Origin of the sequence: Pseudodesulfovibrio karagichevae (assembly GCF_041414475.1) — a bacterium.
In the GTDB taxonomy this organism is placed as follows: domain Bacteria; phylum Desulfobacterota; class Desulfovibrionia; order Desulfovibrionales; family Desulfovibrionaceae; genus Pseudodesulfovibrio; species Pseudodesulfovibrio karagichevae.
The window spans coordinates 1-46,940 of the sequence record NZ_JBGLYH010000029.1 but is presented as its reverse complement, the minus strand read 5'-3'; the positions used below and the strand labels follow the sequence as shown (position 1 = coordinate 46,940).

Here is a 46,940-nt window from a genome sequence, read left to right as displayed (position 1 = left end):
ATTTTTGGCTGTATTTGAAAGAGTGCGAATTCAGGTTTAATTACGGCTCCCCAAAAGAGCAGTTATCTATCCTGAAAAAATGGATAAAAAGGCACAACGCGGCATAGTTATCTATGTCAGCCCCAAATTATTTTTGACCGCTCATTCTGTCCCGTTTTGTTTCATTGTGAGACAAAATGTTGTCCCAAAACAGTCTCAAAATGTTTCAATTCGTCCTTGCGAAAAGTTTCACGTGATACGCTTGACGCCAGGAACCAATTGCTATCTATAGAAACGCGGACCAATTGATCGTCTCAGGCCGGGAACCCCGTTCAGGCCGCATCGATGGGGGTCGATGCCGATCGTACGGTCCGTGGCTGTGCTCACCACAAGACGTCCCGTCTCCTGGCGGAGCGGGCGCCTCAGCCTTGTGCAAACAGTACTTCTTGGGAGGAAGAATTACATGAAAGTCAAAGAACTGATGACCCCGGTCGGCGACTACCAGACGCTGGGCACGGACGCCACGCTCGGCGACGTCGCCGCCGTCCTGCGCCCCGGCAGCCACCGGGACATCCTCATCGTCAACGAACAGGGCGCCTTCGTCGGTGTCCTGACCATGTCCGACATCATCACCGCGCTGGAACCCAACTACAAGAAACTGTTCAAGAAAGATCTCGCCACCGACACCCTTTCCAATCGCTATGTCGCCGAACAGTTCAAGGAATTCAACCTCTGGTCCGACACCCTGAACACCATCTGCGCTCGGGGCATCAAGATCAAGGTGACGGACGCCATGCACGTCCCCGAGGAAGGCCATTACATAAATGAAGACAACGACATCGAATACGGCGTGCACATGTACATGATCGGCACGCCCCAGCCGTTGATCGTCCGCAACAACGGCCAGGTCACCGGCGTGCTGCGCATGTCGGACGTCTTCACGGAAATCATCGGCCGCATGCACACCTGCGCCCTGGCCGACTAGGCCTTCGGTCCAACGAGGAGACACACATGGAGACCGCACTCACCGTCAAATCCGCCTTCGATTGGAAACGCCTGGTGTTCATGCTCACGGGCGTCCTGCTTTTCGCCATAGTCTACTTCAGCGCGCCCTGGCCCGACGCCATCGACCCCATGGGCGAACACTTTCCTCTGACCACCCAGGCCAAGGGCGCCATCGCCGTGTTCCTGCTGGCCGGCACCTGGTGGGTCTTCGAAGTGGTGCCCATCGGCATAACCTCGCTGATGATCGGCATCCTCCAGGTCATGTTCCTGATCCGCCCGGCCAAGGTGGCCTTCAAGGACTTCATGGACCCGTCGGTCCTGTTCATCTTCGCCTCCATCATGATCGGCCTGGTCTTCACCAAGACCGGCCTGACCAAGCGGCTGGCCTACAAGATGCTCGACATCGTTGGCGAGCGCACCTCGATGATCTATCTCGGCGTGTTCGTGGTCACCGCCGCCCTGACCCACATCATGGCCCACACCGCCGTGGCCGCGACCATCTACCCGCTGCTGCTGGCCATCTACGCCCTGTACGGCGAGGGCGACCGGCCGACCAAGTTCGGCAAGGGGCTGTTCATCGGCATGGCCTACGTGGCCGGCGCGGGCTCCATCGTCACCCTGCTCGGCGCGGCGCGCGGCGCGGTGGCGCTCGGCTTCTTCAAGGAGATCGTCGGCGTGGAGGTCGGCTTCTTCGAACTGACCTACTACATGGCCCCCATCGGCTGGGGCATGACCTTCCTGCTGTGGGGCTTCTTCATGCTCGTGTGCAAGCCCGAGAAGGACCGCATCCCCGGCCTGCGCGAAAAGGCCCGTGAGCTCAACGCCAAGATGGGCGGGCTGAGCCGCAACGAGATCCTGGCCGCGGTCATCGTAGCCACGGTCATCATCATCATGTCCCTGCGGGCCTTTGTCCCGGCGCTCAAGGCAGTGGACAAGACCGCCATCATCCTCTGTTCCTCGGTCCTCTTCTTCATCTTCAAGATCCTGGACCTCAAGGACCTGGAGGACATTCCCTGGAACATCATCCTGCTCTTCGCCGGCGCCATGTCCATCGGCTTCTGTCTGTGGGAGACCGGCGCGGCCAAATGGATGGCCGTCAACTGGCTGGTCATGTTCCAGAACGCCCACTGGTTCGTCTTCGTCATGTCCATCGCCTTCTTCGTGATGATCATGACCAACTTCATCATGAACGTGGCGGCCATCGCCATATCGCTCCCCGTGGCCCTGGTCATCGCCCCCTACCTGGGCGTGGCCCCCGAAGTCATCCTGTACGCCTCGCTGGTCATGGCGGGCATGCCCTTCCTGCTCCTGGTGGGCGCGGCGCCCAACGCCATCGCCTACGACTCCGGCCAGTTCACCACCGGTGAATTCTTCGGATGGGGCATTCCGGCGTCCCTGCTGCTCATGGTCCTGGTGGGCGCCGCCATCCTGGTCATCTGGCCGCTCATGGGCATGCCCATCACGCTTCCGGCCGGAGGCTAGACTGCCCGGGATGTATTCCGTAGTTACCACAACGGCTGCCGCGCCCGCGCTCGGCAGCCGTTTGTGCAACAACCTTCAAACAGGGTGAGCCACATGGAAAAACTCGAAGAACTGTTCGATCACATAGCGTCCAGGGTGAACGTCAACCTCAAGCCCATGGGCATCGACGTCCGCAACATCCTCCAGAACTCCGTGCCGCGCGAACGCCACCTCCTGTATTACGCGTTCTACGCCCTGACCGAGGACCACCCCATCAGCTTCAAGTTCAAGAACTCCAACCTCGCCGGAACCTATTTTCTCGGCAAGACCCTGGTGGACAGCTCGGTCCTGTACAAATCCAACGTGCGCGGCGACGAGCTCAAGCGCAAGGGCGACGTGGTCGAGTTCAACGGGGTCAAGACCAAGCTCTTCTACGACGAGGTCATCCGGATCATCAATTCCTACCTGGTCAAGACCCTGGTCCACAACAACTCCAAGAACCCGGAGACCCCCGAGGTCTTCCGCATCCTCAACTCGGCGGCCATGCACTACTCCAACATCCACGGGACCACGCTCGAAGGCGTGTACCTCGGGGCCTTCGCCACCGCCGACCTGTCCATCATGCACAACTGCGTCATCGGCGACTACGCCTACGTCCAGGCCGGGGACCTCTCCCGGCTGACCGTGGAGCCCGGCCGCGTGTGGATCAAGTCCGGCGACCTGTTCGAGTTCAACTACATCTACCCCGAGGGCGTCATCGAGCAGTACGTCAAGCTGGACGAGAACGGCCACCTGACCGGCAAGTTCGTGGACTACGTGGACGAGTTCAAGGAAGACTTCGTGCCCATCTACTCCACGGCCCGTCCCGAGACCGAATACGACGTGCCCGAAACCGCCTACGTCTCGCCCTATGCGGTCCTCAAGGGACGGTGCGAGGTGGGCGAGAACGCGCTCATCGTGCAGCGCGCCCACGTGGAGGACTCCTACATCGGCAAGGGTTCCAACGCCCAGGAAAACTGCTACATCAAGAATTCCGTGTACGAGGGCGACGACGTCACCGCCCACGGCGGCAAGGTCATCTGGACCAACGCGGGCAAGAACGTCTTCGTGGGCTTCAACTCCTTCCTGCACGGCACCCAGGCCTGCCCCATCACCATCGGGCGCGACTCCATCGTCATGCCCCACACGATCATCGACCCCGAGGAATGCATCGAAATTCCCGCCAATTCGGCGGTCTGGGGATACGTCACCAAACAGGCCGACCTGAAGACCCAGAGCATAAACCTGGACGAATTGTCCAAAATCACGGACATTGCCCTGGGCAACGCCACCTTCAAGGGCGACGGCAAGGCTTTCGTCGATGCGTTCAGACACCGCATCGATCACATACGTGAAGAAAACGGCGCATACTTCGACGGGTCCGACAAGACCCGCGGACATGCCCAGAAGACTCGGGACGCCGCCTTCAACATCCTCCAGCCCTTCCAATCGGGCCAGGATGCGGGCATGTATCCGACAATGACCATCGGGGACTAGTTCTTGCCTTCGAGACAGATCCCGGCAATCCAACATCAGGAGTAACCGAACATGCCTCAGACTCTGACCCAGGCCTTTAGCAAAAATTTCCTCGGCAACGCGCCCAACTGGTACAAAATGGCCATTGTGATCTTCCTGGTCATCAATCCCATCCTCATGCTCACGGTCGGACCGTTCATCGCGGGCTGGGTCCTCATCGCCGAGTTCATCTTCACCCTGGCCATGGCGCTGAAGTGCTACCCGCTGCCTGCGGGCGGCCTGCTGGCCATCGAGGCCGTGATCATGGGCATGACCTCGCCCAGGACCGTCTACCATGAGGCCCTGACCAACTTCCCGGTCATCCTGCTCCTGATCTTCATGGTCGCGGGCATCTACTTCATGAAGGACTTCCTGCAGTACACCTTCACCCGCATCCTCACCCGGGTGCAGTCCAAGATCGTCATCTCGCTGCTCTTCTGTTTCGCGGGCGCGTTCCTGTCCGCCTTTCTGGACGCCCTGACCGTCACCGCGGTGATCATCGCCGTGGCCTACGGCTTCTACAACGTCTACCACCGCTTCGCCTCGGGCAAGACCCCCAGCTGCTCCCACGACCTGTGCGACGACATCGCCATCAAGGAGCATGAGCGCGCCGACCTCAAGGAATTCCGCGGCTTTCTGCGCAACCTGATGATGCACGGCGCGGTCGGCACCGCCCTGGGCGGCGTGTGCACCCTGGTGGGCGAACCCCAGAACCTGCTCATCGGCGAGGTCATGGGCTGGCACTTCGTGCCCTTCTTCCTCAACATGGCCCACGTCTCCATGCCCGTCCTGTTCGTAGGCCTTCTGACCTGCGTGTTCGTGGAGAAGTTCCACCTCTTCGGCTACGGCGCGAAACTGCCGGGCAACATCCGCTCCCACCTGCTCGAGACCGCCATCGAGATGGAGTCCAAGCGCGGCGCCCAGGGCAAGGCCCAGCTCATCGTCCAGGCCCTGATCGGCGTCTGGCTCATCCTGGCCCTGGCCTTCCACCTGGCCGAGGTCGGCATCATCGGCCTGTCCGTCATCGTCTTCCTGACCGCCTTCAACGGCTTCGTCGACGAACACCAGCTCGGACCGGCCTTCGAGGAGGCCCTGCCCTTCACCGCCCTGCTGGTGGTCTTCTTCTCCATCGTCGGCGTCATCCACGACCAGCACCTGTTCGCCCCGGTCATGCACCTCGTCCTCGGCCTGGAGGGCCAGACCCAGCTCGCCGCCTACTACACGGCCAACGGGCTGCTCTCCATGATCTCGGACAACGTGTTCGTGGCCACGGTGTATATCTCCGAGACCAAGCTGCACTTCGTCCAGCTCCTGGCGACCGTCCCCGGCGTGACCGACGCCGCCTCGCTCATGGACAAGCTGACCGACCCGTTCGTGGCGCGCACGGACGTCATCGCCTCCCTGCCCGCCGGCATCCAGGACCAGGTCGCCAAGATGATGACCCACTTCGACCACCTGGCCGTGGCCATCAACACCGGCACCAACATCCCGTCCGTGGCCACCCCCAACGGACAGGCCGCCTTCCTGTTCCTGCTGACCTCGGCCCTGGCCCCGGTCATCCGCCTGTCCTACGGCCGCATGGTCGTCCTGGCCCTGCCCTACACCGTGACCATGTCCCTCACCGGCCTGGCGGCTACCTACTTCTTCTCCTGGTAGCCTCCGGCGCAACGACAAACACAAAGGGCCCCGCGCAATGCGCGGGGCCCTTTTTCTTGCCGTTTCCGGCCGGATTGCCTTCCCTTCCTGGCGGTTGGCGTCCATCCGCGCGATCCGGCTGCGCGATGCCGCCCCACCTCGCCGACCATTTGCCCGATCCGGGCACATACCGGCAACGGACCGGCCCCCGCGCCATCCAAGGGCGGGACCGATGCGCTATCCGGGCGCGCACGATGCGGGCGGAGGGGCGAGTCCGCAAAAACGGACAAGAAAGGCGCACCCGCGAAATGCGGGTGCGCCGGGATAGTCCGTTTTTCCGGACACGGGAAGCCGTTCGGGCTGTAACGGCCCGGCACGACCTGAATTCTAGGCGTCCAACTCGGGCGAGTTGTCCAGATGCTCCTTGCACAGCCAGACAATGGACTGGCTCTTGGTATCGAAGTGCGGACTGACGCCATGAGTGGCGCCGCATACCGCGCACCTGTACTCGTTCTCGCACTTCGGGTAGCACTCGATGGAATTGAGCATCTGGTTGAAACGGCTGATGATCGGGAACATGGGATGGTCCGCGTGCCGCTTGCGGTCCTTGCTGTTCAATTTGCCGTTGTCGTTCACCTTGACGGTGATCATACGGGAACGGTTGATCAGCCCTTCCTTCTTGTTCATGACCACTTTGGTGGGTTCTTCCCAGCGGCAGATAATCCGCTTCCGTTCCTGGTCAAAACGCATGGACATGGCATCCTCCTTGGCGCGGCCTTCCTTCCCTCTCAGGCCGCGTGGGTTCGGATTCACCCCTCGTTCATCGGTCCGGCGGGGTCGCCCCTGCCGAACCATCTCAGATGACGTAATCAATTGCCTTGCGGCCGGAGGCCACCTTCTTCACGAAGGCGACGCAGGCCTGGTGCTCGGGGTGATTCTGATAGTGGTTCAGGGCATCCACGTCGTCGTGCTCGGAGCACAGAATCACATGGCATTCGGGGTCGGCGGCCACGATGTCCACGCTGACCTCGATATGCCTGAGACCCTCGATACGCCCATCGAGCGCCTCCAGAATCTCCTTCATCTTCGCGCCGTTTTCCTTGGCCGTCTGGCCTTCGGCCTCATCCTTCAACGTCCACATGACGATGTGTCTGACCACTGGAACTCTCCTTGAAATGTAACAATTCAGACAGTATAGACAAAACGGCGTGAGATAGACACTTGTTTACACAAATGAGAATAAACACTGTTTACCATTTTGTCACCCCAATTCTCGGAAATATATCATTCCCTTGACCGATTTTCCGGGAGATGGTGACGCTGCCCGGAGTGCGCCGCCTTGACTTTGAAATGCAAAGGCCCATCCTTTGCATGCGTCTTGGCAACGCCATTTGCCAGACCTCATATGCACGAGAAATGCCAAAAAGAGCCACAATGCGCAAAATACTCTGTTTGACCCTGCTGCTCGCCTGCCTCTGCACCCTGCCCGCGAGGCCGGTGCTCGGCGCGACCGAAAAGCCCAAGAAGAGCGTCCTCTGCCTGAACTCCTACCACGACGGCTATCAGTGGTCCGACGCCATCATGCGCGGCATCCGCTCGGTCCTGGAGAACAGCCACTACAAGATCGACCTCCAGATCGAATACATGGACGCCAAGCGGTACAATTACGAGGACGTGACCCGCATGCTCCTGCGGCTGTACAAGGAGAAGTTCAAGAACGAGAAGTTCGACCTGATCATGACCTCGGACAACGACGCGTACTCCTTCGCCACCCAGTACCGGGACATTCTCTTCCCCGGCGTTCCCCTGGTGTACTGCGGCGTTAACTTCCTGAACACCGACGACACGGACTCGGACAACGCCACGGGCGTCATCGAGAGCTTCGACCTGTCCAAGACCCTGGACGTGGCCCTGCGCCTGCACCCGGACAAGCGGCACATCGCCGTGGTCGGCGACTCCTCCACGGCCGGGGCGGCCATCAAGCGCCAGGTCCAGAGCCAGATGGCGCGCTACAAGGTCCCGCTGGAGGCCGAATACTGGACCGACATGTCGCTCACGAACGTGCTCGACCGGGTGGCCCACCTGCCCGACGACACCTTTCTCTTCTTCATCCCCTACTACCAGGTCATCGACGGCCGTTTCCTGACCGCCGAGGAGGCCATGCAGGCCATCTACGACCGGTCCCCGGTGCCCATCTACACGGCCTGGGAGTTCCTGGCGGGCAACGGCGCGGTGGGCGGCAACATGCTCTCCGGCTACATGCACGGACGGCGGGCCGCCGAGATCGCCATGGAGATCCTGGACGGCAAGAGCGCGGACGACATCCCCGTGTTCCGCGAGACCACCGGGGAATACATCTTCGACTACAAGGTCATGAAGCGGCTCAACCTGAACATGGCCCTGCTGCCCGAGGGGAGCCGGATCATCAACGCGCCCAAGGCGTTCTACGAACTCTCCAAGGAAGTCTTCTGGACGATCATGGTCAGCTTCGTCCTGCTGGTCCTGGTGCTCATCTTCCTGATCCTGACCATGCTCGAACGGCGCAAGGTGGAACGCAAGATCAAGGACCAGCTCGCCTTCCAGGAGACCCTGATGGACACGGTCCCGCAGCTGGTATCCTGGAAAGACGCCGACGGACGCTACCTCGGCACCAACCGTGCCTTCTCGGAGTTCTTCGGCCTGGAACACGGGCCGGGCATCGTCGATCGGACCACCCACGACGTCATCGCGGACCTGGACTACGCCTCCTGGGCCTCGGGCGCGGACCGGGCCGTGATCAACAAGGGCCAGGCCTTCCGCAAGGAACGGCGCAAGCTGGCCGACGCCGAGGGCAACCCGGCCTGGATCGAGGTCACCAAGGTGCCCATCAACGACCGCTCCGGCCAGATCGTGGGTGTGCTCTCCATGGCCGACAACATCACCACCGAGCTGAACCTGGAAAAGCAGCTGCTGCAATCCCAGAAGATGGAGGCCATCGGCACGCTGGCCGGCGGCATCGCACATGATTTCAACAACATCCTGACCAGCATTATCAACTCCACCGAGCTGGCCGTGGGCGACCTGGACCCGGAATCCATGACCACCAGGGACCTGGAGCGGGTGCTCAAGGCCGCCCGGCGCGGCGGCCGGGTGGTCAAGCAGATCCTGGCCTTCAGCCGCCCCTCCACCGAGGGCTTCCGGCCCACGGACGTGGGCGGGGTCATCGCCGAGGCCATCGGGCTGCTCGAATCCTCCATGCCCCGCAAGATCGAGGTCCGCTCGCGCATCGCGGAAAACCTGTCCTGCGTGCATGCGGACCCGACCCAGATCCACCAGGTGGTCATGAACCTGTGCACCAACGCCTTCCACGCCCTGCGCCGCACGGGCGGAACCATCGAGGTCCGCCTGGACCAGGCCGAGGTCTCGGGCGAGGACGCGGAGATCCTCGGGCTGCTCCCGGGCGAATACGTCCGGCTGGCGGTGGAGGACAACGGACCGGGCATCCCCCAGGATATCGTGGACAAAATCTTCGACCCGTTCTTCACCACCAAGGACAAGACCGAGGGCACCGGACTCGGCCTGGCGGTTGTCCACGGCATCGTGCGCAGCCACAAGGGCGGCCTGCGGGTGGACCCGCGCGAGGGCGGCGGCACGACCTTCTCCATCTATCTGCCCAAGGGCGACGAGGACCTGTGCGGGGACGTGGCGCTCTCCGGGGTGTCGCACACCCTGGGCGCGCGCATCCTCTTCGTGGAGGACGACGCCGATCAGCTCCAGACCACGCCGCGCCTGCTCGAAACCATGGGCTACGTGGTGGAGGGCCAGGAAAGCCCGCTGTCGGCCCTGCGCCGGGTCAACGACATGCCCGGCGAATTCGATCTGGTCATCACCGACTACGACATGCCCGGCATGAGCGGAACCCAGCTGGCCCGGCGGCTGGCGGTCATCGACCGGGAGCTGCCCGTGATCCTCATTTCCGGCCGCGAGGACGCGGTCTCTGCAGCCGCGGACTTGCCGAACATCCGTCTCGTGGTTATCAAGCCCTATGACAAGCAGGATTTGTCCCGAGCCATCGGCTCGGTACTGAGCGACGACAAGCAAGGGGAATGAAGTGGCCGAGATACTGATCATAGACGACGACCTCGATGTCTGCGAGACCATGGAGAGCCTGATCACCAGGCTGACCCATGAGTGCGTTTCCGCCCATACCCTGGATGCCGGGCTGAGGTTGATGCACAAGAAGGCCTTCGACGTGATCTTTCTGGACGTCCGCCTGCCCGACGGCAACGGCCTGGACATCCTGCCCGACATCATGGCCATGCCCGACCCGCCCGAGGTCATCATCCTGACCGGCAAGGGCGACCCGGACGGCGCGGAGCTCGCCATCCGCGGCGGGGTCTGGGACTACCTGCTCAAACCGTCCAGCATCCGCGAGATCTCCCTGACCCTGGGCCGGGCGCTCAAGTACCACGAGGAAAAGCGCGGCCGGGACGGCGACCGGGGCCTGGAGCTGAACGGCGTGGTCGGCGACAGCCCGATCATCAAGGTCAGCTTCAACCTCCTGTCCCAGGCGGCCCGGTCCGAGACCAACGTACTCATCACCGGCGAGACCGGCACGGGCAAGGAGCTGTTCGCCTCCACCATCCACGCCAATTCCAAGCGCAAGTCCGGCAACTTCGTGGTCGTGGACTGCGCCGGGCTGACCGAATCCCTGCTCGAATCCACCCTGTACGGCCACCGCAAGGGCGCCTTCACCGGGGCCCAGAGCGACCGCATCGGGCTGGTCAAGCTGGCCGACGGCGGCACCCTGTTCCTGGACGAAGTGGGCGAAATGCCGCTGTCCATGCAGAAGGCCTTCCTGCGCGTCCTGCAGGAGCGGACCTTCCGCCCGGTGGGCGACACCCGCGAGCAGACCAGCGACTTCCGCCTGGTGGCCGCCACCAACCGGGACCTGGACGAGATGGTCGAAAAGGGAACATTCCGTTCCGATCTGCTGTATCGTCTCAAGACAATGCACATCCACATGCCGCCCCTCAGAGAGCGCCCCGAAGACATCAAGGCCCTGTGCACCTACCGGGTCACCCAGCTCTGCCGCCAGTACGGCATGCCGCCCAAATCCTTCGGCTCGGACTTCAACCCGGCCCTGGAGAGCTACGACTGGCCCGGCAACGTGCGCGAGCTGTTCAACATCCTTGAGCGGGCCGTGGTCACCTCGGGCAACGAGAAGACCCTCTACGCCATGCACCTGCCGCGCGAACTGCGCATCCAGATCGCCAAGTCGCAGATAGAGCGCATGACCAACGCGGCCCCGGACGAGGCCCCCCCCGCGCCCTACCCGGAGCCTGTCCGAAAAATCGGACAGGATATCTTCGAGGATATCTTCGAGCAGGAGCTGCCCACCCTGCGGGACTTCAAGAGCACCGCCGAGAAGGTCTACCTGGGCGAGCTCATCCGCCAGTGCGACGGCGACCTGCCCCGTATCCTCGACGTCTCCAAACTTTCGCGTTCCCACTTCTACGGCCTGCTCAAGAAGTACGGCCTGGCCCTCTAGGAGCACTCATGGCCGATTTCGACTCCTACTGCGCCTTCTGCGCCGCCCGCGACAAGGACGACGTGGACCGCGTCTACCACGACACCCGGTACGGATTCCCCATTGCCGACGACACCGAACTCTTCGCCCTGCTCGTCATGGAGATCAACCAGGCGGGCCTGAGCTGGCGGACCATCCTCAACAAGGAACAAAATTTCCGCAGGGCGTACAACGGGTTCGACATTCCCACCATAGCTGCGTATGGTGACTCGGACAGGGCCCGGCTCCTGGCCGACGCGGGCATCATCCGGAACCGCCTCAAGGTCAATGCGGCCATCCACAACGCGAACGCCGTCCTCGCCCTGCAACGGGAGCACGGATCGTTCAAGAACTGGCTGGACGCCCACCATCCCCTGGCCAAAGAGGACTGGGTCAAGCTCTTCAAGAAGCACTTCAAATTCGTGGGAGGCGAAATCGTGGGCGAATTCCTCATGAGTTCCGGATATCTGAAGGGGGCGCACGTGGATTCCTGCCCGATCCACAAAAAGATACTGGCAGCCGGCCCGGCCTGGGCCGAAGGAACCGCGCGGTGACCCCGAAATAGCCCCGTATTTCGTTGTTTTCCGGCCTGTCCTTTTTTTCGGACAGACTTCATTTTCACCCACCTGCGCCCGCTCCGGGCAAAAAGGCCCATGGTCCGTGACTTTATCATGTCCAGAATGCACATCCCGTCCTATTTTTCAGACTGACCCCATTGCCCGGACCACATCCTCCTGATCGCCCTTACACGTAATCTGCTGTAATTATTGTTGATTTAAATTTTCACAAAGTTGGCACGGATGTTGAGTATACACCGTGTCATCAAATGAACGGGTCCGCTCGGCGGACGCCATAAATTCAGACGACCCACCAATAGGAGAAGAATCGAATGTCCAAGATGAAAACGATGGATGGCAACACCGCCGCCGCATGGGTGGCCTATGCCATGAGTGAAACCGCCGCCATCTACCCCATCACGCCCTCGTCCACCATGGGCGAGATCGCCGATGAATGGGCCGCTCAAGGCCGCAAGAATATTTTCGGGCAGACCGTCGAGGTCCGCCAGCTGCAGTCCGAAGCCGGCGCCGCGGGTGCCGTGCACGGCGGCCTGGCCGGCGGCGCGCTGACCACGACCTTCACGGCTTCCCAGGGCCTGCTGCTGATGATCCCGAACATGTACAAGATCGCGGGCGAACTGCTGCCCTGCGTCTTCCACGTGTCGGCCCGCGCCCTGGCGGCCCACGCCCTGTCCATTTTCGGCGACCACCAGGACGTCATGGCCTGCCGCCAGACCGGCTTCGCCATGCTGGCCGCCGCCTCCGTCCAGGAGGTCATGGACCTCTCCCTGGTGGCGCACCTGTCCACCATCGAGGCCAGCGTGCCCTTCGTCTCCTTCTTCGACGGCTTCCGGACCTCCCATGAGATCCAGAAGATCGAGACCATCGACTACGCCGACATGAAGCCCCTGCTGAACATGGACAAGGTCGCCGAGTTCCGCAAGCGCGCCATGAACCCGGAACACCCGGACGTTCGCGGCACCGCCCAGAACCCGGACATCTACTTCCAGGGCCGTGAGGCTTCCAACTCCCACTACGAGGTCATCCCGGCCATCGTCGAGGAGTACATGAACAAGGTCTCCGCCCTCACCGGCCGCGACTACAAGCCGTTCGACTACGTCGGCGCCGCCGACGCCGAGCGCGTGATCATCTCCATGGGCTCCTCCTGCGAGACCATCGAGGAAGTGGTCAACCGTCTGGTCGCCGAAGGCGAAAAGGTCGGCCTGATCAAGGTCCGCCTGTACCGTCCGTTCTCGGCCAAGCATTTCCTGGCCGTGCTGCCCGAAACCGCCAAGTACGTGTCCGTGCTCGACCGCACCAAAGAGCCGGGCGCCCTGGGCGACCCCCTGTACCAGGACATCAGCACCGTGTTCCTGGAAAAGGGCAGCGGCCCCGTCCTCACTGCCGGCCGTTACGGCCTGGGCTCCAAGGAGTTCACGCCCGCCATGGCCAAGGCCGTGTTCGACAACATGGCGGCGTCCGCCCCCAAGACCCACTTCACCGTGGGTATCGAGGACGACGTCACCAACGCCTCCCTTGTCACGACCGGGACCCTGGACACCACCCCTGAAGGCACCGTCCAGTGCAAGTTCTGGGGTCTCGGTTCCGACGGGACGGTCGGCGCCAACAAACAGGCCATCAAGATCATCGGCGACAACACCGACATGTACGCGCAGGGCTACTTCGCCTACGACTCCAAGAAGTCCGGCGGCATCACCATCTCCCACCTGCGCTTCGGCCATTCCCCCATCCAGTCCACCTACCTGGTCACCGCAGCCGACTACGTGGCCTGCCACAACCCGAGCTACGTGCACCTGTACGACGTGCTCGACGGCATCAAGGACGGCGGCACCTTCGTGCTGAACTGCGCCTGGACCGCCGAACAGATGGACAAGGAACTGCCCGCCGCCATGCGCCGCACCATCGCGCAGAAGAACCTCAAGTTCTACGCTGTGGACGCGGTCAAGATCGCCAGCGAAGTGGGCCTGGGCGGCCGCATCAACATGGTCATGCAGACCGCCTTCTTCAAGCTGGCCGACGTCATCCCGTTCGACCAGGCCGTCGCCCTGCTCAAGGGCGGCATCGAAGCCGCCTACGGCAAGAAGGGCCCGAAGATCGTCGAAATGAACTGCGCCGCCGTTGACAAGGCCTCCGACGCCATCGTCGAGATCCCGGTCCCGGCCGCCTGGGCGACCCTGGCCGACGACGCCAAGACCGACGCCGCCGAGCCCGATTACGTCAAGAACATCATGCGCCCGGTCCTGGCCCAGAAGGGCGACGACCTGCCGGTCTCCGTCTTCTCCGTGGACGGCACCGTACCGGTCGCCACCTCCAGGTACGAGAAGCGCGGCGTGGCCATCAAGGTCCCCGAGTGGATCATGGACAACTGCATCCAGTGCAACCAGTGCGCCTTCATCTGCCCGCACTCCGCCCTGCGCCCGGTGCTGGTGACCGAGGACGAGCTGAAGAACGCCCCGGCCGCCTTCGCCGTCCAGGACGCCAAGGGCAAGGAAGTCAAGGGCATGAAGTACCGCATGCAGGTCAACACCCTGGACTGCCTGGGCTGCGGCAACTGCGCCGACATCTGCCCGGCCAAGGAAAAGGCGCTGGTCATGAAGCCCATCGCCACCCAGACCGACGAGCAGGTGCCCAACTTCGACTTCTCCGAGACCGTGTCCTACAAGGACGCCTTCAAGCGTGATTCCGTCAAGGGCTCCCAGTTCAAGCAGTCCCTCATGGAATTCTCCGGCGCTTGCGCCGGTTGCGGCGAGACCCCGTACGTCAAGGTGCTGACCCAGCTGTTCGGCGAGCGCATGATCATCGCCAACGCCACGGGCTGCTCCTCCATCTGGGGCGCTTCCGCTCCTTCGACCCCCTACTGCACCAACCGCGACGGCTTCGGCCCGGCCTGGGGCAACTCCCTGTTCGAGGACGCGGCCGAGTTCGGCTTCGGCATCGAGATGGGCGTGAACAACCGCCGCAAGGCCCTGGTGGCCAAGTGCGAAGAGGCCCTGTGCGGCGCTCCCGCCGACGTCAAGGCCGCCCTTGAGGGCTGGCTGGCCGCCAAGGACGACGCCGAGGCTTCCGCCGAAGCGGGCGCGACCCTGAAGGCCGCGCTTTCCGGCGCCACCGACGAGAACCTGAAGGCCATCGCTGCCGACGCCGACCTGTTCACCAAGAAGTCCGTCTGGATCTTCGGCGGTGACGGCTGGGCCTACGACATCGGTTACGGCGGCGTGGACCACGTGCTGGCCTCCGGCAAGGACGTGAACATCCTGGTCATGGACACCGAGGTGTACTCCAACACCGGCGGACAGTCCTCCAAGGCCACCCCGCTCGGCTCCATCGCCAAGTTCGCCGCCGCGGGCAAGGGCACCGGCAAGAAGGACCTGGGCCGCATGGCCATGACCTACGGCTACGTGTACGTGGCCTCCGTGGCCATGGGCGCGGACAAGCAGCAGATGCTCAAGGCCTTCAAGGAGGCCGAGGCCTACAAGGGACCCTCGCTGGTCATCTGTTACGCCCCGTGCATCAACCAGGGCATCAAGAAGGGCATGGGCAAGACCCAGCTCGAGCAGAAGCTGGCCGTGGCCTCCGGCTACTGGCCCCTGTACCGCTTCAACCCCGAACTCGTCGAACAGGGCAAGAACCCGTTCACTCTGGAGTCCAAGGCTCCCGACGGAACCCTGCAGGAATTCCTGTCCGGCGAAAACCGCTACGCCATGCTGGAGCGCTTCCATCCGGAGCTGTCCAAGGCGTTCCGCGAGAAACTGGAGAAGGACTACGCCGATCGCTACGCCATCCTCACCCACCTGGCCGATGCCGACTACGGCAAAGGCGAGCTGGAGGAGCCTGCCGCCTGCGAAACCGGCGTGTCGGCCGAAGCCCCGGGTTCCGGTGAACCCTGCGACGACGGCAGATAATAGTTAGAGGCATGTGCGGGACGGGGTTGTTGCGGAGGCTTCTGCCTGACCCGTCCCGCACATCTGTAGAAACCGTGAGGGTCGCTCCTCACACCCATGGAGGTTTGTTTAATGTCTATTGAAGTGCTCGCGTTAATCGCGCTGCTGCCCATCCTGGTGGCGCTCGTACTCATGGTCGGCCTGCGCTGGCCCGCCACCAAAGCCATGCCCCTCGCCTGGCTGACCGCCGCAGTCGGCGCGATCCTTGCCTGGAGCCTGCCCGTCGCCTACGTCGCCGCCCTGACCCTTCAGGGCTTCGTCACGGCCATCGGCATCCTGATCATCGTCTTCGGCGCCATCCTGATTCTCCGCACGCTCCAGCATTCCGGCGGCATGGAGACCATTCAGCACGGCATGCAGAACATCACCCCCGACCGCCGCATCCAGGCGATCATCATCGGGTACATGTTCGCCGCCTTCATCGAAGGCGCCGCCGGTTTCGGCACCCCGGCCGCCCTGGCCGCCCCGCTGCTGCTCTCCCTGGGCTTCCCGCCCCTCGCTGCAGCCATCATCTGCCTGGTCTTCAACTCCTTCCCGGTCACCTTCGGCGCGGTCGGCACCCCGGTCGTCCTGGGCCTCAAGTTCCTGGCTCCCGGCGTGGACGCCGCAGTCAAGGCCGGCACCCCGGGCCTGAACTTCGCCAACATGGGCGACTTCAACATGGTCGTCGGCCAGTGGGCCACCCTCATGCACCTGAGCATGATCTTCATCCTGCCGATCTTCATGCTCGGCTTCATCACCCGCTACTTCGGCCCCGAGCGCAGCTGGAAGCCCGGCTTCGCGGCCTGGAAGTTCTGTATTTTCGCAGCCGTGGCCTTCTCCGTGCCCTACCTGATCTTCGCCTGGAACGTCGGTCCCGAGTTCCCGTCCCTGATCGGTGGTCTCGTCGGCCTGGGCATCATCATCATCGGCGCCAAGAAGGGCTTCTGCATGCCCAAGACCACCTGGGACTTCGGTGATTCCTCCAAGTGGGATCCCGAGTGGACCGGTTCCGTGTCCGCCGACGCCTCCGAGTTCAAGGCCCACATGAGCCAGTTCCGCGCTTGGCTGCCCTACATCCTGATCGGCCTGATCCTGGTCGTGACCCGCATCCCCGAGCTCGGTCTCAAGGCCATGCTGGCCAGCCAGGCTATCAAGTTCACCAGCATCCTGGGCTTCAAGTCCGTCAACGCCTCCATCGCCTATCTGTACCTGCCCGGCACCATCCCGTTCGTCCTGGTCGCCCTGCTGACCGTGCTCATCCACGGCATGCCCGCCGACAAGGTCAAGCTCTCCTGGCTCCAGGCCATCAAGACCATGAAGAACCCGACCATCGCCCTGTTCGCGGCGGTCGCCCTGGTGTCCATCTTCCGCGGTTCCGGCATCGCCGACACCGCCCTGAACCCGCACTCCTACCCGTCCATGCCCCTGGCCATGGCCAAGGCCGTGGCCGCCATCGCGGGCAACGCCTGGCCCATGGTGGCCTCCTTCGTGGGCGGTCTCGGCGCGTTCATCACCGGCTCCAACACCGTGTCCGACCTGCTGTTCGCCGAGTTCCAGTGGGGCGTCGCCTCGCAGCTTGAGCTGCCGCGCCAGATCATCGTGGCCGCGCAGGCGGTCGGCGGCGGCATGGGCAACATGATCTGCATCCACAACATCGTCGCCGCCTGCGCCGTTGTCGGCCTGTCCGGCATGGAGGGTGCGATCCTGAAGCGGACCGTTTGGCCCTTCCTGCTGTACGGCGTCGTTGTCGGCATCGTGGCCTCGCTGATGAGCTTCGTGTTCCTGCCCGGCCTGTTCTAACATTAGAAGACCAAAAGGGAGGCGGGCGAAACGCCCGTCTCCCCTTGAACCTGCTAAAAGAAGTGTCCACCTGCTTCACCCCTTTACGAAACAAGCCCCGGAGGACCCCCGGGGATCATCATTTTTCTTAGGAGTCGACCATGACCAAAGAAGCGATTATCAAAGAATTTGAAGCTATAGCCGGCGCTGAAAACGTTATGACCGGTGAAACCGACCGGCACGCCTATTCCTACGACGCCGCCGTCCTCGACTCTGTAATGCCCGCCCTGGTGGTCCGTCCCCGGACCAGCGAGGCCCTGGGCGCCGTGACCAAGCTGTGCAACGACAACGGCCTTCCCCTGACCGTGCGCGGCGCGGGCACCAACCTGTCCGGCGGCACCATTCCCCATCCCGGCGGCGTGGTGGTCCTGACCAACGGACTGAACCGCATCCTCGAAATCAACGAGGCCGACATGTACGCCGTGGTCGAACCCGGCGTGGTCACCGCCCAGTTTGCGGCCGAAGTGGCCAAGCGCGGCCTGTTCTACCCGCCCGATCCGGGCTCCCAGGCCGTTTCCACCCTGGGCGGCAACGTGGCCGAGAACGCGGGCGGCCTGCGCGGCCTGAAGTACGGCGTGACCAAGGACTATGTCATGGGCATGGAATTCTGGGACGTCAACGGCGAACTGATCAAGTCCGGGTCCCGGACCGTCAAGTGCGTCACCGGCTACAACCTGTCCGGCCTGATGGTCGCTTCCGAGGGCACGCTCGGTGTGTTCGACAAGATCATCCTGAAGCTCATTCCCCCGGCGAAGGCCGCCAAGTCCATGATGGCCGTGTTCCCGTCCATGAAGGCCGCTTCCGAGACCGTGGCCTCCATCATCGCCAACAAGATCGTCCCGGCCACCCTCGAGATGATGGACAACTTCACCATCCGCACGGTCGAGAACTTCCGCGGCGCAGGTCTGCCCGTGGACGCCGCCGCCCTGCTGCTCATCGAGGTGGACGGCCACCCCGGCCAGGTCGCCGACGAGGCCGCCGTTGTCGAACGCATCTGCAAGGAGAATGGCGCCACCGAGCTGCACGTGGCCAAGGACGCCGCCGAGCGCGACGCCGTCTGGCAGGCCCGCCGCGACGCCCTGCCCGCCCTGGCCAAACTCAAGCCCACCTGCGTGCTTGAGGACGCCACCGTGCCCCGCTCCAAGATCCCGGCCATGATCGAGGCCCTGGAAGAAATCGCCAAGAAGCTCGACCTGACCATCGGCACCTTCGGCCACGCGGGCGACGGCAACCTGCACCCCACCATCCTGACCGACAAGCGCAACAAGGAAGAGTGGGAGCGCGTGGAAAAGGGCATCGACATGATCTTCGACAAGGCCCTGTCCATGGGCGGCACCCTGTCCGGCGAACACGGCATCGGCCTGGCCAAGTCCAAGTACCTGGCCCAGGAGACCTCCAAGGGCACCCTGGCCTATGCCCGCCGCATGAAGTCCGTTCTCGATCCCAAAGGCATCCTCAACCCCGATAAGATCGTCGGCGCCGAATAGGTGATCACCATGGCCGATATTCATAAACTCGCACAAATGTTCAAGGAACTGGACGACCAGTTGGTCGGGTGCATGCGTTGCGGCATGTGCCAGGCGGTCTGTCCCATCTTCAAGCTGAGCGGCAAGGAAACCGACGTCACCCGGGGCAAGCTGGCCCTGCTCGACGGCCTGGCTTCCGAGATGCTCAAGGACCCGGCAGGCGTCAACGAGCAGCTCAACCGCTGTCTGCTCTGCGGCACCTGCCAGGCAAACTGTCCGTCCGGCGTGTCCGTAATGGACATCTTCCTCAAGGCCCGCGCGATCATGACCGGCTACTTCGGCCTGTCCCCGGCCAAGAAGGCCATCTTCCGCGGCCTGCTGAAGAACCCCAAGCTGTTCAACGCCCTGACCGAAATGGGCGCCAAGTTCCAGGGCATCTTCACCAAGAAGGTGGACGACATGCTGGGCTCCAGCTGCGCCCGGTTCAACGCGCCGATCATCGCCGACCGGCACTTCAACACCCTGGCCAGCAAACCGTTCCACAAGATCGTCCCGGAGATGGACACCCCGGCCGGCAAGTCCGGCCTGCGAGTGGCCTTCTACGTGGGCTGCGTCATCGACAAGATCTACCCCCAGGTGGGCGAGGCGATCCTCAAGGTCCTCAAGCACCACGGAGTGGGCGTGTACCTGCCCTCGGGCCAGGCCTGCTGCGGCATTCCCGTACTGTCCAGCGGCGACACCGCCACCTTCGACACCCTGGTGGGCATGAACGTGGACCGTCTCAAGGACGGCGAGTTCGACTACCTGGTCACCGGCTGCGCCTCCTGCACCTCGACCATCAAGGAACTGTGGCCCCACATGTACAAGGGCGATTCCTCCCGCACGTACGACATCGGCGTGCTGGCCCGGAAAACCATGGACATCAGCCAATTCCTGGTGGATGTATTGAAAGTGGAGCCCAAGGAGCTTGCAGGCGGGAAGAGTGTGACCTACCATGACCCCTGCCATTTGAAGAACTCCCTGGGCATCACGGCCCAGCCCCGGACCCTGATCAAGGCGGCCGGGTGCGACTTCAAGGAAATGACCGACGCGGGCACCTGCTGTGGCTGCGGCGGAAGCTTCAATATCGCCCACTACGAGCTGTCCAGGGAAATCGGCAGCCGCAAGGCGGACAACATCATGGCGTCCAAGGCCAAGGTGGCTGCCACCAGCTGCCCGGCCTGCATGATCCAGATCACGGACATGCTATCGCAGAAAGGAGCCGACATGAGCGTCAAGCATGTCATCGAGCTCTATGCCGACTCCTTATAACGGATAATCAACGGCAAAAAACAAGGAAAAGACCATGTCCAAGAACCTGTACGTGAGCGCCACCGAGGAACGCAGCGGCAAATCCGCCGTGGTCCTCGGAGTCATGCAAATGCTCACGAGGGAACTCCACAATGTCGCCATCTTCCGGCCCATCATCAATGATCCGGGAGAAGGGAAAAAGGACCACGACATCGCTCTGATGATCGATCACTTCAAGCTGTCCATTCCCTACGAAGACACTTACGCCTACACGCTGAAGCGGACCCGCGAGCTGATCAACTCCGGCCAGCATGCCCTTGTGCTCGAGAACATTCTCAACAAGTACAAGACGCTGGAGGAGCAGTACGACTTCGTGCTCTGCGAAGGCACCGATTTCAAGGGCAAGGACCCCGCCTTTGAATTCGATCTCAACGCGGACATCGCCGCCAACATCGGCGCGCCCATGCTGGTGGTGACGTCCGGCCGCGAGAAGGCCCCGGAGGAAGTGGTCAACATCTCCCAGACCACCTTGGACACATTGGCTGAAAAGGGCGTGGACTCCCTGGCCTGCATCGTCAACCGCGCGCCCGAGGGCATGACCGACGAACTGGTCGGCCACATCGAGCGCAAGGGCGGCCGGGAGCCCATGCCCGTTTACGTCATCCCCGAGGACGAGGCCCTGGGCAAGCCCAGCATCAACGACGTGCGCCGCTGGCTCGACGCCGACGTCCTCTACGGGCATTCCGGGCTGCAGGCCCTGGTCGACAACTACGTGGTCGCGGCCATGCAGATCGGCAACTTCCTGCAGTACATCCGGCCCGGCAGCCTGATCATCACCCCGGGCGACCGCTCGGACATCATCCTGTCCAGCCTGGCCTCCCGGCTGTCCAGCTCCTACCCGGACATCGCGGGCATCGTCCTGACCGGCGGCCTGGACGTCTCGGTCAACGTGCACAAGCTCATCGAGGGCTGGACCGGCGTGCCGGTTCCGGTGCTGTCCTGCAAGGGTCACACCTACCAGACCGTGCAGGAGCTCAACTCCCTGTACGGCCGCATCGAGGCCGACGACTACCAGCGCATCGCCACCGCGCTCGGCGGATTTGCCCAGCACGTGGACGTCAACGAACTGCGCGACCGCGTGGTCGAGAAGCGCTCCACCAAGGTCACGCCCAAGATGTTCGAATACTCCCTGATGGACAAGGCGTCGCGCAATCCACAGCGCATCGTCCTGCCCGAGGGCGTGGAGGAGCGCATCCTGCGCGCCGCCGACATCATCCTGCGCCGCGGCGCTGCCGAGATCATCCTGCTGGGCAACGAGCAGGCCATCCGGGACAACGCCTCCAAGTTCGGCGTGGACATCTCCGCCGCGCAGATCATCGACCCGTCCAACTCGGACCTGCTCGACCCGTTCGCCGAGGAATACCTGGAGCTGCGCAAGCACAAGGGCCTCATCGCCGAACAGGCCTGGGACCGCATGGCCGATCCCACCTACTTCGGCACCATGATGGTCCACAAGGGCTTTGCCGACGGCATGGTCTCCGGCTCCATCAACACCACGGCGCACACCATCCGGCCGGCGTTTGAGTTCGTCAAGACCAAGCCGGGCTGCTCCATCGTGTCGAGCGTCTTCCTGATGTGCCTCAAGGACCGCGTGCTGGTCTACGGCGACTGCGCCGTGAACCCCAACCCCAACGCGAGGCAGCTGGCCGAAATCGCCCTGGGCTCCGCCGAGACCGCCAAGATCTTCGGCGTGGAGCCGCGCGTAGCCATGCTCAGCTACTCCACCGGCTCGTCCGGCAAGGGCGAGGACGTGGAAAAGGTCATCGAGGCCACCAAGATCGCCCGCGAGCTTCTCGTGGAGCGCGGCCTGGACATCCCCCTGGAGGGGCCGATCCAGTACGACGCGGCCATCGACCCGGACGTGGCGCTGGTGAAAATGCCGAACTCGGACGTGGCCGGAAAGGCCACCGTGTTCATCTTCCCGGACCTGAACACCGGCAACAACACTTACAAGGCAGTGCAGCGGGCCGCCAACGTCGTGGCCATCGGCCCGGTTCTCCAGGGCCTGAACAAGCCGGTCAACGACCTGTCCCGCGGCTGCACCGTTCCCGATATCGTCAACACAGTAGCCATCACGGCCATCCAGGCCCAGGCTGAAAAAGGTGAATAGATGAAAGTTCTCGTGATCAATTCAGGCAGCTCCTCCATCAAGTACCAGCTCATCGACATGAGCGATGAATCCGTCATGGTCTCCGGCCTGGTGGAGCGCATCGGCGAGGAAGTGGGCAGCCTGACCAGCAAGACCTTCCCCGGCACGGACAGGGAAGTCAAAACCGAAATCGAACGGCCCATCCCCACGCACGGGGTGGGCCTCGAAATGTCCATCGACCTGATCTGCAAGGGCGAAAACGCTGTCTGCGCCATGGACGAGATCGACGTGGTCGGCCACCGCGTGGTCGCCGGCGGCGAGAAGTTCAACGTGCCGGTGGTCATCACCGACGACATGTGGCCCGACCTGACCGAGACCGAACGGCTGGCGCCCCTGCACAACCCCGCCAACCTGGGCGGGGCCAAGGACGCGATCAAGCTGTTCCCCGGCGTGCCCCAGGTGCTGGTCTTCGACACGGCCTTTCATCAGACCATTCCGCCCCACGCCTTCATGTACGCCCTGCCGTACGAGTACTACGAGGAGGACCACATCCGCCGCTACGGCGCGCACGGCACCTCCCACAAGTACGTGGCCAACGAATGCGCCCGCCTCATGGGCAAGCCGCTTGAGGAAATGAACATCATCACCATCCACATGGGCAACGGCGCGTCCATGTCGGCCGTCAAAAACGGCCTGTGCGCCGACACCTCCATGGGATTGACCCCGCTCGAGGGGCTGGTCATGGGCACCCGGTCCGGCGACGTGGACCCCGCAGTCCACAACTACCTGGCCGTGAACCGAGGCCTCGACATCGCCGCCATCGACAACATCCTGCACAAGGAATCCGGCCTCAAGGGATTGTGCGGCATGAACGACATGCGCGACATCCACGCGGCCGTGGAAAAGGGCGACGAGCGCGCCAAGCTGGCCCTGGACGTCCAGACCTACCGGACCCGCAAGTACATCGGCTCCTACATGGCCGTGCTGGGCCGGGTGGACGCGGTCGTCTTCACCGCCGGCATCGGCGAGAACGACGACATCGTCCGCGCCAAGACCATCGAAGGGCTGGAGCCCTTCGGCATGAAGATCGACCCCGAAGTCAACGGGACCCGGTCCAAGGAAGCCCGCAAGATCAGCACCGCTGACAGCGCCGTGGCCATTTGGGTCATCCCGACCAACGAGGAACTGGCCATTGCCCGCGAGGCCATGGCGCTCGTCAAATAACCCGACCCGTTGCGGCGGCCCGGCAGGGCCTGGGGTCAAACATACATGGAGGTAGGTATCATGCCTTCCAAGGAAGACCTGTACCAGTTATTCGAGGAAAAGGCGGGACTCGTTTCCGCCAAGGTGACGAGCATCGCCAATGAGGACGAAGCGCTCAAATATGTCATCAATCTGTGTGGCGAAAAGGAGGCCTGCCAGCTCCTGATCAGCGGCTGCGGCACCGCCCTGTCCGACAAGGCCGAGGAACTCTGCGAGACCAAGCAGAAGAAGGTCATTGCCGCGCCGGGCCTGGACCCCGAGCTGTACAAGAAGCTGGCGGCCCAGGCCAAGAAGGCCGGGTTCGAGTGCATCGACAAGGGCATGCGCGACCACCTGGCCGGCGTGGACATCGGCTTCACCTTCGCCGAGTACGGCATCGCCGACACCGGCACGCTGATGCTCGACTGTCCCAGCGAGGAGCTGCGTCTGGCCACCATGGTCAGCGAGTTCCACGTCTGCGTGCTGCCCAAGTCCAAGATCAAGGCCAACACGTACGCCGTGGAAAAGATGATGCTGACGAGGATGAAGAAGACCCCGGACTACCTGGCCTTCATCACCGGCGCCAGCCGGACCGCAGACATCGAGCGCGTGCTCGCGCTCGGCGTTCACGGCCCCCTTGAATTGCACATCCTGCTCCTGGAGGACTAGCCATGCAGAAAGCTCACAACCTCAAAGAATACCGCGAAGAACTGCACGAGACGCTGGACAACGAGTTCCTGCGCACCACGCTCGACAACTTCGCCATCGCCTATCGCGCGGGCCGCGCCAACGCCTTCAAGGGCATGGACGTCCGCGAACTGATCCAGGAAATAGCCGACTCCAAGGACGCCGCGGCCCAGAACGCCGACGCCCTGTACAAGGAGTTCAAGGCCAATGCCGAGGCGGCGGGCGTGCACGTGCACTTCGCCAAGGACGGCGACGAGGCCAACCGGATCATCACCAAGATCGCCCTGGACGCCAAGTGCAAGAAGATCGTCAAATCCAAGTCCATGACCGCCGAGGAGACGCTCCTCAACCACGACCTGGAGGACGCAGGCCTCGAAGTGACCGAGACCGACCTGGGCGAATGGATCATCCAGCTCAGGCATGAGGGCCCGTCCCACATGGTCATGCCGGCCATTCACCTGTCTCGCTTCCAGGTGGGCGACTTGTTCACCGAGGTGACCGGCAAGAAACAGGACGCCGATATCGAGAAACTGGTCAAGGTGGCCCGCCGCGAGCTGCGCCAGAAGTACGTCGAGGCCGACATGGGCATCTCCGGCGCCAACTTCGCCATCGCCGAGACCGGCGGCATCGGCATCGTCACCAACGAGGGCAACGCCCGCCTGGTGACCACCCTGCCCCGCGTCCACGTGGCCCTGATGGGCATCGACAAGCTGCTGCCCAACCTGCGGGACGCCCTGCGCATCCTCAAGGTCCTGCCGCGCAACGCCACCGGCCAGCAGCTGACCTCCTACGTGACCTGGATCACCGGCAACAACGAGTGCCTGGCGGCCGAGGACGGCAGGAAGGAAATCCACTATGTGGTCCTGGACAACGGCCGAAGCGAGCTGATCAAGGATCCGCTCTTCTCGCAGGTCAACCGCTGCGTGCGCTGCGGCGCCTGCGCCAACGTCTGTCCGGTCTACCGCCTGGTGGGCGGCCACAAGATGGGCCACATCTACATCGGCGCCATCGGCCTGATCCTGACCTACTTCTTCCACGGCAAGGACAAGGCCAAGAACCTGGTCCAGAACTGCATCAACTGCGAGGCGTGCAAGGACGTCTGCGCGGGCGGCATCGACCTGCCGCGCCTGATCAAGGAGATCCATGCTCGCATCCAGGACGAGGACGGCCACCCGCTGCCCAGCTTCCTGCTCGGCAAGGTCCTGCGCAACCGCAAGCTGTTCCACACCCTGCTGCGCACCGCCAAGTGGGGCCAGAAGCCCGTGGCCGAGAAGGACGGATTCATCCGCCACCTGCCCATGATCTTCTCCAAGGAGCACAGCTTCCGCGCCCTGCCGACCATCGCCGAGACCCCGTTCCGCGACTGGTGGCAGGAGAACCGGCCCACGGTGGAGAATCCCAAGTACCGCGTGGCCCTGTTCTCGGGCTGCGTCCAGGACTTCGTCTACCCCGAGCAGATGCAGGCGGCCGTGGACGTGTTCGCGGCCAACGGCGTGGCCATGGAGTTCCCGGAGAAGCAGTCCTGCTGCGGCCTGCCCGTGCAGATGATGGGCGAAACCAAGGCTTCCCGCGACGTGGCCGCGCAGAACCTGCGCGCGTTCGAGCCGGACGCCTACGACTACATCGTCACCCTGTGCGCCTCCTGCGCCGCGCACCTCAAGCACAACTATCCGAAGCTGGTCATGGACAAGCCGTCGCTGAAGCTCCGCGCCGACGCGTTTTCGGCCAAGATCATCGACTACTCCTCCTTCGTCAACGATGTGCTCAAGGTCGAGGCAAAGGACTTTGCGCAGACCGGCGAAAAGGCTACCTATCACGCGCCCTGCCACCTGTGCCGGGGCCTGGACGTGCACGAAGCGCCGCGCCAGCTCATCGAAAAGAGCGGCCTGGAGTACGTGGAGTGCGCCGAGGAAGAGGTCTGCTGCGGTTTCGGCGGCACCTTCTCCATGAAATTCCCGGAACTCTCGGCCGAGCTACTCAAGAAGAAGCTCGACAACGTCGAGGCCACCGGGGCGGATACCCTGCTGACCGACTGCCCCGGCTGCATCATGCAGCTTCGCGGCGGCCTCAAGCGCCGGGGTTCCAAGGTTCAGGTGAAGCACGTGGCCGAGGTCATGTCCAAGAACAAGAAATAACCGGCTTTGCCATAACATTTGAGGCTCTCAGAAGGTAAGGACCGCAATCCGCAGAAGCACCCACACCCTGCTTCCTCCTGAACGAACCGGCCTCAAACGGGTTCCCCGCCTATCCCACACGGGCGGGGAACCCTCTCTTTTAAATCCCGCCCATAGAGAACAAGCCATGTTCAACAAAACGCCCTTTTGCTTCAAACTGTCCGTCGGACTCTACGGGGCCACCCTGCTCCTCGCGGCCGTGGTTTCCGCCGTCTGCTTCTTCATCTTCGGCACCTCGTCCATCAGCATGCCCGTGGTCGGAGCCATGATCGCGGCCTTCACCCTGCTGGGCGTGGTCATCATGTGGGTCCTGCACGGGGCCCTGGTCCGCCCGGCCGCCGTGCTCTCGGAGTTCACCGGCCACATGCTCGACGAGGAATACGGCCTGGCCGACTCCGACACCCTGGCCGCCGCCGTGCCGGGCCTCGGCGCACAGGTGGGCGAGCTGGCCTCGCGCTACAAGGAGCGCCTCGGGTTCGCCCGTTCCATCCTGCACGGCCTGCCCATCCCCTGCGCCATCGTGGACACGGACCAGCGGCTGACCTTCCTGAACCGCGAATGCCTGGACATGCTCGGCTCCCGCGAGGCGCCCGAGACTTACTACGGCCGGATGATCTCCCAGATATTCTACAAGGACGACCGGCGGTCCAAGATCGCGGACTGCATGGTCCACGACACCCGCGACATGAACGTCGAAGCGGTCTTCAAGCACGCCGACGGCAGCGACATCAACGTGCTCATCAGCCTCTTTCCCCTGCACGACGTGGAGAACCGGGTCATCGGCGGCTGCTGCCTGTACATGAACACCACCGAGCTCAAGCGCAACGAGCGGAAGATCCTCAGCCAGAACGAACGCATCTCCACCGCAGCCAGCGAGGCCACGGCCATCTCCGAACAGCTGGGCGATTCGTCCCGGACGCTGGAGGGGTTGGTCACCCAGGCCCGCCGGGGTTCAAGGAACCAGACGGACCGGACCGCCGAGACCGCCGCCGCCATGGAGGAGATGAACGCCGCCGTGCTCGAGGTCGCCCGCTTCGCCCAGGAGGCGGCCCGCGACGCCAGCGAAGCCAACGACCAGGCCCGCGAGGGCGAGGCCGTGGTCGGCCAGGTCATCGGGGCCATCGACGAGGTCTCGCGGCACGCCTCGGGACTCAAGCAGTCCATGGAGCAGCTGGACCACCGGGCCGAGGAGATCGGCGTGGTCCTCGGCGTCATCGAGGACATCGCGGACCAGACCAACCTCCTGGCCCTGAACGCGGCCATCGAGGCCGCCCGTGCCGGGGAGGCCGGACGGGGCTTCGCCGTGGTCGCGGACGAGGTCCGCAAGCTGGCCGAGAAGACCATGAACGCCACCAGCGAGGTGCACGCGGCGGTCAAAGGCATCCAGGAAGTGGCCCGGGAGAACGTGCGCGCCACCCAGACCGCCGTGGATTCCGTGAACCGGAGCACCGAACTGGCGGGCCGCTCGGGCGAGGCCCTGGCCTCCATCCTGTCCACCACGCGCGGCACGGCCGACCAGGTCCACTCCATCGCCGCCGCTGCCGAGCAGCAGTCCTCGGCCAGCGAACAGATCAGCGCGGCCACCTCGGAGGTGACCCGGGTCTGCGAGGAGACCGACGAGCTCATGGTCGAGGCGTCCAAGGCCATCGACCACCTGGCCGAACTGGCCCGGCAGCTGACCGGCGTGGTCGGCGGAATGAAATAACCCGGCCCGGCTCCGGGCGAAAGAAAAGCCCCCTTGGCTACGGCCAAGGGGGCTTTTCTTTCAAAAAAACAGCCTCGCAGCTATTTTACGGCGTCTTTCAGGACCTTGCCGGGCTTGAACTGAGCGACCTTGCAGGCCGGGATGTTCAGGGCGGTGCCGGTGCGGGGATTGCGACCGGTACGGGCCTTGCGCTCGCTCACGCTGAAAGTGCCGAAGCCGGTCAGGGTCAGTTTGTTGCCGGCGGCCAATTCTTCCTGGATGGTGTCCAGGATGGCGTTCATGGAAGCCTCGGCCTGGGCTTTGGAAGTGCCGATCTTTTCAGCGATCTTCGCTACGAGTTCAGCTTTGGTCATAAAAAAACTCCTATAGTGGTTTATTGATGCTATTTACATATGACACGCAAATACGTCTTTCGTGTCATACACTCTCGCCAAGGTTATGGGAAGCCAAAAAACCGCTGCCCACGGAAAGTTCATACACAAAACCGGGAAGCTATGCCACCACTTCGCACGAATTTCAACTGATAATATAACAGGTCGGGAATGAGTCCTTCAGGGCCTCCATGACACGCTCCGCCCGGTCCCTGGATTTGAAGCTCCCGGCCTGGACGATGTGCAGGATCTGGCCGCCGTGGTCGACCACGGAGATGTTCGCCCCGCTGTAGCCCTGGGCCAGCAATTGCCTGTGCACGCGCAACGCATTGTCGCGCACGGCAAAGGCTCCGACGCGCACACTGTAGAGCTTGCCGGGCGTATCCGCAAGCCTCGTGGGCACTATGGTCGCGTCCAGGGAGGTGACCCGGACCCTGGCCACGCCGGTCTGCACGGTGCCGAGTTTCCTGGCCGCCCCGTAGGACAAGTCGAGGATGCGCTCGTTCACGAACGGGCCCCGGTCGTTGATGGTCAGGATCACGGTGCGGTTGTTCTCCAGATTGGTCACACGGACCCGGCTCCCCAGGGGCAGGGTCTTGTGGGCGGCGGACACGCCGTACATGTCGTAGGTCTGGCCGTTGGCCGTCTTCTTGCCGTGGAAGTCCGCGCCGTACCAGGAGGCCAGGCCGATCTCGTCGTAGCCGTCGGCGGACTGCAACGGGTAGTAAGTCCTGCCCAGGACCGTGTACGGCCTGGTCTTGGCGTCGAGCCGACCATTCTTGGAGGGCGGCGCCGAATAGACGTGCTGCGGATAGGGATTGACCGTACCGCATCCCGCCAGGGCCAGCAGGGCCGCCAGGATGAAAAGGGCTGTGAGATGACGCATGCTTCCTCCGTCTGCCCGAGGCAGGGAACGGGAGATTGTCTCGATTTTCTCTAAAAACCGTAGAGGAAGTGGGCGCAAAAAGCAACGGCCCGCCGCGCATCGTCATGCGTGGCGGGCCTTGATGGCGATCGGGCCGATCAGGGCCGGTGCACGTAACGGGGTTTGACCATGTTCTCGGGCTTGAGGATGTCGTCCAGTTCCTCGCGGCTGAGGTAGCCCTTCTCCAGAACGATCTCGTACACCGAACCACCAGTTTTCATTGCCTCCTTGGCGATCTCGGCGGCCTTCTCGTAGCCGATGTACGGGTTCAGCGCCGTGACCAGGCCGATGGAGTGCTCGACCATCTCGCGGCAGCGCTCGCGGTTGGCGGTGATGCCCAGGATGCATTTGTCGGCCAGGGTCAGGCAGGCGCGGCGGAGCATGTTCATGGACTGGAACAGGGAGTAGCCGATGACCGGCTCCATGACGTTGAGCTCCAGTTGCCCGGCCTCGCAGGCCATGGTCACGGTCATGTCGTGGCCGACCACCGTGAAGGCCACCTGGTTGACCACCTCGGGGATAACCGGGTTGACCTTGCCCGGCATGATCGAGGAGCCGGGCTGCATGGGCGGCAGGTTGATCTCGTTCATGCCGCAGCGCGGGCCGCTGGAGAGCAGGCGCAGGTCGTTGCAGATCTTGGACAGCTTCACGGCGGCGCGCTTGAGCACGCCGGACAGCTGGACATAGGCCCCCGTGTCCTGGGTGGCCTCCACCAGGTCCGGGGAGGAGACGAGTTGCAGAGTGGTCAGTTGGACGAGCTTTTCCGTGACCGTGCGGGCGTAGTCCGGGTGGGAGTTGAGCCCGGTGCCGATGGCCGTGGCCCCCATGTTGATCTCGTGGACCAGGGCCTGGGCCTCGTCCATCCGCTGGATGTCCTCGCCGACGGTCACGGCCCAGGCGGTGAACTCCTGGCCCAGGGTCATGGGCACGGCGTCCTGCAGCTGGGTGCGGCCCATCTTGATGACGTCGGCGAACTCCTCGCCCTTGCTCTTGAACGCCTTGCGCAGGTAGTCCATGGCGTCGACGAGCTCGCGGATGTCCATGATCAGAGCGATATTCAGGGCCGAAGGATACACGTCGTTGGTGGACTGGGACATGTTCACGTGGTTCAGGGGGTGGAGGTGCTCGTACTCTCCCCTGGCGTGGCCCAAAAGCTCCAGGGCGCGGTTGCAGATGACCTCATTGGCGTTCATGTTCGCCGAGGTGCCCGCCCCGCCCTGGATCACGTCGACCACGAACTGATCGTGCAGCCTGCCGTCCAGGATGTCCTCGCAGGCCCGGCAGATGGCCCGGCACTTGTCCTCGTCCAGCAGCCCCAGTGAGGCGTTAGCCTCGGCCGCGGCCATCTTGACGTAGGCCAGGGCGTTGATCATCCGGGGGTAGTGGGACAGGGGGATGCCCGAGATATGGAAATTGTCCAGGGCGCGATGGGTCTGGACGCCGTAGTAGGCGTCTTTGGGCACGGCCACTTCGCCGAGGCTGTCGTGTTCAATCCGCATTTTGGTCATGAATTTCCTCCCTTACTGAAAACAGTGCGCTGACCAGTATTCCACGTCCGGACTGATTGGCAACATGCCGACCTCCGGCTCGTCCGATCCGACCCGATCGTCCCCGCTTTCCCGCATCATGCCAGCCTCTCTCCAGGTCGGCGCGGCGTTGCTTTGCGGCGCTATTTCCGACCACTATTCTGGGATATTATTACCATTGCAATATACCCTCAAACATGTAAAGCAGCGGCATGTTTTCGCCCGCCGCCATCCTGAGGGGGTTCCGCCGTCCGCTCCCGGCCATCGCCCTCGCCGCAGTCTGCCTGACAACGCTCCCGGGGCTCGCCGAAAGCGGCAAACCGGTATGCGTGACCGCCAACCAGCCCATCATCGATTCCTACCGGGAGATCCTGTCCCGCTTCGGCGGCGATCCCCTCAAGGTCACCCCGGACCTTCCGCCCGGACGGTACGACCGGACCGCTGTCGAAATGGTCATCGTCGTCAGGGCCCTGCGCCTGGGCGGCATGGACCGGCCCATTGCGTTCGTCAAGGCGAGCAACGCCCGGCGCGCCGTGGAGGAAGTGATCTGCGGCGAGGCGGTTCTGACCGGCCAGCAGCTCGACCCCTCCGTCCTCAACGACAGGCAGGACATCGGCGACCTGTACCTCAGCGATCCCGTAACCCCTGTGGGGGAATTTCACAAGCTATTCTACTGCCTTCCCGAGAACAAAAACGTGCTGGCCGCGCGTAGCGCGGAGGACCTGAACCGGGCCGGACGGGGCATAATCGGCACGGTATGGGACAACGACCGGTGCGTCCTCAGAGACATGGGCATCACCAATCTGGCCCAGGCACCCACCTTCCCGTGCCTGATCAAGATGATCCTGGCGGGCCGGGCGGACTGGATTCCCATGGAGGCCAGCAACCAGCCGGGCATGGAGAGAGTCATGGAGGGAAGACGGTTCGTGCCCGTGCCGGGCATCCGGTTTTCGCTCATCGAGAGCCGCCACTTCATGGTCTCCCGCGTCCATCCCGACGGACAGGCGGTCTTCAACGCCCTGCAGGCCGGGCTCAGGGAGCTCCGCCGCCAGGGATTCATACGCGCCATGCTCGACGCCACGGGCTTTCACGAGAGCGACCGCCTGGGCTGGAAAACCCTGAACCAGGACGCCGTGGACCGGCACCGGGCCCTGCCCTCTCCCGCGCAATAACCCGGCGCGGCGCGGGCCGAAAGCCCGCTCTTTTCCCGGCCGACGCCAAATCTCCTCTTGCCAGCCGACCCGCTTTCGGTTAACCGCTTCCCTGCGCACTTGCGCCTATTACATATTATCGGAGAAACCATGAGCAACAAAGTATACAACAACGGACTTCGCAATATCGCCATCATCGCCCACGTCGACCACGGCAAGACCACTCTGGTGGACGCCATGTTCAAGCAGTCGGGCCTCTTCCGCGAGGGCCAGGACGTGGACGAACGCATCATGGACTCCATGGACCTGGAACGTGAGCGCGGCATCACCATCGCCGCCAAGAACTGTTCCGTCTGCTGGAAGGACACCAAGATCAACATCATCGACACCCCGGGCCACGCCGACTTCGGCGGCGAGGTGGAGCGCTCCCTGTCCATGGCCGACGGCGCCATCCTCCTGGTGGACGCCTCCGAAGGCCCGCTCCCCCAGACCCGCTTCGTGCTGAAGAAGGCCCTGGAGCAGAAGCTCTCCCTGATGGTGGTCATCAACAAGGTCGACCGCCAGGACGCCCGCCCGGCCGAAGTCCTCAACGAAATCTATGACCTGTTCATCGACCTGGACGCCTCCGAGGAGCAGCTCGACTTTCCCCTGCTCTACGCCATCGGCCGCGACGGCATCGCCATGGAGTCCCCGGACGAGCGCGGCGAGAACCTGCACATCCTCCTCGACATGATCGTGGAGCACGTGCCCGGCCCGGTGCACGACCCGGACGAGCCCTTCCAGATGCTCGTCTCCGATCTGTCCTACTCCGACTACGTGGGCCGTCTGGCCATCGGCAAGGTCCACCACGGCGTGGCCAAGTCCAACGACCAGCTCCTGTGCATCGCCGACGGCGGCCGGACCGTGCCGCTCAAGGTCACCAAGCTCCAGACCTACGACGGCCTCCAGGTGGTTCCCACCGACACCTGCGAACCCGGCGACATCGTCGTCATCGCGGGCATCGAGGACGTGCACATCGGCGACACCATCTGCACCAAGGAAAGCCCCAAGGCCCTGCCGCGCATCACCGTGGACGAACCCACCGTGTCCATGCGCTTCGGCATCAACACCTCGCCCCTGGCGGGCCAGGAGGGCAAGCTGGTCCAGACCAACAAGATCCGCGAGCGCCTGCACAAGGAGACCCTGCTCAACGTGGCCATCCAGGTGGAGGACACCGACGGCCGCGACGCCTACCTGGTCAAGGGACGCGGCGAGTTCCAGATGGCCATCCTGGTGGAGCAGATGCGCCGCGAGGGCTTCGAGCTCTCCGTGGGCCGTCCCGAGGTCATCCTCAAGTACGAGGACGGCCAGAAGACCGAGCCCATCGAGCACCTCTACGTGGACTGCGACGAGAGCTTCATGGGCATCGTCACCGAGAAGATCCAGATCCGCAAGGGCCGCATGACCAACATGGTCAACCACGGCACCGGCCGGGTCCGCCTGGAGTTCTCTGTCCCGTCCCGCGCGCTCATCGGCTACCGCGACGAATTCCTGACCGACACCAAAGGCACGGGCATCATGAACTCCTACCTCGAGGGCTACGGTGAATACCGTGGCGAGTTCACCTCCCGCTACACCGGCTCCCTGGTGGCCGACCGCTCCGGCAAGGCCGTGGCCTACGGCCTGTTCAACCTGGAGCCGCGCGGCCGCATCTTCGTGGTACCCGGCGACCCCATCTACGAGGGCATGATCATCGGCGAGCACAACCGGGAGAACGACATCAACGTCAACCCGGCCAAGGAAAAGAAGCTGACCAACATGCGCGCCTCGGGCAAGGACGAGGCCGTCGTCCTGACCCCGGTCAAGCCCATGACCCTGGAATACGCCCTGAACTTCATCAAGGACGACGAGGAAGTGGAAGTCACTCCCGTGTCCATCCGACTGCGCAAGACCGAGCTCTCGGCCCTGGTGCGGCATCGTGAGGAAGGGAAGAAGAAAAAGGGCAAGGAAAACGGCTAAAAATAGCATAATGCCAACAGGAAAGGCTGCGTTTCGACGCAGCCTTTTTTTGTGCCCAAGCCTTGGGTTGGAATGCCCCGGCCCCACCTTCCCATGGTTCGAAATGACCCAATATCGTACTTTAATAGTATAAATTAACTGAACAATTGACACATTATTCAGTGGTAAGCATAATCTGTCCAAGTCTAAAAACACCGCATCACAATCTTTCAAGGAGAGTGACAATGTCTCACCGCATCACCGCATTCATGGTCTCCCTGGCCATGGTCCTGGTCCTGATCGCGGCGCCGGGCGCCGCCCAGGCCGAGCCGTCCGGCAAACTGATCATCTTCCACGCGGGCAGCCTGTCCGTGCCCTTCGCCGCCATCGAAAAGAATTTCGAAGCCAAGTACCCCAAGGTGGACGTCCTGCGCGAGGCGGGCGGCTCCACCAAGATGGCCCGGATGATCTCCGAGGTGGGCAAGCCCGCCGACATCATGGCCTCGGCCGACTACGTTGTCATCGACAAGACCCTGATCCCCAAGTTCGCTTCCTGGAACGTGCGCTTCGCCTCCAACCAGATGGTCCTGTGCTACACGGACAAGTCCAAGTTCGCGGGTGAGATCAACTCGGACAACTGGGCCGACATCCTCCTGCGCAAGGGCGTGGTCTGGGGCCACTCCGACCCCAACCTGGACCCCGCGGGCTACCGCTCCCTGATGGTCCTGCAACTGGCCGAGAAGTTCTACAAGCGCCCCGGCCTGTATGACCGGTTCCTGGCCAACCGGCCCGAGAAGAACATCCGGCCCAAGTCCGTGGAGCTCGTCTCCCTGCTCGAATCCGGGCACATGGACTACGCCTGGGAATACCTGTCCGTGGCCGTTCAGCACCACCTCAAGTACATCACCCTGGACAACCACCTGAACCTCGGCGACTCCACCCTGGACGCCTTCTACGCCAACGCCAAGGTCAAGGTCACCGGCAAGAAGCCCGGCACCTTCATCGACCGCGTGGGCGCGTCCATCACCTACGGCATAACCAAGCTCGACAAGGCCCCGAATCCCGAGGCCGCCGACGCCTTCCTGGCCTACCTGTTCGACCCCGAGGGCGGCCTGAAGATCCTCAAGGAAATGGGGCAGCCGCCGTTCATCCCGGTGCGCACCACCGAGGCAGGCATGGCCAAGATGCCCGCTTCCCTCAAGCCTCTGGTGACCGTCGGCCAGTAACCCATGCCTGAAACGACCCTCCGGGGAGGGAGCGGCTTCATGCGCTCCCTCCCCGGCCGCATATTCCACGGCTGGATGCTCGCCTCGGCGGCATTGGTCCTGCTGTTCATCGGCCTGCCCATGCTGACCACCCTGGCCAGTCCGACCTGGGAGGTCTTTGTCGAGACCCTGGGCGACAAGGAGGTCATGGCCTCGGTCTGGCTGTCCATGTCCACCTCGGCCATCGCCGCGCTCATCGCCTTCGTCTTCGGCACCCCGCTGGCCTTTCTCCTGGCGCGCAACGAGTTCCCCGGCAAGAAGGTGGTCGAGAGCCTGGTGGACCTGCCGATCATGATCCCCCACCCGGTGGTGGGCATCGCCCTGCTCGGCCTGACCAGCCCGAACACCCCCTTCGGCCGGATGCTGCAATCCATGGGCATCGAGATCATGGGCACGACCACGGGCATCGTGGCCGTGCTCGTGTTCGTGGGCGTGCCCTTCTACGTCAACGCGGCCAAGTCGGGCATGGAGTCCATCCCCCGGCGGCTGGAGAACGTCTCGCGCTCCCTGGGCGCGGGCGCGGCGGCCACCTTTTTCCGCATCACCCTGCCCCTGTGCTGGCGCTACATGCTGGTCGGCATGATCATGTGCATGGCCCGCGCCCTGTCCGAGTTCGGGGCCATCATCATCGTGGCCTACCACCCCATGGTCGCCCCGGTGCTCATGTACGAGCGGTTCACGGCCTACGGCCTGCAATACTCCCAGCCCGTGGCCGTTATCCTGATCCTGGTCAGCATGGTCTTCTTTCTGCTGCTCCGCACCCTGTCGCTGCCCAAAGGGAAGAATTCGTGATCCGCCTGACCGACCTGACCCTCCGCTACCCCGGCTTCACCCTGGATCACGTTTCCCTGCACGTCCGGCCCGGAGAATTTTTCGCTCTCATGGGCTCCACCGGCTCGGGCAAAACCCTGGTCCTGGAGTCCGTGGCCGGGCTGACCAAACTCGACGAGGGGTCCGTGGTCATCGGCGGCCGCGACGTGACCCGGCTGGCCCCGGAGGAACGCAAGGTCAGCCTGGTCTACCAGGACCACGCCCTTTTCCCGCACCTGAGCGTGCTGGAGAACGTCATGTACGGCCAGCGCTACCACGGCATCGGCAGGGAGGACGGTAGACGCGAGGCCCGCGCCCTGCTCGACGCCCTGAGCCTGTCGCGCCTGGAGGACCGGCGGCCCGAGCACCTGTCCGGCGGCGAGAAGCAGCGCACGGCCCTGGCCCGCGCCCTGGCCTGCCGCCCGGATGTGGTCCTGCTGGACGAACCCCTGTCCTCCCTGGACCCGCAATTCCGGGGCGAGCTCAGGCGGACCCTGAAGAACGTGCACGAGACCACCGGGACCACCTTCCTGATGGTCACCCACGACTTCACGGACGCCATGATCCTGGCCGAGCGCGGCGCGGTCATCAAGGACGGCCGCCTGCACCAGCAGGACACGGTGGCCAACATCTTCCGCCGCCCGGCCACGCCGTTCACCGCCTCCTTCGTGGGCATGACCAACGTGTTCCCGGCGTGGTATTCGCAAGGATGCTGCACCTTCGCGGGGCATGCCTTCAAGGGGCTGCCCGAGCTGCCCGTGTGGGCGCAGGGCTTCGCGGCCCTGCGGCCCGAAGACGTGTTCGTGGGGAATCCCGAGGATTTTCCGCAGGACTGGCATGTCCTCAAGGGGACCGTGGAGCGCGTGGAGCGCGAGGGGTTCACCTGGACCGCCGTGGTGCGCTGCGGCGACCAGGCCGTGACCGCCCTGGTGGACCGCCACATGGTCCTCAGCCGGGGGCTGGAGAGCGGCTCGGAGGTGACCGTCGGCTTTGCCGGGGAACACCTCCATCACATGCCCGAAACCGACTAGGTCCGGCTCTGGACCGTGATGTAGAGCATCAGCCCGCCCATGGTCAGCGCGATGCCGAACCAGCCCAGGAGGCCGGGCATGACGTGCCCCAGCAGAACGGCCTCGCCCGCCAGGGAAAAGACCACCTCCATGGACTGCGTGCAGTCCGCGGCGGCCAGCTCGGCCGTGGACCCGGCGGTGTTGCGGGCCACCAGGAAGAGGCTGGTGGCCACCACGCCGGAACAGGCCGCGACGATGGCCGTCTGGATCAGCTGCCCCGTGGACGGGGGCGGCGGCGCGGTCACGGCGATGAGCGCGAGCCACAGCGGCAGGGAGCCGATGGTCAGGAGCAGCACCCGGCAGAAGGGATCGTCCATGGCCGGGTGGTCGATGTGCGGCAGATAGCTCTTCTCGCCCCGCCGTGCCTCCCAGACCAGCTGGTTGCCGAAGGGGTAGGCGAAGGCCGCCGCCAGCACGGGCAGAGCGCCCAGCAGGACCTCATGCAGGCCGGACTCGGTGGCCTGCTCCAGGTTGATCAGGACCACGCCCGCGAAGATCAGGGCGGTCAGGGCCAGCGCCTTGAGCGGCACCCTGCGCCCGAAGCCGAGCAGGACCAGCGGCGCGGCCAGGATGGTGGTCTGCCAGGTGGCCGCCACCACCCAGCCCGGCGCAAAGACCGAACTGAAAGTGATCAAGGCGTAGAACACGCCGAACCCGACCGAGCCCGCCACGGTCCAGAACACCCAGTGCCGGGCGAAGAGCCGGACCGAATCCATGGCCAGCCGCCCCTTGCCCGTGGCCGCCAGCCAGCCGAAGAGCATGACCAGCATCCAGAAATAGCGCAGGGACGCGGACCAGATCCAGTGCCCGCCTTCCAGGCTCATGGCCCGGTTGAGCACGAAGGTCGAGGAGAAGAAGAGCGCGGCGAGCACGCCCAGGAAGATGATGCGGAACATGGACGCGACCGGCTAGACGATGAACAGGTAGATGACGGCGCTGACCATGATCACGCCGAACAGGATCAGCTCCGGGACCACGTAGAGGTCGCCGGAGTCGAAGCCCAGTTCCTTTTCGAGGCGATAGTACCGAATGGCCGCGAAGATCACCAGCACCGGGCCGCCCACAAAGGCGAACTTGCCGAGCACGGCCAGGTCCGAGACCACCCGCGCGGGCGCGGCAGCCTTCTGCAGGGCCACGAAGGTGTCGACCTTTTCCAGCAGGAAGCCGAAGGTCATGAAGGCCAGGGCTGTCCGGCACCAGGCCAGGAAGGTCCGGCGGTTGGCCAGACGGGTGCGCCTCACGGCCATGTCGCAGCGCTCGCGGGCCAGGACGTTGCGTTCGCGGGCCAATTCGGTGCGCAGATCTTCGGAACGATTGTCAGTCATCTGTTGCCTCCGCAGCCCGACCTACCAGATTCTTTGCCAAATGTCCCTGCCTCAACGTTGACTTTGTCCCGTCAACCGGTACTATTATCATAATTGTTACACACATACAGGGCAAGAATCGACCATGAGAACACCCTTCGTCAAGCAATCGACCCGCGACTACTACCGCGCATGCCGCGAAAAAGGCATGTCCCTGTTCGACTTCATCCACGGCTACGTCTACGGCCGGTGGTGCTACCACTACATCGGCCTGGCCGGGGACAAGAACCCGTGGTGGCGGTGGCTGTGGGTCCCACTGGTCTTCATCATCGACCGCGTCCACCCGTTCACCGAGACCGACGCCCACCGCTCCGGCGACCCCGACCAGACCAGGCCCACCTGGAGCGACGCCTACCACGGCAAGGCCATGCCGCTGAACGAGGCCACCAAACTGATCCGCCTCGACCGCCCGGTGAACACCGCCCTGCCCGAGACCGTCCTGCCCTACACCCGGGCGCGCGACATCATCCTGGACAACCCGGAAAAGATCGTCCTCCTTAACTGCCCCTGCCGCGCGGGCATGAAGAACCCGTGCACGCCCACGGACGTCTGCATCCTCATTGGCGACCCCTTCGCCACCTTCATGCTCGAACACCACCCGGACAAGACGCGGGCCATCACCGCCGACGAGGCCGTGGCCGTGGTCAAGGCCGAGCAGGCGCGCGGCCACGTGTCCCACGCCTTCTTCAAGGACATCGCGCTCGGCAAGTTCTACGCCATCTGCAACTGCTGCTCCTGCTGCTGCGGGGCCATGAAGGCCCACGCCATGGGCATCCCCATGCTCTGCTCATCGGGCTACCTCGCCCAGGTGGATCAGGACCTGTGCACCAAATGCGGCACCTGCGCCCAAAAATGCCAGTTCAAGGCCATCGGCTTCAACAAGGAAGGCGCCTACATCCGCGAGGACCGCTGCATGGGCTGCGGCGTGTGCACGTTGTCCTGCAGCAAGGACGCCATCACATTACGGTTGGCCCCTGAAAAGGGAGAACCCCTCAAGATCGACGCCCTGCATTAGCGGTTTTATCCGGGTATCGGGACACGAAAAAAGGCGCTTGAAGCGCCTTTTTTCGTGTCCATGGCTTGAATGCCTCACCCCAGGGTGATGGTCAGGGGGATGACGTGGAGTTCGCGGGAGATTTCGCGGGTGTTGCCGAGTTTCCACACGGCGGACGGGACCCCGGCGGCCCGGGCCACGGCGTCGGCGATGCCGTTCATGTTGATGACCGGATGCCGGGAAAAGACCTGGGGCAGGCCGTAGGTCAGGTTGCAGGCCAGGCACTTGCCGGGGCGCTGCATGAGCTTGAGTTCGAAATCCAGGTCCTGGCCACGGTTCCCGGCAAAGGCCAGGGCGATGTCGTAGCTGCCTTCCTCGGCGTCGCCGAACAGGGCCTCGAAAAAGGCCTCGGTGCGCTCTGCCGGAAAGATGGTCTGCAAGGTGTCCTCGGTAAAGATATGGCCGTATGGGCTCATGAACGGTCCCCCAGAAGCGGATGGTTTGTTGGAACGCCGACTCGGGCAAGGCCACGTGTGTACCTAAAAAACCCTTACCGGGCAAGACGCTCCGGCGCGGGTTCACGGGCAAGGCTAGACATAGAGAAAGAAGAGGGCCACCCCCGAGGCCAGAAAGATGAGGCACGGGGCCACCACCTTGCGCCACGTCCGGCCCAGGTCGCACTGGAAGTACTCGCAGGTCAGGATGAAGCAGATGTGGATGGGCGAGATCATCACGCCGGTGAAACCGCAGAAGGTCGCCAGGACGATATACGGGATGGTCTGGTCCTGCATGCCCAGGGAGGAGAGCACGCCGAGCAGCAGCGGGAAGGTCGCGCCCACGAAGGCCACGTTGATGCCCGCGACCATGCCCACGAGGAACGGCAGGAACGCGGCCGAGGCGAACAGGGCTGCGTCGCCGCCCGCCACGCGGGCCATTTCCTGGACCACGCCCGCGGCCTGGAGGATGTCCTTGAAGACGAAGATGGCGCAGATGACGGAGATCATGGACCACAGGGAGCGCTTGGACAGCACCTGGCGCAGGAAGTTCAGGCCGAGCTGGGTGTTCTGGACCATGACGCAGATCACGGCGGCGGCCAGGGCGGCGACCACGCCGAACTCGAAGGGAACGGACGGGGCGAAGGTGGCGATGGAGGTCTCGAGCCCGATGGCCCCGACAATGGCGATGAGCAGGGGCAGCCCCTCGCGCAGGGCGGCGGACTTGCTGCGGGTGGTCAGCGGCATGGGCACGGTCAGGTCCTTGGCCCCGAGCACGCCGGGCCGCAGGAAGAAGAACCAGCCGGTCAGGAGCATGATCGGGGTGGCCGGCCAGGTGTAGGAGACGAGGTCGATGATCTGGAGGTCGGCCAGGGCCAGGGTCAGAATGATGCCGGGATACAGCGGCCAGATCAGCTCCCAGACGTGGCGGAACCAGTAGTTGAGCACGGCCCGGTCCGAGTTGGTGATGCGCATGTCCTCAGACACGGTCTTGATCATGGGCGCGGAAAAGACCGCGCCGCCGGGCATGGGCAGCAGCCCGATGAGCGCCGGGAAAAAGACGAGCCGGAGCCTCGGGCTGGTCAGGAAGCCGGACAGAGCCTCCATGAGCCGCTTGGACTGGCCGGACCGCTCCATGGCGTCGCTCAGGATCAGGATGAGGCCGACGATGGCGGCCAGGAAGAGGAATTTATCCTGGGTCAGGGCCAGGACGCCGGTCTTGGCGATGGGCAGCGGCCCCATGCCGAAGAGCAGCCCCATGGCCACGCCGCCGATGAGGATGGCCAGCCCCAGGCCGATGCGCAGGCGCATGCCCGCCAGCATGAGCAGGAAGGAGAAAAGGACCTTGAGAAAGGGAGCGAGGGTGACGAGCAGCGAATCCATGCGAAAATCCTTGTGGGTAGAGGCGAAGACGATGTCGGAGACCGGACCAGCTTCATTCCTTCAGGGCCAAAATGCAAGCAAAAGCCGCAGCCTCGGCCGGGAGCGAGCGGGCAGGGAAGGATTCCGGCCCCTTGCCCGGACCGGCGCATTGCGTTACAGAGAGTGTCGCAGGCAAGCCCCATCACCACCAAGAGACATGGAAACGTGAGCATGAACAAGAAACAGATACGCGCCCATATTTTCGCCACCATCATCGGCAAGGTCGAGGAGCAGGACGAAGACCGCAGGCTGGAGGCCCTGAACGAATTCATGGCCGTGACCGGCACGGCGGGCAACGCCTCGGAGCAGGTGGCCAGCCTGATTCCGCCCATCATGCACGAACTCTACGAGAAGTGGATCACCCTGTTCATCGACCGGCTGCTCGAAACCGTGGACGCGAAGAATATCGAGCTTCTCTGCGACGGTTCCGACGACAACAACGCCGCCCTGGTCCTGGCCTACGTCATGTTCCTGGAGTCCGGGCGCATGGAGAAGCAGATCGATGAGGACCTGCGCCAGCACGGCATGAAGGGCACGGGGCAGGACGACATGGGCGACGTGGCCGCCAGCTACCTCCGCGCCCAGATGGCGAAGATCGCCCAGCAGATGGGCGACGACGAGCTCAAGGGCAACTGCTGAGCGCCCTTTCCGGACGCGAAAACGCCCCGCCACTCAACGGTGACGGGGCGTTTTCGCGTCCGGGCACGGGGGGGGATCAGCCCACGGCGTCGCCGGACTCGGCAATGGCCTTTTCCACGGCCAGGGCGATGTCCTCGTCCGGGTCGGGCTGGTGGCTCTCGATGAGCCCCAGTTGGAGGTTGAGCTCGCGCATGACCTTCACGGCGGACGGGTTGAAATAGTGGGACCACACACCCGGAGTCTTGTCCGGCCGCCCCAGGCGGACCAGGGTCAGCCCGAGATAGAGAAAGGCGTCCTGGTAGGTCTGGTCGATACGCAGGGTGCGCTCGAATTCGAGCTTGGCCTGGCGGTACATGCCGAGCCGGTAGGAGCAGACCCCGAGCCGGTAGCGCACGTCCGCGTCGTTCTTATCCTCTTCCAGGCATTCCTTGTACTTGAGGCGCGCCTCCTCCCACTTCCGGTCCACGTACAACGCGTTGGCCGCCTTGACCACGTCGATGCCACGGGCGGTCGAGGCCACGGGCTGGTCGTCCTCTTTCCTGATGCGGCGCACGGCACCGAACAGGAAGTTGCGGCGGGATTTGTCGATCTTCTTTTCGGCCATGTTTCCTCCGGTCCGCAGAATACCCGATTCACCCGCATCGTCAAGACGGCAACCGGTTGCCTTTTCAGGCGGTTCATGGAAGATTCTCCCCCATGGACGAATTTTACGGCCGGACCGGCACGGTCCTCCATATCGACCTGACCACGGGCACGGCCACACCCGAGCACCCGGACGAGACCGTCTACGAGCGGTATCTCGGCGGCCGGGGGCTGGCCGGTCACTACCTGCACCCCTTCGCCGACCGCGAATACACCGACCCCGAGCTGCCCCTGCTCATCTTCACCGGCCCCCTGACCGGGACCGACTCGCCCACCTCCGGGCGCGGCACCATCCTGTCCCGCTCGCCCCTGACCGGAACCGTGTGCGACGGGTCCATCGGCGGCGGCCTGCCCACCCGGCTGAAAAAGGCCGGATACGACGGGCTGGTCATCACCGGACGTGCCGAGAAGCCCTGCGGCATCGAGATCGACGACCATGACGTGCGCGTGGTCGAGACCTCCCTGTGGGGCCGGGACACGGACGCGGTCCTGCACGGGCTGGAACAGCGGATGCCCGAGGACACCTCGCTGGCCTGCATCGGCCCGGCCGCCGAAAACGGCTCGCTCCTCGGGTCGGTGGCCGTGGACCATCGCCACGGCGGCGTGCGAGGCGGCCTCGGCCTGGTCTGGGCGGCCAAGAATCTCAAATACCTGACCGTGCGCGGCACCGGCGAGGTCCGGGTCCACGACCCGGCGGCCCTCAAGGAGGCGCGCGAGGCCATCGTCCGCCTGACCATGGCCTCCCCCGTGCTCATGGGCAAACACGGCTTTTCGCGCTGGGGCACCGGGGCCTTGTTCGACCTGATCAACTCGCGGCGGATGCTGCCCACGGACAATTTCCATAAGACCTTTTTCGAACAGAGGGCCGAGATCAACGCCGCGGCCCTGGCCGAACGGTACAAACCGCGCGACCACGGCTGCCTCGGCTGCCACATCCGCTGCCGCAAGATCGCCCTGGACGGACGCAGCCTGCCCGGCTTCGAGACCATGGCCCACTTCACCGCGCTGATCGGCAACGCGGACCCGGAGGCGGCCATGGAGGCGGCGGACCTGTGCGGAAAGCTCGGCCTGGACCCGATCTCGGCCGCCTCGACCCTGGCCTGCCTGCGCGAGATCACCGGCAGGGACTACACGGACAAGACGCTCATCTCGTCCCTGCGCGCCATGGCCGAGGGCGGCGACCTGGCCAAGGGGGCGCTGAACCTGGCCCAGGCGTGCGGCCGCCCGGAAACGGCCATGGCGGTCAAGGGGCTGGAACTGCCCGCCTTCGACCCGCGCGGCGGCTACGGCCTGGCCCTGGCCTACGCCGTATCCACCCGGGGCGGTTGCCACCAGCGCGCCTACCCCATCAGCCACGAGGTCCTGCGCAAGCCCGTGGCCACGGACCGCTTCACCTTCAGCGGCAAGGCGCGGATCATCAAGCTGGCCGAGGACGCCCTCGCGGCCTGCGACTCCATGAACGCCTGCCGCCTCATCTTCCTGGCCGCCGGGCTGGAGGAGTACGCCAAGGCGCTCACGGCGGTCACCGGCCAGGACTGGTCGGTCCAATCCCTGCTCGAAGTCGGCGAGCGCACCACCGTGAACGAACGGCGCATGAACGCGGAAAACGGCTTCGGGGCCCTGGACGACGACCTGCCCGAGCGGTTCTTCACCGAGCCCGGCACCTCGGGCGGCGGCGTGACCGTCCCGCCCATCGACCGCGAGGAATTTCTCCAGGCCCGACGTAATTACTACGCCGTGCGCGGCCTGGACGAGAACGGCGACCCGACCACGGCGACCCTGCAACGGCTGGGGCTCGACCGATGAAGGCCCTCTGCGAAAAATACGCGGCCAAACTGGCCGCCCAAGGGCTCGCCCCCGGCATCGGGCGGGACGCGCCGCTGGTAGGCGGCCTGGACGCGGAGCTGGTCTGGAACCGCGAGGACCCGCGCATCGGCGTGCTGGCCGGGCTGTTCTCGCGCCTGTCCATCAACTCCCTGGCGTTCGTCCGCCCGGCCGAGCCGTACCGGACCATCCTGGACTTCCTGGCCACGCGCAACCCGGACGGCATCCGGCCCGAGGACACCGAGACCCGGACCTTCCTGCACGACATCCCGGTCTGCGCCGACTTCTCCGCCGAGGCCATGGCCGCGCAGCTCAAGCGGCGCAAGGTCATCGTGATCCCCGGCAAGGGCGTGGCCGCCTGTGGCACGGTCACCCCGGAACAGGCGTTCGTGTCCGTCTCCTCGGCGGTCTTCTCCACCTTCGTGCTCTTCTTTTCGGACTACCTAAACCGCGCCCGGCGCATCGAACTGGACGACGAGTACATAGACGTCTTCTCCCGCGTCGTCCGCCTCCTGCCCGCGCCGCGCACGGACCTGCCCGGCCTGGCCCCCGGCCCCTTCGTCGACGGGGACGGCGTGGTCGCGGCCATGGCCGAAGCGGGCCGCATGGTCGTGGGCTACGGTCTGGTCGATTCGTTTTTCGGCAATATTTCCTACAGGCTGGACGGGACCATCTACATCTCGCAGACCGGCAGCTCCCTGGACGAACTCGAAGGGTGCATCGACCCGTGCCCCATGGACGGCTCCACCACCAACGGGCTGACCGCGTCGAGCGAGCTGTCCGCCCACGAGGACGTCTACCGCCGCTCGGCCTATGACTGCATCCTGCACGGCCACCCGAAATTCTCGGTGGTCATGTCCATGGACTGCGAGCGCGACGACTGCCCCAACCGGGGCCACTGCCACATCCACTGCACCGAATGCCGGACCGTGGACGGCGTGCCCATCGTGCCCGGCGAAGTCGGCACCGGCCCCACCGGGCTGTGCCACACCCTGCCGCCCGCCATGGCGGCAAACGGCGCGGCCATCGTCCACGGGCACGGCCTGTTCACCGCCGGAAACAACGACTTCAACGCCCCCTTCGCCCGGCTGCTCGAGATCGAAAACCGCTGCCGGGACCTCTATTTCGAGAGGCTGGCCCAATATGTCTGATCCGAGCGCCGTCACCGACCGTTCGCCAAACCGCGACTTCGGCCCCTTCCGGCCCGGCCCGGCCCTGGCCTATGTGCTGGTTACCTTCGCGGCCACCTGGGGGGTGGAGGGCGCGCTCATCGCCGACGGCCTGCGCTTCGACGACCTGGTGGGCCAGTCCGCGCCCGCCCTGTGGCTCCTGGGCGTCATGTGGATTCCCGGCCTGGCCGCGCTCCTCGTGACCCTGCTCATGGAGCGGACCGGCCCGCGCGGGCTGGTCCCGGCCCTCTCCCTGCGCCTGGGGTCCGTAGGCCCCTACTTTCTCGGCATTGCCCTCATCCCCTTGGCCTATGCGATCATGTACGGCATAACATGGAGTGCCGGTCTCTCGGGATTCGACCCCAATCTAGACTCCCTCTCCGCACTCTCCGGCACGCCCATCGGTCAGAACACGGCCCTTCGGGTCATGCTGCCCCTGTCCATCTTCCTCGGCCCGCTGATCAACTTCGTCTTCGGCCTGGGCGAGGAGCTGGGCTGGCGCGGATTCCTGCTGCCCCGGCTCATGCCGCTGGGCAAGCCCGCAGCCTACCTCGTACTCGGCCTGCTTTGGGGCCTCTGGCACGCCCCCCTGATATGGGCCGGGCTCAACTACCCCGGCCAGCCCGGCCAGGGCATCCTGATGATGTGCCTCATCTGTCTCGCCTTCGGCGCGTTCCTCAACGAGATGACCCTGCACTACCGCTCCTCCATCCTGGCCGGATTCCTCCACGGCGCGGCCAACGCCCAGGGCTACGGCATTTGGACCTGGATGTTCCCCGACGCCCACCCGCTCCTCGGCGGCGCCATGGGCCTGACCGGCGTCCTCGTCTGGACCGCCCTGACCTGCATCACCATCGCCGTGCTCCGCAGATTGAGAAGCTAAGACGCCTCCGGCGGCCGGGGGAAGGGGAGAAGGGAACCCTTTGAGAAAAGGTTTCCCTGTGCAACCGGAAACATGGGTAACAGTTCTGCCCGGGTACATGGGTAACACTTTTATTGTTCGTCCACCGGTTCCGGGGGCCTGATCAGGCCCCCGGAACCGGTGGCGGGCAGGACGCCGAG

The 46,940-nt window shown here is 64.1% G+C and carries 36 protein-coding genes and 1 pseudogene; 27 read left to right on the top strand and 10 right to left on the bottom strand.

What is annotated here, in order from left to right; translation table 11 throughout:
* From AB6M95_RS11205 to nhaB, 5 genes and pseudogenes are all read left to right on the top strand, one after another.
* Positions 1–107 (top strand): annotated as a pseudogene (locus AB6M95_RS11205) (IS1595 family transposase); the annotation flags it as partial.
* A gap of 335 nt (positions 108–442) precedes the next feature.
* Positions 443–964 carry a CBS domain-containing protein gene (locus AB6M95_RS11200; RefSeq protein WP_371386838.1) on the top strand — a complete coding sequence of 174 codons (522 nt, stop codon included), beginning with the start codon at positions 443–445 and terminating at the stop codon, positions 962–964.
* 26 nt (positions 965–990) lie between these two features.
* Positions 991–2,466 (top strand): SLC13 family permease, encoded by a 1,476-nt coding sequence (locus tag AB6M95_RS11195; protein WP_371386837.1) that lies wholly within the window; start codon positions 991–993, stop codon positions 2,464–2,466.
* A gap of 93 nt (positions 2,467–2,559) precedes the next feature.
* Positions 2,560–3,981, top strand: a complete 1,422-nt coding sequence (locus AB6M95_RS11190; RefSeq protein WP_371386836.1) for a transferase — start codon at positions 2,560–2,562, stop codon at positions 3,979–3,981.
* Between the two features lie 51 nt (positions 3,982–4,032).
* Positions 4,033–5,655 carry a sodium/proton antiporter NhaB gene (gene nhaB, locus AB6M95_RS11185; protein ID WP_371386835.1) on the top strand — a complete coding sequence of 541 codons (1,623 nt, stop codon included), beginning with the start codon at positions 4,033–4,035 and terminating at the stop codon, positions 5,653–5,655.
* Between the two features lie 366 nt (positions 5,656–6,021).
* On the opposite strand, the gene AB6M95_RS11180 is transcribed toward nhaB, so the two are convergent.
* Positions 6,022–6,390 (bottom strand): hypothetical protein, encoded by a 369-nt coding sequence (locus AB6M95_RS11180; RefSeq protein WP_371386834.1) that lies wholly within the window; start codon positions 6,388–6,390, stop codon positions 6,022–6,024.
* Between the two features lie 100 nt (positions 6,391–6,490).
* A complete protein-coding gene (locus tag AB6M95_RS11175; RefSeq protein WP_371386833.1) occupies positions 6,491–6,793 on the bottom strand; it encodes a Dabb family protein in 303 nt (100 codons plus the stop codon).
* Positions 6,794–7,068: 275 nt separating this feature from the next.
* Between AB6M95_RS11175 and AB6M95_RS11170 the strand changes: the two genes are divergently transcribed.
* The 12 genes from AB6M95_RS11170 (at position 7,069) to AB6M95_RS11115 (ending at position 28,235) form a co-directional block, all read left to right on the top strand.
* The gene (locus AB6M95_RS11170) at positions 7,069–9,723 is read left to right on the top strand and encodes a hybrid sensor histidine kinase/response regulator (RefSeq protein WP_371386832.1); all 2,655 of its coding nucleotides are present in this window, start codon (positions 7,069–7,071) and stop codon (positions 9,721–9,723) included.
* A 1-nt stretch (position 9,724) separates the two neighbouring features.
* Positions 9,725–11,164, top strand: coding sequence for a sigma-54-dependent transcriptional regulator (locus AB6M95_RS11165; protein WP_371386831.1), 1,440 nt, complete (start codon positions 9,725–9,727; stop codon positions 11,162–11,164).
* A gap of 8 nt (positions 11,165–11,172) precedes the next feature.
* Positions 11,173–11,736: a DNA-3-methyladenine glycosylase I gene (locus AB6M95_RS11160; protein ID WP_371386830.1), complete on the top strand. Its 564-nt coding sequence runs from the start codon at positions 11,173–11,175 to the stop codon at positions 11,734–11,736.
* A gap of 335 nt (positions 11,737–12,071) precedes the next feature.
* Positions 12,072–15,662 carry a pyruvate:ferredoxin (flavodoxin) oxidoreductase gene (gene nifJ / locus AB6M95_RS11155; RefSeq protein WP_371386829.1) on the top strand — a complete coding sequence of 1,197 codons (3,591 nt, stop codon included), beginning with the start codon at positions 12,072–12,074 and terminating at the stop codon, positions 15,660–15,662.
* A 111-nt stretch (positions 15,663–15,773) separates the two neighbouring features.
* Positions 15,774–17,483 (top strand): L-lactate permease, encoded by a 1,710-nt coding sequence (locus AB6M95_RS11150; RefSeq protein WP_371386828.1) that lies wholly within the window; start codon positions 15,774–15,776, stop codon positions 17,481–17,483.
* Positions 17,484–17,623: 140 nt separating this feature from the next.
* Positions 17,624–19,009: an FAD-binding oxidoreductase gene (locus tag AB6M95_RS11145; protein WP_371386827.1), complete on the top strand. Its 1,386-nt coding sequence runs from the start codon at positions 17,624–17,626 to the stop codon at positions 19,007–19,009.
* 9 nt (positions 19,010–19,018) lie between these two features.
* A complete protein-coding gene (locus AB6M95_RS11140) occupies positions 19,019–20,299 on the top strand; it encodes a (Fe-S)-binding protein (RefSeq protein WP_371386826.1) in 1,281 nt (426 codons plus the stop codon).
* A gap of 34 nt (positions 20,300–20,333) precedes the next feature.
* Positions 20,334–22,448 carry a phosphate acetyltransferase gene (pta, locus tag AB6M95_RS11135; RefSeq protein WP_371386825.1) on the top strand — a complete coding sequence of 705 codons (2,115 nt, stop codon included), beginning with the start codon at positions 20,334–20,336 and terminating at the stop codon, positions 22,446–22,448.
* Positions 22,449–23,651, top strand: a complete 1,203-nt coding sequence (locus AB6M95_RS11130) for an acetate/propionate family kinase (RefSeq protein WP_371386824.1) — start codon at positions 22,449–22,451, stop codon at positions 23,649–23,651.
* A 60-nt stretch (positions 23,652–23,711) separates the two neighbouring features.
* Entirely contained in the window at positions 23,712–24,338 is a 627-nt protein-coding gene (locus AB6M95_RS11125) for a LutC/YkgG family protein (protein WP_371386823.1), read from the top strand.
* 2 nt (positions 24,339–24,340) lie between these two features.
* Entirely contained in the window at positions 24,341–26,491 is a 2,151-nt protein-coding gene (ldhH, locus tag AB6M95_RS11120; protein ID WP_371386822.1) for an L-lactate dehydrogenase (quinone) large subunit LdhH, read from the top strand.
* 166 nt (positions 26,492–26,657) lie between these two features.
* Positions 26,658–28,235: a methyl-accepting chemotaxis protein gene (locus AB6M95_RS11115; RefSeq protein WP_371386821.1), complete on the top strand. Its 1,578-nt coding sequence runs from the start codon at positions 26,658–26,660 to the stop codon at positions 28,233–28,235.
* Positions 28,236–28,315: 80 nt separating this feature from the next.
* Here the strand turns inward: AB6M95_RS11115 and AB6M95_RS11110 are convergent, their stop codons facing one another.
* From AB6M95_RS11110 to aspA, 3 genes are all read right to left on the bottom strand, one after another.
* The gene (locus tag AB6M95_RS11110) at positions 28,316–28,588 is read right to left on the bottom strand and encodes an HU family DNA-binding protein (protein ID WP_071544172.1); all 273 of its coding nucleotides are present in this window, start codon (positions 28,586–28,588) and stop codon (positions 28,316–28,318) included.
* Between the two features lie 163 nt (positions 28,589–28,751).
* Positions 28,752–29,492 carry a septal ring lytic transglycosylase RlpA family protein gene (locus tag AB6M95_RS11105; RefSeq protein ID WP_371386820.1) on the bottom strand — a complete coding sequence of 247 codons (741 nt, stop codon included), beginning with the start codon at positions 29,490–29,492 and terminating at the stop codon, positions 28,752–28,754.
* A gap of 137 nt (positions 29,493–29,629) precedes the next feature.
* Positions 29,630–31,039 (bottom strand): aspartate ammonia-lyase, encoded by a 1,410-nt coding sequence (gene aspA, locus AB6M95_RS11100; RefSeq protein ID WP_371386819.1) that lies wholly within the window; start codon positions 31,037–31,039, stop codon positions 29,630–29,632.
* A gap of 230 nt (positions 31,040–31,269) precedes the next feature.
* Here aspA and AB6M95_RS11095 point away from each other — a divergent pair, with 230 nt between their 5' ends.
* From AB6M95_RS11095 to AB6M95_RS11075, 5 genes are all read left to right on the top strand, one after another.
* Positions 31,270–32,229, top strand: coding sequence for a hypothetical protein (locus tag AB6M95_RS11095; RefSeq protein WP_371386818.1), 960 nt, complete (start codon positions 31,270–31,272; stop codon positions 32,227–32,229).
* A 129-nt stretch (positions 32,230–32,358) separates the two neighbouring features.
* Entirely contained in the window at positions 32,359–34,206 is a 1,848-nt protein-coding gene (gene typA / locus AB6M95_RS11090; protein ID WP_371386817.1) for a translational GTPase TypA, read from the top strand.
* Between the two features lie 224 nt (positions 34,207–34,430).
* Positions 34,431–35,411, top strand: coding sequence for a tungstate ABC transporter substrate-binding protein WtpA (gene wtpA / locus AB6M95_RS11085; protein ID WP_371386816.1), 981 nt, complete (start codon positions 34,431–34,433; stop codon positions 35,409–35,411).
* A 39-nt stretch (positions 35,412–35,450) separates the two neighbouring features.
* Positions 35,451–36,242 carry an ABC transporter permease gene (locus AB6M95_RS11080; protein WP_371386815.1) on the top strand — a complete coding sequence of 264 codons (792 nt, stop codon included), beginning with the start codon at positions 35,451–35,453 and terminating at the stop codon, positions 36,240–36,242.
* Positions 36,239–37,291, top strand: coding sequence for an ABC transporter ATP-binding protein (locus AB6M95_RS11075; protein ID WP_371386814.1), 1,053 nt, complete (start codon positions 36,239–36,241; stop codon positions 37,289–37,291). The genes AB6M95_RS11080 and AB6M95_RS11075 overlap by 4 nt, the downstream gene beginning before the upstream one ends.
* Here the strand turns inward: AB6M95_RS11075 and AB6M95_RS11070 are convergent.
* Both AB6M95_RS11070 and AB6M95_RS11065 read right to left on the bottom strand, forming a co-directional pair.
* Positions 37,288–38,226: a DMT family transporter gene (locus AB6M95_RS11070; RefSeq protein ID WP_371386813.1), complete on the bottom strand. Its 939-nt coding sequence runs from the start codon at positions 38,224–38,226 to the stop codon at positions 37,288–37,290. The two genes, AB6M95_RS11075 and AB6M95_RS11070, sit on opposite strands and share 4 nt — an antisense overlap.
* Before the next feature lie 12 nt (positions 38,227–38,238).
* On the bottom strand, positions 38,239–38,655 hold the full coding sequence (locus AB6M95_RS11065; protein ID WP_371386812.1) for a YidH family protein: 417 nt from the start codon (positions 38,653–38,655) through the stop codon (positions 38,239–38,241).
* A 124-nt stretch (positions 38,656–38,779) separates the two neighbouring features.
* On the opposite strand from AB6M95_RS11065, the gene AB6M95_RS11060 reads away from it, so the two are divergent.
* Positions 38,780–39,709, top strand: a complete 930-nt coding sequence (locus AB6M95_RS11060; protein ID WP_371386811.1) for a 4Fe-4S binding protein — start codon at positions 38,780–38,782, stop codon at positions 39,707–39,709.
* A gap of 74 nt (positions 39,710–39,783) precedes the next feature.
* Here AB6M95_RS11060 and AB6M95_RS11055 read toward each other — a convergent pair whose 3' ends face one another.
* On the bottom strand, positions 39,784–40,164 hold the full coding sequence (locus AB6M95_RS11055; protein ID WP_371386810.1) for a pancreas/duodenum homeobox protein 1: 381 nt from the start codon (positions 40,162–40,164) through the stop codon (positions 39,784–39,786).
* Between the two features lie 114 nt (positions 40,165–40,278).
* Positions 40,279–41,565: a DUF401 family protein gene (locus tag AB6M95_RS11050; protein WP_371386809.1), complete on the bottom strand. Its 1,287-nt coding sequence runs from the start codon at positions 41,563–41,565 to the stop codon at positions 40,279–40,281.
* Between the two features lie 210 nt (positions 41,566–41,775).
* Between AB6M95_RS11050 and AB6M95_RS11045 the strand changes: the two genes are divergently transcribed.
* Positions 41,776–42,243 (top strand): hypothetical protein, encoded by a 468-nt coding sequence (locus tag AB6M95_RS11045; protein WP_371386808.1) that lies wholly within the window; start codon positions 41,776–41,778, stop codon positions 42,241–42,243.
* Between the two features lie 76 nt (positions 42,244–42,319).
* On the opposite strand, the gene AB6M95_RS11040 is transcribed toward AB6M95_RS11045, so the two are convergent.
* Positions 42,320–42,847, bottom strand: a complete 528-nt coding sequence (locus AB6M95_RS11040; protein ID WP_371386807.1) for a tetratricopeptide repeat protein — start codon at positions 42,845–42,847, stop codon at positions 42,320–42,322.
* 92 nt (positions 42,848–42,939) lie between these two features.
* On the opposite strand from AB6M95_RS11040, the gene AB6M95_RS11035 reads away from it, so the two are divergent.
* The 3 genes from AB6M95_RS11035 to AB6M95_RS11025 are packed head-to-tail and all read left to right on the top strand — an operon-like array spanning position 42,940 to position 46,761.
* Complete coding sequence (locus tag AB6M95_RS11035) at positions 42,940–44,691, top strand: aldehyde ferredoxin oxidoreductase family protein (RefSeq protein WP_371386806.1); 1,752 nt, start codon at positions 42,940–42,942, stop codon at positions 44,689–44,691.
* Positions 44,688–45,860, top strand: a complete 1,173-nt coding sequence (locus AB6M95_RS11030; RefSeq protein ID WP_371386805.1) for a class II aldolase/adducin family protein — start codon at positions 44,688–44,690, stop codon at positions 45,858–45,860. The genes AB6M95_RS11035 and AB6M95_RS11030 overlap by 4 nt, the downstream gene beginning before the upstream one ends.
* Entirely contained in the window at positions 45,853–46,761 is a 909-nt protein-coding gene (locus tag AB6M95_RS11025; RefSeq protein WP_371386804.1) for a CPBP family intramembrane glutamic endopeptidase, read from the top strand. The genes AB6M95_RS11030 and AB6M95_RS11025 overlap by 8 nt, the downstream gene beginning before the upstream one ends.
* Positions 46,762–46,940: the final 179 nt, after the last annotated feature.

Excerpts from the sequence above, each read along its gene's own strand:
- AB6M95_RS11200 (WP_371386838.1), top strand. The coding sequence starts at position 443 with ATGAAAGTCAAAGAACTGATGACCCCGGTCGGCGACTACCAGACGCTG.
- AB6M95_RS11195 (WP_371386837.1), top strand. The coding sequence starts at position 991 with ATGGAGACCGCACTCACCGTCAAATCCGCCTTCGATTGGAAACGCCTG.
- AB6M95_RS11190 (WP_371386836.1), top strand. The coding sequence starts at position 2,560 with ATGGAAAAACTCGAAGAACTGTTCGATCACATAGCGTCCAGGGTGAAC.
- nhaB (WP_371386835.1), top strand. The coding sequence starts at position 4,033 with ATGCCTCAGACTCTGACCCAGGCCTTTAGCAAAAATTTCCTCGGCAAC.
- AB6M95_RS11180 (WP_371386834.1), bottom strand. The coding sequence starts at position 6,390 with ATGTCCATGCGTTTTGACCAGGAACGGAAGCGGATTATCTGCCGCTGG.
- AB6M95_RS11170 (WP_371386832.1), top strand. The coding sequence starts at position 7,069 with ATGCGCAAAATACTCTGTTTGACCCTGCTGCTCGCCTGCCTCTGCACC.
- AB6M95_RS11160 (WP_371386830.1), top strand. The coding sequence starts at position 11,173 with ATGGCCGATTTCGACTCCTACTGCGCCTTCTGCGCCGCCCGCGACAAG.
- nifJ (WP_371386829.1), top strand. The coding sequence starts at position 12,072 with ATGTCCAAGATGAAAACGATGGATGGCAACACCGCCGCCGCATGGGTG.
- AB6M95_RS11150 (WP_371386828.1), top strand. The coding sequence starts at position 15,774 with ATGTCTATTGAAGTGCTCGCGTTAATCGCGCTGCTGCCCATCCTGGTG.
- AB6M95_RS11145 (WP_371386827.1), top strand. The coding sequence starts at position 17,624 with ATGACCAAAGAAGCGATTATCAAAGAATTTGAAGCTATAGCCGGCGCT.
- AB6M95_RS11140 (WP_371386826.1), top strand. The coding sequence starts at position 19,019 with ATGGCCGATATTCATAAACTCGCACAAATGTTCAAGGAACTGGACGAC.
- pta (WP_371386825.1), top strand. The coding sequence starts at position 20,334 with ATGTCCAAGAACCTGTACGTGAGCGCCACCGAGGAACGCAGCGGCAAA.
- AB6M95_RS11130 (WP_371386824.1), top strand. The coding sequence starts at position 22,449 with ATGAAAGTTCTCGTGATCAATTCAGGCAGCTCCTCCATCAAGTACCAG.
- AB6M95_RS11125 (WP_371386823.1), top strand. The coding sequence starts at position 23,712 with ATGCCTTCCAAGGAAGACCTGTACCAGTTATTCGAGGAAAAGGCGGGA.
- ldhH (WP_371386822.1), top strand. The coding sequence starts at position 24,341 with ATGCAGAAAGCTCACAACCTCAAAGAATACCGCGAAGAACTGCACGAG.
- AB6M95_RS11115 (WP_371386821.1), top strand. The coding sequence starts at position 26,658 with ATGTTCAACAAAACGCCCTTTTGCTTCAAACTGTCCGTCGGACTCTAC.
- AB6M95_RS11110 (WP_071544172.1), bottom strand. The coding sequence starts at position 28,588 with ATGACCAAAGCTGAACTCGTAGCGAAGATCGCTGAAAAGATCGGCACT.
- AB6M95_RS11105 (WP_371386820.1), bottom strand. The coding sequence starts at position 29,492 with ATGCGTCATCTCACAGCCCTTTTCATCCTGGCGGCCCTGCTGGCCCTG.
- aspA (WP_371386819.1), bottom strand. The coding sequence starts at position 31,039 with ATGACCAAAATGCGGATTGAACACGACAGCCTCGGCGAAGTGGCCGTG.
- AB6M95_RS11095 (WP_371386818.1), top strand. The coding sequence starts at position 31,270 with ATGTTTTCGCCCGCCGCCATCCTGAGGGGGTTCCGCCGTCCGCTCCCG.
- typA (WP_371386817.1), top strand. The coding sequence starts at position 32,359 with ATGAGCAACAAAGTATACAACAACGGACTTCGCAATATCGCCATCATC.
- wtpA (WP_371386816.1), top strand. The coding sequence starts at position 34,431 with ATGTCTCACCGCATCACCGCATTCATGGTCTCCCTGGCCATGGTCCTG.
- AB6M95_RS11080 (WP_371386815.1), top strand. The coding sequence starts at position 35,451 with ATGCGCTCCCTCCCCGGCCGCATATTCCACGGCTGGATGCTCGCCTCG.
- AB6M95_RS11070 (WP_371386813.1), bottom strand. The coding sequence starts at position 38,226 with ATGTTCCGCATCATCTTCCTGGGCGTGCTCGCCGCGCTCTTCTTCTCC.
- AB6M95_RS11065 (WP_371386812.1), bottom strand. The coding sequence starts at position 38,655 with ATGACTGACAATCGTTCCGAAGATCTGCGCACCGAATTGGCCCGCGAA.
- AB6M95_RS11060 (WP_371386811.1), top strand. The coding sequence starts at position 38,780 with ATGAGAACACCCTTCGTCAAGCAATCGACCCGCGACTACTACCGCGCA.
- AB6M95_RS11055 (WP_371386810.1), bottom strand. The coding sequence starts at position 40,164 with ATGAGCCCATACGGCCATATCTTTACCGAGGACACCTTGCAGACCATC.
- AB6M95_RS11050 (WP_371386809.1), bottom strand. The coding sequence starts at position 41,565 with ATGGATTCGCTGCTCGTCACCCTCGCTCCCTTTCTCAAGGTCCTTTTC.
- AB6M95_RS11045 (WP_371386808.1), top strand. The coding sequence starts at position 41,776 with ATGAACAAGAAACAGATACGCGCCCATATTTTCGCCACCATCATCGGC.
- AB6M95_RS11040 (WP_371386807.1), bottom strand. The coding sequence starts at position 42,847 with ATGGCCGAAAAGAAGATCGACAAATCCCGCCGCAACTTCCTGTTCGGT.
- AB6M95_RS11035 (WP_371386806.1), top strand. The coding sequence starts at position 42,940 with ATGGACGAATTTTACGGCCGGACCGGCACGGTCCTCCATATCGACCTG.
- AB6M95_RS11030 (WP_371386805.1), top strand. The coding sequence starts at position 44,688 with ATGAAGGCCCTCTGCGAAAAATACGCGGCCAAACTGGCCGCCCAAGGG.
- AB6M95_RS11025 (WP_371386804.1), top strand. The coding sequence starts at position 45,853 with ATGTCTGATCCGAGCGCCGTCACCGACCGTTCGCCAAACCGCGACTTC.